The sequence below is a fragment of the Bowmanella denitrificans genome, from assembly GCF_002887595.1.
Classification (GTDB): domain Bacteria; phylum Pseudomonadota; class Gammaproteobacteria; order Enterobacterales; family Alteromonadaceae; genus Bowmanella; species Bowmanella denitrificans.
Genome location: NZ_PEBU01000005.1, coordinates 240,319 through 297,989, shown reverse-complemented (window position 1 = coordinate 297,989; position 57,671 = coordinate 240,319). Strand labels below are relative to the sequence as shown.

The following is a 57,671-nucleotide window of genomic DNA, read 5'->3' as shown; positions in this document are numbered from 1 at the left end:
ACCAGACGTTTAATTTCGGTGACATCCTTTAAAGATTCTTCAATCTTGATCAGTATGCCTTCTTCAATTTCCTGCGGCGAAGCGCCGCGATAGGTGGCACTGATATTGATGTAGTTAATTTCAATATTGGGGAACATCTGGCGCTGGATGGTGAAAAAGCTCACCAGGCCCATGACGATGATAAACCACATCATCAGGTTGGCCGCCACCGTGTTACGGGCAAAAAAGGCTATCAGGCCCTGTTCTTTGGCTTCGGTATTGGACATGACCTTTCCTTACTCGTTTGCCTGGGCAACCAGGGCGCTGTCGGCGCTGGTCTTGTCCTGCTCACCGGCAATTTTAACCTTCATGCCGTTTTGCGGATATTCGGGCAGCGTCATCACCACGCGTTCACCTTCATTCAGGCCATTGCCAATCAGGAAGTATTCGGCCTCTTCACGCAGTACCTTAACGGTGCGAGATTCCAGCTCGTTGTCTTTGTTAACCACCCAGACTTTGCGATTGGTCACCAGATCCTGTGGCAGGCGGAAGATATCTTGCAGGGTGGCACCTTTTAAGGTGACTTCCACATAAGTGCCGAATTTAAAGGCCGGCGCGTCGGTGTTGAGACTGTATGGATCGCGAATACGCGCTACCACCTGGCTCATACGGGTGCCCTGATCGATAATGCCTAAATCCCGTTCTATGGTACCGGTACGGGTCAGACTGACTGCGCCGCGGCTGGTAATCTGGGCTTGACTGCCAGCCAGTTCGGCCGGCAGGAACATGGCATCAAAGCCGGCAATGGGCAGATTGATCTCGGCGGTTTCGACATTATACAGCTCGCCCACCTCATTACCCTGATGCACATACTGACCCAGACCCAGATTACGGGATATCACCAGGGCATCGTAAGGGGCGCGTACATCCGTGTAGGCGAGATCGCGCTGGGCAATTTTCAGCTGGGCTTCGGCAGATTTAACCGCCGCTTCGGCACTCATCACCTGCGGCTTACGCAGATACAGGTCGGTAACCTGGGTGGACGGCATGGATTTGGCTTCGCGTTTTGCCACTTCGGCTCTGGCTCTCTCTTCCACCAACAGTGCCTGGGCCTGGCTCAGATTGGCTTCGGCCTGTAACAAGGCAGCCTGATATTGCTGTTTGTCTATGCTGAACAACAGGGTGCCGCGTTTGACCAGACCACCGGGTACAAAATCTTCATGCCATTGCACCACTTCCCCGCCGACCAAGGCCGCCAGTTTAGTGCTTTCCAGTGGTTTAACTTCACCATAGCTATTAATGATCACCTGGTAGTCTTCGGTACTCAGGGCTTCCACTTTAACCGTGGGGCGGGAATCAACCTCTACCTTGTCGCTTTTGTCGCTGGCCGTTGCCTTAATTGCCATAAAGCCTACGATCCCCATGGCGATGGCAGCCAATGGCAGAGTGATTTTGATCCAAATCTTGTTCATCGGTGTGTGCATATTCTGGTCTTTAATGGGCCTATAATAACGAAGCTTTGCAACGAAGGCGTTAGGCAATTGTAAATATGTGTTAGAAACCAGATTAGATCACCCCGCTGGCAATTCTGGTAAAATGCCTGCTGGCCTTAAATTTCCGGAGATATCAATGAGTGGCAGTCAGGCGAATAATCCCCTGCATGGCGTTACCCTGGAGCAGATCTTAATCCGCCTGGAAAAAGAGCTGGGCTGGGAAGCTATGGGTAAGGCCGTGGAGATTCGCTGCTTTACCCATGAGCCTTCAATCAAATCCAGCCTCAAGTTTTTGCGCCGTACTCCCTGGGCCAGAGAAAAAGTGGAGCGCTTGTATATCAGCGCGTTCCATATTTGGGGGCGTGGCACGCCCTAGAAATGATAGGTAGCTCCCAGCCTTAAGGTCCGTGGTTCTATGGGGTGATAGTGAATGTCTTCGACACCTTCAGGCGGCTCACCGGGTAAGCGGGATTCGTATAAATAATCAATGTCATGGTCATCGCTGTTCAGCAAGTTCAGCACTTCCAGCTTGAATTGCCAGGCTTGCAGCGCGTAGGTAAGGGACAGATTCATCACGGTAAGAGGTTCAGAACGCACCTCGCCCCTGCTGTCCAGCAAGCGTTTGCCGAAATGCCTGATCCGCAAGCTGCTGCTGATATTGTCATTTGCCTGCCAGGTGAATCCGGCACTGGCCACCACCGGCAGAGAACCGTCAATACGATCGCCTTCGCCTGCTTCCTGACCGCGGAATCTGGAATGGCTTAATGCCACCTCCATATCCAGACTGAGCCTGTTATTCAGCCAATAGTAAGCGGCCGCTTCCACACCGTAGCGGCGGGAGCCGCGACTGGCTTCGGTATTACCGGCATCACCGACAAACAACAGTTCGGAATCCAGTTCCAGCGTCCAAACAGCCACCGACAGATTCAGACTTTTGCTGTCGAAATAGCGCAGACCGATCTCCATGCCATCACCCCGAACCAGTAAATCCACCGGCTCAGCACGGTCACCGGTGACCGGATCTAATTGAATCGTGGCTCCTCTGGCGTCATTGGAATGAAAAGACTGTCCGGCATTCATATAGCCTTCCAGGCTGGGTGTCAGGCTGTAACTAAGACTGGCATTGAAGCTGAGCAAATCATCACTGGCATCACCACTGTTTTGCACCAGGTCGCTGTCTACCGACACATCAAAATAGTCATAGCGCACACCGGTACTTAAGGTCAGACGGTTAGTCAGCAGCAATTCGGATTGCCAGTACAAGGCGCTGGAGAGTTCATCCACACTGTCCACCCGCACTGGCGACAGCACTTGCCGGGCTTTAGTGTTATACAGCGCCACTTCACCTATGTCGTCGTAGCGCAGTTGTGCACCTACTTCATGTGCCCACTCTTTGCCGAACAGGCTGGTGAAAGCGTGACGGCTGATATCACCACCCCAGATCCGGCGTTTGTCCACCTGCTTAAACTGGTCCCCCTGGATGGGATCGTTCAGGTAATAAGTAAAGTTGGAGAATAGATCCAGATTCGACTCAATGGCATAGGCGCTGATGGCCCAGTCATACCATTGCCAGTTAAGTGACAGGCTGTAGCGGTCAGACTCGCCGCCGAGTGTGGTATCCAGCGAACCTAGTTTGTCGATCAGGCCCTGGTCCACGGCACGTTGCGGGATCTGGTCGGCGGACTGCCAGCGATTGTCGTAGGCCATTAAGGTCAGATTAAACTGGCCGCTGTCAGTGGCACGGTTGTAACGAACCAGGCCATTATACTTGCGGATACCTTCGTCGATATCTGTCCAGGGGCCGTCATAGCCGGTAGCTTCCAGTCCGACGCTGAGCGTGGCATCGTCTAGAGCAAGGTGATGGGATACCACGGCACGCTGATAATTGTCCTGTCCAAGCTGCAAGGAAAGCATTGAAGGGAGTGCAGAGGTCAGAAAGAAACGGGCGGAGCCAGCCGTGGCAAAGTCACCCTGGTCGGCATGGTACGCACCTTTGCGGTACTGAATATTGCCGATAAACTCCGGCACAATAAAATTCAGATCCGTATAGGCCTGCCCATGGCCATGTGTGCGCATATTCAGGGGCATTCCTTCCAGGCTGGTTTGAAAATCTGTGCCATGGTCAAGGTTAAAGCCGCGCAAAAAGTACTGGTTGGCTTTGCCCGAGCCACTGTGCTGGGTGACGACCATACCTGGTACCAATTCCAGTACCTCGCCGGTACGCAGCAGCGGACGCTGGGCAATCTCGCCCTGACCTATGACACCTTCTGATGCTGAAAGTGCCTGTCCCAGCAGACGGGTCTGATGACCATGCACGGCGATATGTTCATAGTCCAGGCCATGAGCCAAGGCGGCTGAGCTGAAAACCGTGCTGATGGAAAATGCAATGTGCCTGACCCTGAACATATAACCCCCTTGATACGAAAGGCCGGCATTCTGACATATTGCCGGTATGGCAAATATTACACTGAGATGAAATTAGCAAAATGCGGGCTAAACGTTGGGGGAAGCCAGGATGGCTATTGGCTATCGCGGATATACAGGCTGATACGGCGAAAGTCGGCTACCCAGAATCTGTCCTGATGCTCGGCCAGATAGTTGAGAAAGGCCTGATGCACATCCTTATCAACCTGCAGATAATCCGCCCCGACGCCATGAAAGGTGATATTGGCCATTGTGCCATTGGCTGCGGCCTGTTCAACATAATCAATCAGGCTTTGCAGGCTGGGGTTTTGCGGTGACCAGGCCGGAACCTGCTTAACATCCAGACTATCCATACCGGTAATCGGGGTGCCTGCCACCCGAATGGCAATAAAATGCGGGCTGACCTCTGTCACATAATCCTGGCCGCCAGCCAGACGGTCAGAACAAGGTGGGGTAAAGGTGCGCTGCAGTTGACCGTCTATGGCATGCAGCCGGGTATTGGCCTGCAATACCTCGGTTGCCATACGTTGTGCCGTCCAGGTATCCAGATTGTGCTGTGGCGGCACCCATTGCCGGCCCGGGAGTGATGCCCGACAGGCATGGTTAATGCTGTGGTTACCCAGTTCATGACCATCTGCTGCGACCTGTCGCCACTCATCAAGCCGGTTTACCAGTGTGGCAGAGGACAAGGTCAGATAGAAACTGGCCTTAAACCCCAGCTTATTTAATTGCGGAATAACCACATCCAGGTGGCTTGCCAGCGCGTCGTCGTAGGCCAGACTGACCGCCGCCTGTTGCCCCTGTGGCCAGGCAAAGTCAGCTGCATGGGCCACAGCAGAGCACCCACCCATCAGCAGCATTGCTAAACGGCAGGCTAACTGGCAGGTGTTCTGGTGCTTGTGCATATCTGTTTATCTGCCTACTGACATTGATTAGCCTCTGCCTGGCCCGGCAGCAGACGAATATCAGCGATGCTGATGTGTAATTCACCTTGCACCCTCAAACTAAAAGGGCTGAACACCCGGGCAAGATGATTGGCCTGGTTAAAACACTGCAAGGGCACCGAAACGCTGTGCCATTCGCCCACAGGCAGTGCCGCGAGCCTGGCACTGATGTCCAGCGCAGATGAGCAATTTTCGCCGCATAGCATGGCCAGGGTGACTGGGCTTTGCAACTGACTGTCCAGTTTTACCGCCAGATGCAGGCTGGCGTTAGCTTCCACATAAGCCCGCAGATCCTGCGGGAAACTGGCACCAATTTGCACTTCACCCGGCGCTGAACCATCAAAATGCAGACGACGACTGTCTTCCTGGATTTTCCAGTCGCTGGTGCGCAGGCTGACCGGACCTTGCTGCTGGACACTGCTGATCACCGCCTGAGTGTTTCCTATGGCGCCTATGCTGAGCTGCCAGGGGGCCTTGATATCATTTTCAAACAGGCTCAGTGGCGCTAAAGCGGCATTGGTGGTTTGCACACTTTCGTCCAGTGGTGCGCTTAGTACGTCTTTATCACCGTAGCTCAGACCAAAACCATAAGGCAACAATGGTTGATAATCAGGATCATGGCGGTTGACGGTAGTCTGATCCGGGCTGGCAGGCCAGGAAAAGGACAGCTTACCCTTAAAGTCGTGGTGCACCGAACCGTCGGTACGGCGCAGCAGCACATCCGCGATCCCCCCGCCTTCAGAGCCGGGTAGCCAGGCGGCGACAAAGGCATCTGAGGCGTTCAGTTCAGGGTTTACCCACATTGGCCGCCCACTGATAAAGACCGACACCACCGGGATCCCCTGGGATTGTAATTTCTTCAGTAAGGCTAAGTCGGTTTTATTGCCGCGTTGGTACTCCAGGTTCGCCAGGTCGCCATTGCCTTCGGCATAGGGCTCTTCGCCAAACACCACAATGGCCACATCAGGTGCCTGACTATATTGACCGTCGGGTGCCAGTTCGACCTGGCCACCGGCGGCGTCTACGGCCTGTTGTATGCCGTCATAAACAGACGTGGCACCAGGAAAATCACTATTTTGATTACCTGTACCCTGCCAGGTAATCGTCCAGCCGCCTGACTGTTTGCCAATATTGTCGGCACCGTCCCCGGCCAGCAGGATGCGTGACTGAGGCGATAATGGCAGGAGCTGGTCTTTGTTTTTCAACAGCACCAGAGATTCGCGCACAGCCTGACGCGCTATGGCGCGATGCGCCGCATGGCCGATCAGGCTGCTGTCACCCGCCAAAGCACGATTAGCGGGCGATGGCTTGTCAAACAGGCCAGCCCGCAGCTTTACCCGCAGGATTCGCGCTACCGCATCGTCCAGTCTGGCCTGACTAATTTGTCCGGCCTTTACCTGGGCGATGGTATTTTCCAGCAGTGGCTTCCAGGCCCGGGTGGGCACCATATACATGTCCAGCCCGGCATTGATCGCGGCGGGGCAGCTTTCATTGGTGCATCCGGGGATCTGCCCATGGCCATTCCAGTCGCCCACCACAAAACCGTCAAAACCCATACGCTCTTTCAGGACTTGTGTCAGTAAATAAGGGTTGCCGTGGTTTTTTACCCCATGCCAACTGTTGAATGAGGCCATTACCGACTGTGCGCCAGCTGTCAAACCACCGACGTAGCCTTGCGCATGAATATCAAACAATTGCTGTTCGGTAGCAAGATTGTCACCTTGATCATCACCATTTTGGGTGCCGCCGTCGCCGAGGAAATGTTTAACGGTGCTGATCACCTGCTGTTCAGATAAAAAGGCCTCGTCGCGGCCCTGCAGGCCCTTAACAATAGCGTAGGCGTAGTCACGGACAATGTCCGGGTCTTCGGAGTAGGCCTCGTAGGTACGACCCCAGCGGTCGTCACGGGTCACCGCAACGGTCGGTGCAAATATCCAGTCAATCCCCGTGGCGGCGACTTCTTTGGCGGTTGCGCCGGCAATTTTTTCAATCAGCGCCGGGTTATGGGCCGCACCCAGGCCAATGTTATGCGGGAACAGTGTCGCACCGATAACATTGTTATGACCATGCACGGCATCAGTGCCCCACATGGTGGGAATACGACTGCCATCCAGACTGTCATCCACCGAGGCCTGATACATGGCTTCGGCCAGTTTCACCCAATCCTGCACCGACGCGTGCTTATTGTTGTCGGGAAAAGCCCCGCCACCGTTCAGGTACGAACCGAAGCCATAGCGTCGCATATCCTCGATACTGATGTCGCGAATTTCCGGTTGCATGGTTTGCGCAACCTTCTGCTCCAGGGTCATATTGGCCAGCAGCGACTGCACACGTTGCTCGATTGCTTCACTGCGACTGACTTCTGATTGAATAACCGGCCAGAAATCCGGCACCGCCGGCGTTGCCGTATTTTGACTGTGTTGGCTATCGCCACAGGCTGACAATGCAGTACACAACGCCAGGCCCAGCAAGGGGCGGGCAGACAGGGAAGGGGGCAAAGATGGCATTGTCAGGCAACCTCTTGTTGAACGGTGGAAGAGTCAGACTGGCGGGCTTTGGCCCCGGCCAAACCATAAAAAGCGATATACAGGTAGCACACCAGCGGCAGCAGGAATGACAATTGCAGGCCCAGACTGTCAGCCAGCATCCCCTGCAACAGTGGCACCACCGCCCCGCCGACAATGGCCAGACACAGCAGGCCCGAGCCGCGACCGGTATCCGGCCCAAGTGCACGAACCGCCAGACTGAAAATTGTTGGAAACATGATGGAATTGCACAGACCCACGGCCAGGATACTCCACATGGCCAGGCTGCCATCGGCAACAATGGCGGTCAGTATCAAAGCCATGGAAGCCAAACTGTTAAAGGCCAGTAGTTTGCCTGGTGCAACACGTTGCATCAGTGCCGCGCCGATAAAGCGACCGACCATAGCCCCACCCCAGTAATAGGCGATGTATTTAGACGCCTGTGCTTCTGTCATCGCCATCACATGCGCTTCGCCGAGGAAATTCACCAGGAAGCTGCCAATGGAAACTTCCGCCCCCACATACACGAAGATCCCCACCGCACCGAGGATCAGATGGGGGTAGTGAAACAAGGAACGGTGCCTGTCATCGGTGTTGGACTGTGTATGCTCCAACTGCGGTTTAGGTAACTGCAGGCGGAAGAAGCACAGGGCCATGGCGACCAGAATCAGCGCCAGACCAATGTAGGGCGCGATAACACTGTCGGCTGACTGCTCAGTCTGTGTGTGGGAAAAAATCAGGATGCCGCCCAGCACAGGGGCGACGGTGGTGCCCAGAGAATTAAATGCCTGGGTCATGGTCAGACGGCTGGATGCGGTATCCGGGTTGCCCAGCAAGGTCACCAGTGGATTGGCCGCGACCTGCAAAATGGTGATACCTGCGGCCAGCACAAACAAGGCCATCAGGAACATCCAGTAGGTTGCGTAAAGTGCCGAAGGTACAAACAGCAAACAACCGCAAGCGGCTGTGAGCAGGCCGGTGGCAATGCCACGCTGAAAACCGATTTTGTCCACCAGGCGCCCGGCTGGCACGGAAATCAGAAAGTACGCACCGAAAAAGCAGAACTGGACCAACATGGCCTGGGTATAACTCAGGCTGAATACCGCTTTAAGGTGCGGAATCAATATGTCATTCAGGGCGGTAATAAACCCCCACATAAAAAACAACGAGGTTAACGAGACCAGAGCAAAGGTCAGATTAGCGTGGCGGGGTTGTTCCCCTAAAGCGGCTTGGCGCATAACAATTTCCGGCTTGGCTGAGGGCGGGTGATGTTTTGCATTGACCCGCCAGTTACAAGGGTTTAACATTTGTGAAAGCGCTTACATTATTAGCATCACTGAAACCGATGCGCAACACATTGCTGATGTAAAAAGTAATGTTGAGGTCTGGGATGGTGTGTGAGCGAAATGTAAATTCTCTTGCCTGACTGGATGATATCTTGAATAACAAACGCATTGAACTGCCCGATGGGGCACCATTACTGAAGCCGGATTTCCTGTTTGGGGTGGCGACTGCCGCCTTCCAGATTGAAGGCGCTGCCGACAGCCGCTTGCCCTGTATCTGGGATACTTTTTGTGCTGAGCCGGGAAAGATTCGCGACGGTTCCAACGGTTTGCAGGCCTGCCGGCATATTGAGCACTGGCAACAGGATATCGACTTAATCCATAGCATGGGGGTGGATGCCTATCGTTTTTCCGTTTCCTGGCCCAGAGTCATGCATGCCGATGGTACGCCCAATCAACAAGGTCTGGACTTTTATGTGCAGTTGCTGGACAAACTCAATGGGCTCGGGATTAAAGCCTTTGTGACCCTTTACCACTGGGATTTGCCGCAGTACCTGGAAGATCAGGGTGGCTGGCTGAACCGTCTGACGGCCTATCGTTTTCGCGATTATGCCCGGCTGATAGCCCGTACCTTCGGCGACAGAGTGTATTCTTATGCCACACTCAATGAGCCCTATTGCAGTGCCTATCTGGGCTATGAAATCGGCGTGCATGCGCCTGGTCACAAAAGTAAGGCCTGGGGCAAACAGGCGGCTCATCATTTATTGCTGGCGCACGGTCTGGCCATGCGGGAGCTGGCAGAACACGCGCCGCATGCGCAAAATGGTATCGTGCTGAATTTCAGCCCCTGTTACGCCAAAACCGATGCACCAGAGGATATTCAGGCGGCCCAAAACGCCGACCAGTATTTTAATCACTGGTATCTGCGCCCGGTACTGGAAGGTCGCTACCCGGATCTGATGCACGCCTTGCCTGAGCATGAAAGGCCTGTAATTGAAGAGGGTGACATGCAAGTGATTGCTCACCCGTTGGACTATCTGGGGATCAATTACTACACCCGCGAGATATACCAGGCCGACGACACTGAATTATTCCGTGGTGGTCAGCAGAAATCGCTGCCACTGACGGATATGGGCTGGGAAATTTATCCTCAGGGGTTGCGAAACCTGCTGCTGTCGTATCATCAGCAATATGCACTGCCACCGGTGTATATTACTGAGAACGGCGCAGCCATGGTGGATAAGCTTGAAGAGGGACAGGTGAATGACTGGGACCGCCTGGCCTATCTGCACAGCCATATCAATGCGGTTAACGAAGCGGCAGAGCAGGGCGTGGACATTCGTGGCTACTTTGCCTGGAGCCTGATGGACAACTTTGAATGGGCAGAAGGCTACCTGAAGCGGTTTGGACTGGTGTATGTCGACTATGACAGTCAGCAGCGTATTATCAAGGCCAGTGGTCAGGCGTATGCGCACATGCTCAAGCATCGTCAGACCAGTGCCATAGCCGGGGAGTAACAGCGAATGTTGTCGGTACGAGAAAAAGTAGCTTATGGACTTGGCGATACCGCCAGTAATATCGTATTTCAGTCGGTTATGCTGTTTTTATCCTTTTTCTATACGGATATTTTCGGCTTGTCACCGGCGCTGGTGGGTACCTTGTTTCTGGTGGTGCGCATCTTTGATGCGGTGACCGACCCTTTGATGGGCGCTATCAATGACAGAACCCAGACCCGCCATGGCAAATTCCGCCCCTATCTGTTGTGGCTGGCCGTACCCTTTGGCGTTATCAGTGTGCTGGCTTTTACCACCCCGGACCTCAGTGCGGATGGCAAGGTTATTTACGCCTTTGCCACCTATGGGTTGCTGATGCTGGCTTATACCGCCATCAATATCCCCTATTCGGCCTTGGGTGGTGTGCTTACCGCGAATCCGGCCGAGCGGGTGTCGGTGCAATCCTACCGCTTTGTGTTTGGCATGCTGGGCGGCTTGCTGGTGACTGCCTGCACGTTGCCGCTGGTGGATTTCTTCGGTCAGGGCGACAAGGCCAAAGGCTATCAACTGACTATTGCTGCCATGAGTGTGCTGGGCGTGATCATGTTCTGGCTGTGCTTCGCTGGCACCAAAGAAAGGGTATTCCCGCCGGCCGACCAGAAATCCAGTTTCTGGCAGGACATGGGGGCGCTGTGGCATAACGATCAGTGGCGTATTCTGAGTCTGGCCGCCTTATTTGTGCTGGTGGGGATGGTACTGCGTAACACATTGGCGATTTATTACGTTAAATATTACCTGGGCCGTGAAGATTTGATTACCCTGTTTGTCACCTTAGGCATGCTGGGCAATATTGCCGGTTGTGCGGTGGCGCAGTGGCTGGCAGCCAGGGTTTGCAAAGTTAAAGCCTATATGACGATACAACTGATTGCGGCCTTGTTGTGTGTGGCAACCTATTTTGTGGCGGGTGAGCAAACCCTGTTGGCCTTTGGCATTTATGTGCTGTGGTGTTTTATTCTGCAAATGGGCACCCCCCTGTTATGGGCAAAAATGGCCGATGTAGTGGATTACGGGCAGTATCGCAGCGGTGTGCGTATCACAGGTATGACTTACTCATCTGTGGTGTTCTTTATCAAAATGGGCCTGGCACTGGGTGGTGCACTGGCAGGTTGGTTACTGGCCTTTTACAGCTATCAACCCGACCAACCGCAATCTTCTGAAACCCTACAGGGGATTCTGTTGTCTTTTACCTGGTTACCTGCATTGGCGTTTTTAATAGTGGCACTGATTATGAAGTTCTATAAACTCGGCAACCAGGAAGTCGAAAAAGTCAGGCTGGCGCTTGCAGGCGCCGAAAGTCGATAGGAGTGCAAGAGTTTTAGCATGGCAACCATTTACCAAGTATCTGAAAGAGCCGGGGTGTCACTGGCCACAGTGTCCAGGGTGATGAACGGCAGCGCCAAAGTTGGTGAAGCCACCCGCACCAAAGTGCTCAAGGCCATGCAGGAACTTAACTACCGTCCTAATTCCATCGCCCAGTCGCTGGCATCCAACTGCTCCAACAGCGTTGGTATGCTGGTGTCGGAAGTACATGGTCCGTTCTTCGGTGAAATGATGAGTGGGGTGGAAAACGAACTGCGCTCGGTGGGCAAGCACGTGATTATTGCCGCGGGTCACAGTGACGTGGCCAGCGAAAAAGACGCTATTGAATTTTTAATCAGCCGTAAATGTGACGCCCTGATCCTGCATGTGGATGCGGTAACCGATGAATACCTGCTGGAGCTGCACAAGCAGACGCCGGTGGTGGTGTTAAACCGCCTGGTAAAAGGTATGGAAGAGAACTGTATCTGCCTGAACAACGAGCTGGGTGGCTATCTGGCCACTAAAGCCATGCTTGAGCTTGGCCATAAGCAGATTGCCTATATCTCCGGGCCCTTGTTTAAACTGGATGTACGTGATCGCCTGGCCGGTCATCAACGTGCCCTGCAGGAAGCGGGACTGGTATTTGATCCGGGGCTGTTTATGGAAGGTGACTTTCATGAGGCTGGGGGTGTCGCCGCAATGGAGAAATTACTGGCACGGGGCCGTTCCTTTAGCGCTGTGGTGTGCGCCAACGATGAAATGGCCTGCGGTGCGATGAATTGTGCGCGTGACAACCGGTTGGAGATCCCCAAAGACTTGTCGATTATGGGCTTTGACAATGTGATTATGTCTCGCTACACCTTCCCCCATTTAAGCACAATCGACTTTCCGGCCGGCGAAATGGGCCGTATGGCGGCTCGCTGGGTGCGCAAGCACATCTATCAGGATGACAAGCTTAAGGTGCAAAACCTGTTTGAACCCAGCCTGGTATTGCGGGATTCTGCGTTGCCGGTCTCTGCCTAGCAAAAAAGCGTTATCTGAACTCAATAAACAAATTGGCGGTCAGTCTGCCGGTGGCGGGGTTGCTGTCGATGTCTGAGTCTGTGTCAATCAGACCGGAGTGCAACAAGAATCCCGGATAAATCAGTAATCGGTTTGAGCGGTAAGCGACCTGGCCAATTTGCTCAAAGTGGTCTGTGCTGTCATGAATATAGGCGTTATCGGGTTCGCCATAACCGGCCATATGCGCCTGCACCGCCGCAATATAGGGCACTCTTCTGGGTTGACTGATGGTTTCAAATCCGGTCGGTTTATGCCGGTAAAAAGCGGTGCCGCCATGGGGCCCCGGATTCAGATAATGCATCAAGGCAAAGTGATAGGGATAGTGGCTGTCATAGTGGGGCAGACGCTGTCTGCTGCTAAGTTGCTCGGGTGTCTGGCTAACCAGCGAATAAACAAAATTTTGCGGCTGCATACGTAACTGAGCAGGCACCCGGTACAGTTGGTAAATCAGCTTAAACACCCCGTCCAGCAAGCTGAAAATATATGGGCGGGGCAGGGGCGCGCGAACCCCCGGATAAGCCGCTTCGCTGGGCGGAGTAAAGGTTTGTTGGCTGGCATGAGCGATAACAGCCTGAATATCCAAGGCGAAATCGTCAATCACCACCACTGGCGTTTGGTCCCGACCGACCTGCAAAATCTCAATGGCAGCACGGCTATTGAGTTTAATTGCGGTATCCAGCTCTGCCTGCATCGTCACTGGGCCTTCGCGGCGGGGCAATAGTGGCGAATAAAGTCATGGTGCGGAGGAAGCTGGGCCACAAAACGGCTGACGTTGGATTTAATATGCGCCAGAAAGTCTCGCAGCTCCTGCTCTGACATCATATCCACGATTGGGTGATATTGCTGTGGTGTCAGTCCCTGGCCCATCATCACCTGGATCCAGGAATTTTCCGCGAACAGCTCGTCTGGCACCTTAAATACCCGGCCGGTGCGTTTGAACAGCTCAATGCGATGCCGCAGGGAGTCCGGCACGGCCATCTGTCGGCAATGCTGCCAGAACTTGCTGTCTGTGCGATTGGTGACATGGTAATGCAGAATGATAAAGTCGCGGATATTGTTAACTTCATGCTCGGTCTGGCGATTAAACTCATCAATATCGCACTGTTCCACTGACGCATAAGGCAGTAATTGCAACAGTCTGACAATACTGCGTTGGATCAGATGGATGCTGGTGGACTCCAGTGGTTCGATAAAGCCGGATGACAAACCCATCGCCACACAGTTTTTATGCCAGTGCTTACGCCGCTGACCGGTTTTAAACTTAATCAGTCTGGGTTCGGTCAGGCAATCGCCTTGTACCGAATTCAGCAGAGCTTGTCTGGCCTCGTCGTCTGCTACATAGCGGCTGCAATAGACCATGCCATTACCTACCCGGTTTTGCAGCGGGATTTGCCATTGCCAGCCCCAGGGGTGGGCAATGGAACGGGTATAGGGAATGGCCGGTTGCACTGAACTGGTTTGCACTGCCCAGGCCGAATCGCACGGCAGCCAGTGGGTCCAGTCGTCGTAGCCGGTATGCAGGGTTTGCTCAATTAAGAGGGCTCTGAATCCGGTGCAGTCGATAAATAAATCGCCTTCAATAAGCTGCCCATCTGCCAGCTTAAGGGCAGTGATATTGCCGCTGTGTTCACAGGTTTGTACCTGGGCAATTTTGCCTTCTATGCGCTTGGCGCCATGGCTTTGGGCGATATTACGCAGAAACCTGGCATACAGCGATGCATCCAGGTGATACGCATAATTAATGGCCTGATTGCCCATCACCGCGAACTTATTCTGCTGCGCGGCCACCAGCTCGGGGCAATACTGACCAAAATCCTTGGCGATACCCAATTGTTCAGCCTTAAGCCAGAAATGCTGAAAACCGGCGGCCCAGCAATCCTTGCCCGTGGTGCCAAAAGAGTGAATATAGTGTTGGTCGAGATTGCGCCAATGTTCGAAAGCGATGCCCAGTTTAAACGTGGCGTTGGTGGCCGCCATAAAATCCTGCTCTTTAATCTGCAGTAACTTGTGTAAGGTCAACAGTGGCGGAATGGTGGCTTCCCCCACCCCTACAGTGCCAATGTCGTCGGATTCCACCAGGGTAATATCCAGATGCTTACCAATCAGCTTGGCGAAACAGGCCGCAGCAATCCAGCCAGCGGTGCCACCACCGGCAATAACGATTCTTTTGATTGCGTGTTTGTTCATCTTGGGTCTCTTAGCCACGTCAGCGGTTGAGTTTATTTAAAAGATCTGCCCGAAGCTGGCGTGCAGCGGTTTGGTCTATCTCGCCCAGCACACCTTGGGCATGTTCAGGAATATGCGTAAGCGCGGGCTTGTCAAACACATATTGGTCAAACAGATGTTTCCAGGCCTGGCGCTGCTGGTCAGGCAATTGACCAATGGCCAGTAAAGCATGGCGCAGCGCGTCAAACGGGTTGCCCAGAAAGGCCGGGCTGCTGCGCCACCAGAAATTAATCAGGCCGTTAACTGCCGATAACCCTTGTACCTGATGCCACCACATACTGGGAATGTAAATGGCATCACCGGCTTGTAGCTCGACTTCTAGGGCATGCTGCATGGCAATGTGAAAACGTGGGAATTTTTCCGGATCCGGCGCTTGTGCATCCACCAGGCTAATGGCCTGCCCGGCCGGGGTGAAATCCAGCGGGCCGATGTACAGATTTGGTAACTGCTCGGGGGGAAACAGGGTGAACTTTCTTGTACCGGCAATCACGCAGGCCAGATTGTCTGGAAAATCAAAATGAGCGGCTACCCGGCTGCGATTGCCCAGCCACAGGCTGGTCAGCGGTGCAACATCCGTTAATGGCATTGCGTGGTCGCGTTTAAGTCCCGGCAACCATTTATCTACCAAGGTCGAGCCCAGATACAGCGTTTCGGCGTCGACCTGGTGACGGGCGTTCAACAGGCTTGTTAAGAATTGCCTTAATGGCATACGGTCGGGCCGAAAATTAAAACCAGTCATATCCTGGTTGTAGAATATTCTGCCGTCAGCCTCGGCAGGCGCCTGGTAGACCGTCACTGGCTCGTCCACCGCATAGTGTTGTAAACAGGCTGCCAGTTGCTCATCTCCTGCTTTGGCTGCGCTAACCACTGGCCAATTATTGACTAAGCCCCTGAACACCTTTGGCCTGGCGTCCTGAATCATGGCCAGCTCAAAATGTTCAATACTGACACCCTGTACCTGGGCAATGCTGTGCAGCGGTTCAGACATCAGGTCAGTGCCAGCTGCGCATTTTTCATAGCTACCAGTTTGGCAAACTGTGACTGGGACGCCAGCATCATATAAATGGCTTCCAGATAGCCCTGCTGGTTCAATCCCGCTAGTTGTTCTGCACTCAGCTCTGACAGGTTTTTTTCATTCACGGTATAAAAACCCAGTAGCTGATGCTTGGCATGATTGTCCAGTTGCACCTCCAGGGAGAAGGACTCTATCAGGTTTAGTTCGAGCAATGCGGCGATAAAGTGGTTATTCATTTCCACCCCCTGATGCAGGGTTTCCAATACCGACACCAGTTGTTCCAGATAAGGTGAGTAACCGCCGTATTCCAGAAACAAAGGCTCACCCTTGTCCAGGTTAACCCTGGGGTGTTGCATATTAATATGGATCACCCGCTGCCCATTACTTTGACCAATCAGAAAGGGGCCACGCTGCTGATAAAGCGGAATGTAACCGGCCTGCCACTGGTCCCCCTGCAGAAAAAGATTTTCTTCTGCCTCAAAGCCAAACAGGGCGACAGGGTAAAATTCCCCGGTCTGGGCATTTTTATGCAGCACCACAGGGTAATAAGCCTGAGCCGTTCTGAACTCGGGCAGGGTCAGCATGCTCAGCATCACCTTGTCCCCCAGTGAGGCCCCTTTCGTCGTGTCGATACGTACATCTTTATGATCAATATTATTCAGTGACTCAACTTTCATCTGGCTCATAATGTTCCTAGAGTGTCTGCAGGCCGTGGGCCTGAATTTTTTCGATCAGCGCCCGATTGCCGGGAAGCTGACTAACGAGTTGCCGGGCTTTTTGCGCTGTCTGCCTGAATTCTTCCTGAGCACGTTGCTGATAACGCTGGATGGACTGCCTGGCGGTCAACTGGGAGTGCTTGCCCATACCATAGTAAATATATTGAAAGCTTGCCGATGGAAACATTTCCTCAGCGTGAGGGAAATCGTAACGACTGGGCATATTGTGCTGCCAGAAGGTCAACAGGTGCTGCAAGCTGTCGGGAATGGAGTCTGGTTGGCGGTTGTCCTGCCAATAATCGCTGTCATCCCGGCTCGACAACACATAATGCAGTTTTAAAAAGTCGACAATTTGCTGCCAGCGATAGGCAAAAGTGCTATTAAACCGGTCCCGGACCAACGACAGATCGGTGCCTTTCAATGGCAATTGTTCTGCAACGAATCTGGCTGACAGTTCAATTAATACCAGCGCCGACGCTTCCAGGGGCTCAACAAACCCGGCCGACAGGCCGATGGCGACACAATTGTGATGCCAGAGTTTTTGCCGATAACCGGAACGAATCGGGATCTTGCGAAAACTCAGATCCTGTCCCTGTTCGCCTATGTATTTGCTTAAGGTTTGTTGTGCTGCCTCGTCGCTGGTATGGGCGGATGAATAGACATACCCGACCCCGCGCCGATTTTGCAGGCCGATATCCCAGATCCAACCGGCTTGCCTGGCACTGGATAAGGTCGCCGAAGCAATGGGCTGCTGTGGATCGGTATAAGGCACTTGTACGGCCAGGGCGGTATCGTTAAACAACACCTTATTCTGCTGGTGCAGGCCAATCTTAAAGTGCTGCTCAATCAATAAGGCGGCAAAGCCACTGCAATCAATAAACAGCTCGCCGCTGATTTCACCATGCTGCTCGGTTTGCACGGCGCGAATCGGTGCGTCTGGTTGACCATGCACGGCAATCACGTTGTCGATAATATGCCGCACCGCCAGTTTGTCGGTGCAGTGACGGCGCAGTAGCTCAACAAATTTACCGGCGTCTAAATGGTAGCCATAGTTGCAGACAAAGGCATATTCGGGGGTACTGATTTGTTTTGGCGCCAAACCGGCTTCAATCAGTCTGGGCTGCGGTGACACCGCATGGGCAAAGTCAATTTGCTGCTGATAAGGTTGCCAATGGGGATAAATATCAAATTCCGCTGCTGCCACCGGCGGTGAAAAAGGGTGGTGGTAAAGGTCCTGTGCATCGTTGTTTCGCCACTGACGAAATAACGAACCTTGTTTGAATGACGCGTTGCAGCAACGGATAAGGTCCGTTTCGCTAATGCCAATACGTTGCAGGGTTGTGCGCATGGAAGGCCAGGTGCCTTCACCAACGCCAATGCTGCTGATATCACTGGATTCAATCAGGGTAATATGGATGCCTGGCGTGTGCAGATACTCTGCAGCAAGTATCCCGGCTGTTAACCAGCCGGCGCTACCGCCACCCACAATGACGATATTGCACTGTGCATTTCCCATGATCGACATCCGCAAATAAAAGTAGCCACCCTCGTGGCTACTTTTTTACCACATAATGCGCGATTAGAAGTTGTATCTCGCGCCGATATTAAAGCGACGACCTGTCTGGGTCAGGTTCACCAGTTGCAACGAATTACGCTCATGGCTGCGCGTGTATTCATCGGTCAGGTTTAATCCCTCAACAAACAGGGTCAGGTTCTCGGTCAACTGGTAGCTGACGTTGGCGTCCCACTGACCGTAGTCTTCCACGTACGTGGGGTTCTGCAGGCCCTGGCCATTCACCGTGTTGGACAGGAACTTGTCACGCCAGTTGTAAGCAATACGGGCCTGCAAACCGTCTTTGTCGTAGAAGCCAATCAGGTTGTAGGAGTCGCTCATGCCCAGCAAAGCAAACTGTTCACCCAGACTGCTGTTGTCATAGTCAAAATCGCCATCTACGAAGGTGGCATTGGCAATAAAGCCAAACCCGCTCTCACCAAACAGATGTTGCACTGCCAGTTCGAAACCATCCAGTTTGGCATCATCCTGGTTAACCGGAATCGTGATATCAAAGGTGGCAATGGCATCACCGGTTACCCCCAGGATAAAGCCATTGGCATCCAGTGTTTCGGGATAATTCTGTTTAATGTACTCGCGAATGGCGGTGTTACCCACAGCGCCGGCTGCCACGGCTTCTGCATATCTTGCGCCCTGGGCTGGGTGCGGCAGATTAAAGGTGGTTTCTTCCACCGTGGTGCGGCCGACAAAGTTCTTGGTGTCTTTCTTAAAGTAGCCCACCGACGCATAGCTGCCTTCATCGTAGTACCATTCCAGCGACAGGTCGAAGTTAGTGGACTCCAGTGGTTTAAGTCCTGGGTTACCACGCTGACCTGTACCGCCATCAATACGGATCAGGGCATCAACTGTCTGACCCCCCTGAATATCGGCATAGCTTGGGCGGGCAATGGTTTTACTCACTGACGCACGCATTACCACGTCATCAATCACTTCAATGTCAAAGTCGATGCTGGGCAGAACGTTGGAGTAATCGCCGCTCAGTTCAGTAAACTCCTGATCCCCGGTGGCCACCAGATTGAATTCGTTATCACCGGCCCAGGCAATATTGCTGTAGGTGGGCACCAGCGCTCTGGAGGTGACATCAGTTTTTTCATAGCGCACGCCTACCGACAGGTTGTAAGGCTTGTCACCCCATTCACCTTCAAAGTTAACCTGTGCATAGGCGGCAAGTTGCTCTTCCGTGGTGCGACGGTCTGTAGTCATCACCGAAGAGGAACAGAAAGAGTTGCCACAATCACCGGTTTGCCCCAGATTGCCATATTTTTCCGCAGCGATGGCACGCACTGTATCGAAGTCCCAGCGGAAGTATTGCTGCAATAGCAACGAGGAATCGCTGCCACCCATATCAAAGTGATGGCCGATGGAATCTAACGAGAAGGCGCTGAGGTCAATATCTCCAGCTTCACCCAAGCCCCCCCAGTTGTCCTGCTGGACATTGGAATAAGCAGAACGATTCTTCACTTCCGAGGTACTGACACCAAAGTCGATACTCTTGACGATGCTTTCGTCGAATACGTAGGTGCCTTTAATTTGTGCCTGGGTTATGTCGCTGCGCATCTGGCTGTTGCGGAATGAGCTGCCGGTGACGCGCATATCCTCGGCCTGGATACCGTTAAAGCCATCCGGATAGGCAATTTCCAATACCGGCAGTGGCGTATCAAAGTGCCCGGTGGTAACGTCACGCACCCAGGTTGCCATACCAATAGTGTTGTTGCTGCCAAATGGGCTGTCAGGCTTGGATTCTGCGGATGAGTCGTGCACATCCAGTTCAAGCTGCAGGTTATCGGTGGCTTGCCACTCAATATTCAGGCCCAGTGATTTGTTTTCATTGACCGTGGCAAACTTACCCGCACCCATGGCCAGATCGCCCGGATCGGCAAAAGCTTCGGAGTAGATGATAGGTGCAACAGCCGGACCGTCAGAGAATATCCCGGTGGAGGGGCCGAAGTTAAACCAGGCGGAAACGTCGTGGTATCGGTCGTCGACCTCGTTCTTGGAGTAGGTGTAATCCAGTGTAGTGGTCAGGGTATCTACCGGGCGGTATTGCAGTACCAATTGACCATTGGTACGGGTGCGCTTCACCTCATGGAAGGCGTAGCCCAGGCTTTGCGGCACGGAATACACGTCATCGGCGGTGGGATAGTTTTGATAGGCGTCATCGCCATCAGGAATCAGACCACCCCATTCGGCCTTGCCGCCACCCCAGTCCCAGCCGTTGATATCGCCGGGGAAGGTACGCCAGCCGCCGGATGTGGCTTGTGCGTTACCGCTTTGTCTTTCCTGGTAAGAGCCGGAAATGGCCACACCAAATTTATCGTCGGCAAAGGTATTACTGTACAGACCTGAAAATTCAGGTGTGATGGAATCGCCTTCATCGCTGGATTGATCAATGACCCCTTTGACCCCAAACGTGGCTTTCATGCCGGGCGCATTCAGAGGTTTGGTGGTAAGGATATTGATGGTGGAACCCATGCCGCCGGTTGGTACGTCGGCGCGTCCGGTCTTATACACTTCAACACCTGAAATTCCTTCGGAAGCCAGGTTGGCAAAATCAAATGAACGGGACGATGATGCCACAGTGGCTTCAAGTGAGGAGGCTGGCATTTGCCGACCATTCAGGGTCACCAGGTTGTAGTCTGGTCCCAGACCACGCACTGTTACCTTACTGCCCTCGCCATTTGAACGGTCAATGGAGACGCCGGTGATACGTTGCAGGGATTCCGCCAGGTTGGTGTCTGGGAACTTACCCATGTCTTCAGCTGTAATGGCATCTACCACGCCTTTGCTGTCGCGTTTTACGTCCATGGCGCGAATCAAGCTGCTGCGAATACCGGAAACCTGAATGACTTCCACATCTTCTGCACCTTGCGCCTGAGCGGGTTCCTGAGCGAAGGCTGGGGAGATGGTGGCCCCTAAAATTAGCGACAGACTGGTAGCCAGCCGGGTTTTATTGAATTTGTTGTATCTCATGTGTCCCCCGATGTGACCTGTGACATCGATTTATCTTGTTTTGTAAGCGCTTACAATTCTTGGTCAGAAAAAAGCGCCTGACCTGAATGTGTGGCGCCGCCTACCCAGATGCATCCCGCGCTGGCTGAACATCGCAAGTGTAACATAAATTTAACCTTTGGGTCTGAGGTTAATGGCCGTTGCGGGTTCGGTCCGCAACGGCTAATACACTTGAACAGCAAGGCCTGTGACAGAGTGTGTAAGTTTGAGGGCAACTTATGTTAACTGTTTTAACAGGCATGTAAGCGCTTTCATTAAATTAGATTGTTTTGTGTTGTAATGCAAGTGTTTTTAAATTGTTAATTCGTTGCCGGACTGATTAAACGGCCGGTTACCGAAAGAGCGGAGGCTAAATGGCAAACATGCTGATTTTATCCGTACATGGCCTTGCGCTTTGCTAAAAGCTGCTATGGTTAGTAATTGATTCTGATGCCTTTTATACCCGGTTTCTGAATATGGAACTGTTCTCGTTTGAATATGAAGGTTGAAGGACAGGAGGTCCTGGGTATGTCACACGCAAAATTAAGTTAGGACCACTCTATGACCATCAAGAACCTGCTGCGAATAGCCTTTGGCGTGACTATTGCCGTTGCTGCGTTATTACTGTTAATTGTGTTGTTGCTTAAGCAGAACCTGGCTGACAGTTTTGAAGCTGCGGAGTATCGCTACCAATCCAGCCACCTGGCCAAGTTGTCAGCCACCAACTCTTCCATGTTAACCATGTTGGCCAGACATTATGTGGTCACCCTGGACAGCCAATATCTGAATGCATACAACCTGTTGGTGGAACAGATTCAGGGCAATGCCAAATGGGACGACGGACAAACCACCGGATATCTGGATCGTTTAAGGGCCCTGGGCATCAGCAGTGATGAGTTGGTCTATCTGGAAGAATCAAATAAGTTATCCATGGCGTTGGTTAATACCGAAGTAGCCGCTTTTGAGCTGGTTGAGCCCTTCAAGCATAAAGACATCACCACCTTGGATGACAGCGAGCGGCAAAGCTGGCTTAAAGCTGTGGATATGTTGCATAACCAGGCTTACGAACGGGAAACCACAAAAATCAAAGCGCCGGTAGAGAAATTCATTCTTGCCATCGACAAATCGTCCCAGCAGGCCTTGGATAACACCCAGGCCAGTGCCGACAACTTCAGTATGCTCAGTGTACTGGCGGTGGTGGTGATTATTGCCATGTTGATCCTCTGTTACTGGTGGTTGGAAAAGCGCGTGGTGCGCACCAGCCGTTCGCTGATCGCCAAGGCCGTGCGGATAGCCGAAGGGGATCTGACCGAACAAATTAGTATGCCCGGCTCTGATGAACTGGCACAACTGGCGGCAGCATTTAACCTGATGATAGACAAGCTCAGTGAGTTGCTGGGCAAGATACGCTCTCAGGCTGAATTGGCCAGCAAAGCGTCGGCGGTGCTGAGTGATATTGCACAAAAGTCGGCGGCGTTAAGTGAAGAACAAAATAACGCCATTGAGATGATTTCCAGTTCGGTGTACGAAAATTCCACTGCGGTAAAGGAAGTGGCACAAAACTGTAATGAGGCGGCGGATTCGGCGTCACGGGCCGATGATATGACCACCAGTGGCCAGCAAACGGTAGTGCAGAGTGTTGGTTCTGTTGAGCAGGTATCGGAAGTGTTGCGCTCCGCCACCGAAGGTTTGCAGGATTTGCAGAGTTCAGTGCGGGACATGGCAGCGATACTGGATGTGATAAACAATATTGCTGAACAAACCAACTTGTTGGCTCTGAACGCCGCCATTGAGGCCGCGCGTGCCGGTGACCAAGGGCGTGGATTTGCCGTGGTGGCTGACGAGGTAAGAACTCTGGCGCAGCGTACCCAACAGTCCACCACCGAAATTCAAAGTAAAATCGACGCTTTGCAGTCGGTGACCAAATCGGTTTCTGAGCGTATTAACAGCAGTGATCAAAATGCCCGCCTGGCCGTGGATAATTCCCAGAAAGTGGGGGAGATGCTGTCAGATATTCAGGCACTGGTAAAAAATATCAACGATATGAATCTGTCTATTGCCGCAGCCTCGGAGCAACAGGCCAAGGTGTCCGATGATATTGCCGAGCGGCTGATTATTATTCGTGATGGGTCGGAAGTGGCTAACCAGCAAAGCCGTTCTGTGTCATCTTCATCCGGGGAGTTGCTGAATATTGCCAAAACCCTTACCGAAGAGGTCAACCGATTCAAATTAAGAGCCTGAGGTTGTATGAATAAAGAATATCAGAGCTTTCGCGATTTCTATCCGCACTATCTGAAAGAGCATCGTAATCTGATTTGCCGCCGCTTGCACTTTATCGGCTCCTGGTTGGTGCTGGCGCTACTGGCCTATAGCCTGCTCAGCGGGGTGCTTTGGACGCTGCTGCTGGTGCCTGTTGTTGGCTATGGATTTGCCTGGGTAGGGCATTTCTTTTTTGAGCACAATAAGCCAGCGACATTTCGCTACCCATTGTATAGTCTGATGGGGGACTGGGTGATGTTTAAGGATATTCTGCTGGGGCGCTTAAAAGCCTGAATTGCCGGGCTCTGTCTGCATCATACTGGTAGTCAACTTGTTGTTTTCGGCGTGACAGGCACAAGGCTTTGCCACGCCGAAGAGGGTATCAGAACTGATAGCCAAACTGCAGGGTCAGACTGCGACCCTGTTCGGTATAAATGCTATACATGCCCACAGGCCCGAAAGACATATCGGTGGAATAGTTGATGGTGGTTTTATCGGTCAGGTTTTTGCCTAATAAAGCCACCGACCAGCCGTTCACATAATCGGCTAGCGCGACCCGCAGATTAATCTTGTTGTAGCCGCCCTGGGCGGTAAAGGGGTTTAAGTCATAATTGGTGTAATGCATGGACTTGAACTGATTCTGCAGATTCACCTTCAGCTCCATGCCGTCGCCGACTTCCACTATGTAATCCAGATCCACCGAACCGGACCATTTAGGGGCAAAAGCGCCGGTTTTACTGGATAAGTCGCAGGACTGACCGTCGGCTGCCATATTATCCGGGGTATACATCAGGCTGTAGAAACACTTAGCGCCTTTGAATTCGTCCCAACTGAAGTCCAGCCAGGCCAGGTTGCCTGACAAACGCCAATTATCAGCAAATTGCCAGCGCCCATCCATCTCCACCCCGCGGCTGGTGGATTTACCGCCATTCTCAACGAAAAAGCCAGCAGTGCCGTCAAAGGTGGAGGTTTGCAGATCTTCAAATTCCATATTGAACAAGGCCAGATTCAAATCAGCGCTGCCATCATCCAGAGTCAGCTTGGCGCCCAGCTCATAGGCCACCACCGACTCGTCTTCAAACTCCCAGTCCCTGGCCACATTGGCCCGGGCATCAAAGCCACCGGCTTTGGTGCCGGTGGACACTGCACCATACAGCATGCCGCCGTCGAACTTATACTTCACATTCAGTGCTGGCGAAAAGGCCTTTTCGGTGCGCTCACCCTTTACCCCATGTTGTTCCAGTTGCAATTCACTGGCCAGAATACCCAGATAGATGTCGGGCGGAAGTTGTTCGGGCAGCCCCATGGCCTGCAACATATCCGGTACATTGACCAGCGCCTGCCCGGCGATGGCCTGTCCGCTGGACAGTTCCACCAACGTCAGGGTGCGACTGCCTTGTTTATCTTCCTGGGAGTAGCGCAACCCTAAGGTCGCCTGCCAGTTGTCACTGAAGCTGTAGTCAAACTGGCTGAATATGGCCCAGGTATCTGAATCATTCTGGTAATCACGCGGCCCCAGCGCATTCAACGGATAAATTCGATAGGCTTCGGCAAAATCCAGCTCAGAATCCTGATAGTAAGCACCGGCAATAAAATTCAGTGGTCCCTGCCAGTCGGACGTCAGTCTTAGCTCCTGACTGAGCTGGCGATATTCTTCATCATTGTACTGGCGATACACCAGCGGGGCTGGGCTGTCATCGCCGTCACTGGTGAGGGCTAAGTCATAGTGTTGCCAGCCAGTGACGGACGTCAGGCTGAGGTCGCCAAGTTGCCATTGCACGTCAAGGGTCAGGTGATCGGCCTGATAGTCGGTGCCTTCGTCTTCACCCAGCTCGCGTAGGCCTTTTTGGGTGACATCGTCTAAAACATATTGGCGTGGGTCGCCAAAGTAATCCGGCAACTGTGCTGTGCCGTTTAAATATACGGATTCAGCGACGGGCTGGGCATTGCGTACCCCGTCTGAATCTTCACGGTCAAACTGATAGCGAAATAATACCTCGATGTCATCGGCTGGCTGCCAGGCCAGCGACACTCTGCCGAGCAGGGTATCTCTGGCGACTTCGTCACGGTCCATCAGGTCGTTGCGCAAAAAGCCGTCTTCGCTAATGATCTTTACCGCAATGCGCCCTTGCAGGTTGTCTGTCAGGGCATTACCAACTGCCCCTTCCACGCTGTAGCCATTGTCCAGCTCATATGCACCATGCAGATAACCGCGCAGATCGTCTGTGGGTCTGGCGGTGACAATATTCAGCGCCCCGGCGGTGGTGTTTTTACCGAACAAGGTGCTTTGCGGGCCACGCAGCACTTCTATACGCTGGACATCCAGAAAACTGCTGCGCATCAGTTGCGCTCGGCCGCGATAAATGCCGTCTACGTAAGTGCCGACGGTTTGCTCAAAGCCCTGGTTGGAGCCAGATCCCAGGCCTCGCATATTGATGGCAAATCCCTGGCCGGTTTGACCTACCGAAAAGTTGGCGATATTACTGGAAAGCTGCTCTGCGGTGCTGAGATTGTTATCGATCAGCTTTTGCGCCGGGATGGCGGTAATGGAAATGGGTACCTCTTTGACACTCTGGCTGCGCTTTTGTGCCGATACCATAATCACTTCCAGCGCGCCTTCGTCAGCCGGTTGAGCATCCTGCGCCCAGGCCGGAGCCAGGGCCAGACTGGTGGACAGTGCCACAGCACTGAATTTCAAATTAACGGGCATGGCGGATTCTCCTGCGTGCGTCCGGCCAGAGTGGTCGGTATGTTTTGTTGGACACTCGTCCAATTTAATTTCTGAGTAGTGGATATGTCAATGATTTGTTATGGATTTGTTGTAGGGCACCGGCATAGCCTGGCGGAGAAAGCGGCTTGACTGGTCCTTGGGGCTTGGATAACGTCAGACTTTTGTAACAGACAGGATATGGCATGACAGACAAGGCGGATAAAAAGGCAGCTAAAAGTGAAATTACCCGCAGCAAAATACTTGAAGCTGCGCTGGATCTTATTGCCGAGGGAGGCCTTTCCGCATTGTCTCACCGCACTATTGCCAATCGCGCCGGGGTCAGGCTGTCGCTCACCAGTTACTACTTTGGCACCCTGGACAAACTGGTGGAAGCGGCCTTTGATCGTTTTGTCGAACAAACCCAGCCGTATCGTGACAAAGTGCGGACCAGTATTGATCAGCAATGTCAGTTGCCCGAAGGGCAGATAAATGCAGCACAGATGGCGTTACTGACCGAGCAACTGGCTGATTTTCTGACTCAGCATATTCAGGCCGGGGTCACGCAGCGGCGCCGCGAGCTTGGGGTGGAAAGCCATTTTGTGTATGCCTTTAACATTGCCCCGCCGCTGGCAGCCAAGATTCAGGCCTTTACTCATATGCAATTACAAATGATTGAATCGGTTTGCCAGCGTTTTGGCAGTGCTATGCCCTGGCAGGATGCTCATCTTATCCTTGCCGCCATCAGCCAGATGGAGTTTGCCCATGCCAATGGTGGCCGGGAATTCGATGCCGCCTTTGTGCATCAGTGCCTGAAACGCTTATTTGGCTGTTTATTTAGTGCAGAAAAAATACACTAAAGGCATCAGCACACCCAGAATAAAGCCATTGCATATATTCTCCTTAGAGCAAGAGAGCAAGAGAGCAAGAGAGCAAGAGAGCAAGAGAGCAAGAGAGCAAGATACTGAGCGGCCCGCCAACAAGGCAGCTAGTCTTTGTATTCCATTATTGTTGGGCTTAAGCCCAACCCACAGTGGGTCGGAATTTATTCCGACAGCAAAACTCAGATTTAACAACTTATTGACAAGCCATCCGCCAATTATGTAATTTGGACGTTCGTCCAATAAATGTTTTTTGCTGAGGCACTTATGCTCCTGCCCGCCAGACGCATCATGCTGATGATTGCCAGCTTGACCGCCTTCGCCGCACAGGCTCAGGTTACACCCGAACAGATGCAACTGTTGGGTACTAACTGCCTGCAATGCCATGCCATGCCGCATACCGGTGCACCATTGCTAGGCGATACAAAGGCCTGGCAGGCGCGTATGCAAAAGGGCCGCGAACAGCTCCTGATAAACAGTATTGAAGGTATCGGTGGCATGCCGCCGATGGGCTATTGCAGTTCCTGCACAAAAGAGGATATGCAAGCCCTTATCGACTTTATGCTGGGTGATGCCGGGGAGAACAGTGATGCACAATAAATCTCAGGCACAAATTAGCCGACGCACTATGCTAAAAGGCCTGGCAGCCGGGGCGGCCTTGCCGCTGACCGGTTGTTCACGCAACCCTGCTGCGCCGCAACTGCAAGCGCCTTTTGTGCCGGGTAAGCCTTTGCCCTGGATCAATTGGGGTAAAAATCATAGCTGTTATCCGGCTCAGCGCCTGGCGCCGCGCAACGAAGCGCAGTTGCTGGAAGGGCTAGTTAACGCCAAAGGCACGGTCAGGGCCGTTGGCTCCAGCCACGCCTTCAGCGCATTGGTGCCCACCGACGATACCTTACTGACTACCGACTATCTGTCCGGCCTGATTAGCCATGATGCCGAAAAACAGCAGGCGCAGGTGTGGGGCGGCACCCGATTACACAATCTCGGGCCGTTACTGGAAAGTGTCGGACTGGCCACGGTGAATCTGCCGGATATGGATTATCCATCGCTGGCCGGTGCCATTGCGACGTCCACCCATGGCACAGGTAAAAACTTTGGTTCTTTGTCCACACAAGTGGCGGGACTGACCCTGGCGACCCTGGATGGGCGACTGCTGGATGTCAGTGCAGACCGTCATGCGGATATCTTTAAGGCGGCATGCACACATCTGGGCGCCTTGGGTATAGTGACGCGCGTTAACCTGCAATGCCAACCCGCCTATCAGTTGACCGAAGTCAGCCAGGTTGAGCCGCTGGAACAGATGCTGGCCGAGCTGGACCAGCGAATGGCGCAAAACCGCAATTTTGAGCTTTTCGCCTTGCCCTATTCGCCATTGGGTATCTCTGTTACCACGAATGAGGCAAGCGCCGGTGATGTTAATCAGGGCGAAGACGATCCAGGTGCATTGAACCAGCTTCGGCAGGTGTTTGAATCTGTTTCCTGGCTGCCCGGGGTTGGGGAATCGATTTATGCCTGGTTGCTGGAAAAGGCCTTCGGTGGCAACCCGCCGGTGATCCGCAGCGGGGCATCTTACCGCGTACTGGCGCATGCCAGAACCACGCGTTTTTGTGAAATGGAATACTCTATACCTGTGGAAGCCGGGCCTGCATGCCTGCGCGAGGTTTTGGCGACCATTCAAAAACGCAGACTGCCAGCCTGCTTTCCCATCGAATATCGCCACGTCAAAGGCGACGATATTATGTTGTCCATGTATCAGGGGCGGGATAGTGCGGTATTGTCTATTCACCAGTTTGGCGACCTGGACTACCGCCCCTTCTTTGCCGAGATTGAACCCATTTTCCATCGCTACGACGGGCGGCCGCACTGGGGGAAGATCCACACACTGCAAGCGCCACAATTGGCGGCCCTATACCCTAAACACTGGCAAGACTTTCTGGCCATCAGGGAAAGTCTGGATCCAAGCGGAAAACTACTGAATACGCATCTGCAACAGGTATTGGGAGTCATTAGCTGATGACAAGCAGAAGAACCTTTTTAAAAGCCGGTGTCGGTGCTGCAGTATTGGGTGGAGCCTGGCTGGCCAAACCCGGGGACAGTGCCGCCGCCACGGATGATTATTTTAATGGTATATCGGATGTTTTGAATCGCGCCGCCATTAGTCATCCGTCGTTGCTGGTGGATCTGGATAGGTTAGATAGCAACCTGGCAGCACTGAACCGCTTTTTTCAGAAACAGCCGGATAAAACTTACCGCATCGTGGTGAAATCACTGCCTAGCCCGGCCCTGCTGGATTACATTGCCGAACGCACCCATACCCATGCCTATATGGTGTTTCACCTGCCTTTTTTACAGGCTCTGGTCAAGCGCCGGCCTGACGCCGACATTCTGTTTGGAAAACCTATGCCGGTGGCCTCAGCCAGGGCTTTTTACCAGTCTTTTGACCAGACTCAACAGGATTTTGTGCCACAGCAGCAGTTGCAATGGCTCATCGATAGTCTGCCCCGTCTGGAGCAGTACCTGCAACTGGCCAAAACCCAAGGGCAGAGGTTGCGGGTGAATTTTGAGATAGATGTGGGTTTGCACCGCGGCGGCTTTAATCACCCCGGTCAATTCCGCCAGGCCCTGGATTTGGTGGCGGCCAATCCAGAGCATCTGCAATTTGCCGGCTTAATGGGGTATGACGCCCATGTCAGCAAACTTCCCGGCTTTTTAGGTGAGCGTGAATTTACCCGGGTGCAGGAAAAATATCAGGGATATGTGGAGCAAATCCGCCAGGCGTACCCGCACTGGCTTGAACAGCGGTTGTGCTTTAATGGCGCTGGCAGCCCAACCTTTCTGCGTTATGGCCAGGTGGAATGGGTCAACGATCTGTCGGTGGGCTCCTGCCTGCTTAAACCGGCGGATTTTGATTTACCTATACTCAATGAGTTTAGTCCGGCCACCATCATCGCCACCCGGGTGTTAAAAAAGCAGCCCAATTTGGGCGTGCCAACCCAGGAATGGCTGGGAGATGTGGCAGCCTGGTGGGATCCTAATCAGCAGGTCAGTTTTTTTATCTATGGCGGCAAATGGCTGGCCACGCCCTGGTCACCGCCGGGACTGACTTTTAATGGCCTGTACGACAGCTCCAATCAGCAAGGTTTAAGCGGCTCCAGGCAAGTATCCTTGGAAGTGGATGACTGGGTCTATCTGCGGCCATTACAAAGTGAAGCGGTGTTGTTGCAATTTGGCGATTTACTGGCCATACGCGGCGGCCAACTGCTGGCCCGCTGGCCGATACTCACTGGCGACTAGAAGCGTTGCGCTGTGGTGAAAACGTATTAATTCAAAATACAAAAAAACACAGAGGCACAGAGAACACAGAGTTATCTAAGGGAATGATGGTTCTGCGGCCTTAGCGTCTTTGTGAGAAGCCTTTGTTATTCACCGCCGAGACGCAGAGAACGCTGAGTTTTCAGGGGCATAGATTGAAAGACCTCCTGCTTTTCTCTGGGCCCTCCGCGGCTCTGCGGTAAAAACGTATCATTTTAAAAATACTAATAACCACAGAGGAACAGAGGTCACAGGGTGGTTGAGGGTATTGTTACTTATATGGCTTTGGTTTGTTGAATTGCTTTGATCACTTCCACAGCCAACTTTTTCGCTGAGGCCGGGTTTTGCCCAGTGATCAGGCGACCCTCAACGACGACATTTTCCTGCCAGGGCGCGCCAGAAATGTGTGTTGCACCGCGCTCCTGCAATTTTTCTTCCAGCAGGAAAGGAATAATATCCAATTGCCCGATATCCGCCTCTTCTTGTTTGGTAAAAGCCGCAACGGGTTTGTTTGCCACTAAATATTCGCCATTGGATAAGGTGATATCCACCAGTGCCGCAGTACCATGGCATACCGCTGATACAATGCCACCTTGTTCATAAATGCTCGCAGAAATACGGCTGATGTGCTTATTGTCCGGAAAGTCCCACATGGGGCCGGAGCCACCGCTATATAGCACCGCATCGTAGTCGCTGGGGTTAATTGTGGCTAAAGGTAGGGTGCGGATCACTTTGGCCATCAGTTCAGCATCTTCCAGGAAACGCTGGTGATAGTCGTCCGCTTCAGTAAAGGCTTTGTCATCCAGTGGTGCCATGCCGCCCAATGGACTGGCGATATCTATCTGGAATCCGGCTTGTTTAAATTCATAATAAGGATGGGTGAGTTCAGGCAGCCAGAAGCCGGTTTTCCTACCTGTATCTCCCAGCTCAGAATGGCTGGTGAGCACTATCAGTATTTTGTTTCTTTGTTCAGTGCCAGTCTCAGCCTGAACTGATGCGACCATGCTCAGGGCGACCATCAACCATACTATTAACGTCTTCATTGTACTTCCTATGTTTATGTTTTAGGTGACTTGCCACTTATGTGGATAAGCACACTTTAAGGAACACAACGAAGCAGGGCATTTACATAGGTTGATAAATGCCCTTGAATTAAATTGGGGTTTTGTGGGCCAGCGGCATTACGTCATTTGGGGGCGTTCACCCCCAGTCACTCACTTTATCATTTTCAGCAGTTTCATTTTTCCGGCACTGAATGGCGGGTAGCGCCAGTTCACATCAAACCAGGTGCTGCGTTTCATTACGGCCTTTAAATGGCTGAAGGTGTCAAAGCCCCAGCGGCCATGATAACGGCCCATACCGCTATTACCTACGCCACCAAAGGGCAGGTCTGGATTGGCCATAAACATCATGCCGTCGTTGATGCATACGCTACCGGCACTGGTACTTGTTAGTATCTGCTGCTGCAATGACTCTGAACGGCTATACAAGTACAGGGCCAGAGGCTTGGCGCGCTGGTTTATAAAGTCGCTGGCCTGGGCAATGTTATCCAGGCTGACAATTGGCAGGATGGGGCCAAAAATTTCTTCCCGCATCAGTGGGCTGTCAATGGCCGGGTTGCGCACCAGGGTAGGCGCCATATAGCGCTGCTGCTCGTCGACCTGACCGCCGAATATCACGTCCTGATCCTGCAGATAAGATTGCAGTCTCGCCAGGTGACGTGGGTTGATAATGCGTCCGTAGTCGTCACTGTCTGCCGGGTTGTGACCGTAGAAGGCGGTGATTTTGTTCTGAATGGCCTGGATTAATTTGTCAGCAAAGGCGTGTTCCACCAACACATAATCCGGGGCCACACAGGTTTGCCCGGCATTCATCCATTTACTCCAGACAATACGTGCCGCAGTTACATCTAAATCGCAGTCACTGGCGACGATACAGGGGCTTTTACCGCCCAGTTCCAGGGTTACCGGGGTCAGGTGCTCAGCGGCGGCTTTCATAATAATTTTGCCGACGGTTTCCCCGCCCGTATACAGGATATGGTCAAACTGTTGTGTCAGAACATCAGTGGTTTCCTGCACCCCGCCTTCCACCACCGCATAAGCCTGTCGGTCCAGATAGCGGGGCAGCAGCGAGGCAATCAGGGCGCTGGTGTGCACAGCCAGTTCTGAAGGTTTCACCACGGCGCAGTTGCCTGCAGTAATAGCGGCCACCAAAGGCGCCAGCAGTAACTGAAAAGGGTAGTTCCAGGCACCGATAATCAACACCACGCCAAGGGGCTCGGGTTGCAGCCAACTGCTACCGGGTTGCGCCACCATGGGGGTGGACAGTTTGCGTGGTTTAGTCCATTTTTGCAGATGTTTGAGACTGTGGTTGATGTCGTCTTCCAGAAAGCCGATTTCGGCCAGCCAGCTTTCCTGTTCAGCTTTGCCCAGATCCAATTTCAGCGCCTGCACGATGTCCTGCTGGTGGGTCTGGGTCATACTCAGTAATTGCTGTAACTGATGGCGACGCCAGTTCAGCGGCTTGGTTGCGCCACTGCGATAAAAACTTCTCAGACCGGTTACCAGGTTCGCCATTTCCACAGACATAGTTGTCTCCGCAGTTCAAACAGGTGTTTACATTATGCTATTCCCTGCAATGGAACAAGTGGCGGGTAACTGTTATTGGTCTTATGTCCAATTACTTGTCTGACAGAAAGGCCGCCGCCGCTTTAGCCTGCTGTTTGTCCTCTTGCAGTGTCAAGCATGCATCAGAGCGGGCCAGCGCCTTACTGGCATGATGATGGGCTGCTTCACGCATTCCGGGCACAGGGCAGTCAGCCAGCGATGCCAGGGTTTTCTGCAGTTTAAGCACCACTTCGATACAGCCGGCACCATCACGGCCAATGGCATTAAAGGCGTCGTCGAACATTTCCATTATGGCCAATTGCGGGACCTGAATTTTATCAAATTTACAGGGTGCAAGTGCTTCCATCGGCAGTGGTTCGCTCCATTGGCTGAACAAACGGGCGAAACTGGATAGTACGTCAATGGCGGTGCCTGGGTCGTTAACAGCCGGGGACAGGGCCTTGCATGCCACCTGCGACAACACCACCAGACCAAACCTGGGGTCCTCAATAAAGGTCCGGCTCCTGCCCAGTACAAAGGCATTCTGTAAGGCACTGACACAGCTTTCATCTAATGAGTTGACACCGCTCACTTGTAAAAGCACCTGGCCTGGGAAAACAAAACTGCCCGGTACCACCTGTAATCTGACGATGGCCTGTTGCAGCTCAGCCTGCTTTTGTAAGCTGGCCATTTCAATACGCTGAATATAGCCAGGGCTGCTGGCATGAATGTCTACGAGCGGGCCGGATAATTCCCCTATGGCAATGCCGCCTAACAGCGGCGCTTGTTTGCGGTGAGCCAACGCTTTGGCGGTGGCCGCCTCTATTTTTTCTATGGTGGAATTAACCCGGCCCAGTCTGGCGATACGGTCAACCCAGCGTACAAAAGTGACAATCACCGCAGCTAATACCAACAGCGTCATGCAAAACAACACAAAGTGGCCGCCTTGTTGATAAAAGTTGTTTTTTACCGCCACTATGGCCACAACGCTGAAGATAAAGGCGCCGATAAAGGTGGCCAGGGCATTTTGCGACACATCATCGGCAATCACTAACGCAAAGGAACGCGGGGTGGCACTGGTGCCGGCACTGGCATAAGCCGCCACCATAGAGCCGACACAGAAGGTTGCAATCACCAGCATGCTGGATGACATGATCGACAACAAGGTTTCCAGGCTGTCACGACTGATGGCGGGCAGGTAAACCGCCAGGCCGCCGCTACCCAGCCACTGGGCGGTAAAGGCAGCAATCACCGACAGCAGACACATTAACAGTGGGCGCACCCACAAACGTTCAGACAGTCGGTTGGCCCAGAATGTCATACGGCTGACCATGGTGCGTCCTTATGGCTGGATAATATGCGTCGCAGCATAACATAAACACAAGGCCCGCCATTGCGGGCCATGCACACTGCTTGTCATAGATGGGTTTGCAAAAACTGCAAATAGGCTTGTTGTGCTGTGATGCGGTTGGCCTTGCTGCGAAAGCCATGGCCTTCGTCAGCGAACAACACATATTCCACCGGCACATTATTAGCGCGTATGGCTTCCACCATTTCGTCGCTTTCTACCTGCAATACTCTGGGATCATTTGCGCCCTGCACCACCAACACCGGGCGTTTAATCTTATCTGCATGGAACAGCGGAGAAATACGGGTTAATCGTTCCTTATCGGTGGCCGGATCGCCCAGTTCATCATACAAAGCCTGGCGAAAACTTTCCCACCAGGGCGGAATGCTTTCCAATGTACGTACCCAGTTCGTTACACCGAAAATGTTGATGCCCAGCTTAAACTCATCGGTAAAGGCCATGGCGGCCATGGTCAGGTAGCCGCCATAGCTACCACCCATCACCGCGATGCGTTCGCCATCCACCCAATCCAGACTTTGCAGATACTTTTTGCCATACACTATGTCCTGTAAGTCGTCCTCGCCATGGCGTTTGTCATCCAGATGAAAGAAAGTTTTACCATAACCCGATGACCCGCGGTTGTTTACCCCAAGTACCGCATAGCCATGATTGACCAAGTGTTGAATCAAGGCGCTGTATCCTTTGCGGGTTTGTCCGCCCGGTCCACCATGAATAAAGAGTATGGCTGGTACTTTATGGTTGGCGCTGGCCTGCTGCGGTTTAAATTGAATGGCGGGGATAGTCAGGCCATCGAAACTCGGGTAACGCACCACCTCGCTGCTGACCAGATTGGCAGCATCAATGTGTGGATTTAGCGACTGACTCAGCTGTTTGGCCGCTGGGCTGCCAAGCTGCCAGCTAAACAGGTTAGATGGGGAAATATCCGAATTGATGTAAAACACCATGCGCTGTTCGTCACGGCTGAAGTTAACACCGCGTAGATCGCCTGCGGGCAGGGTTGGTAACAGTAATTGCTTGCCACTATGGGTGTCCAGAATAGACAGCTTGGTCTGGGCATCGGCGTTAACCCCGACAACCTGATAACGACCGTTTTTTGAGAAGTACACAAAGGATACATCCCAGTTATCGGCATAGTGCAACTGGCGGTGGCCGGACAACAGGTTATAGGACCAGGCCTGGGTAAATTCCCCCTGGGCGTTGCTACCGTAAATTAACTCATCGCTGTCTGGGGTAAAGCTAAACACGGTGTGACTCACTCTACCCTGGTGGGGGGTGATATGCAGAGGTGGTGCGGCAGGCTGTTGCAGGTTAGCCACATAAATATCGTCATCGGCATTACTATGCACTTTCATCAACGCCAGCCAGTTTCCATTGTTACTGATGTCGCCCAGCTCCCAGCCCTGAATGTTTTCAAACACCATAGTGCGACCGTAGTCTTCGCTGTCGTAACGGTACAGATCAAAAGCCTTGGCATCCCGTTCATTGGTGGCCACATAAAAATGAATATCGTCCTGATGCCAGCCCATAAACTGCGCTTTGAGCTTTTCCCCTGGGGTGATATCCCGGCTACTGCCGTCTTCTTCCAGCACATAGAGATGATGCAGCTCGTTACCGCCCTGATCTGAGGTATAGAGTGCGCGGTTATCCGCGGGGAACCAACTGACAGCGCTGATGGCATTGGTGTTGGAATGGGTTAACTGAGTAGGCGCACTGCCATCCAGCGGGTAACTGTAGACATTAAATACCCCACTGGCATCACTGCTGACCAGCACCTGGCTGTTGCTGTGGTTAATGGAAGAGCCATACAGCGTCACCGTATCAAAAAAACTTTGTGCGCTGTATTGGGGGATTTGCACGGGTTGTACTTGTACGGCACTGGGTTGGGGCGTTGGTGTTTTGGCGCTCTGACAGCCGACCAGCATTGCCGCACTCAGGCAAAGGGCAGACCAATAGTGACGGGGTTTCATAGTGATCCTTGTATTTTTTGCAGTTCCACAAGGTTTTGTATAAATACTGACCGGCTTAGTCAAGCTATTGCTGCCTGAAAATAAAACTTGCCTTTGTGTAACCTTTGGGTATCATTTGGTTGTCTTGGGTATCAATGGTTACCCAGGGGTATCAAAATTTGCATAGGAAGAGCATTATGATGAGCGTCAATACTTTGTCGAAAGCCGAACAGGAAAATCTACTACTTAAGAAAAATGCCATTCTGTGTCTGGTCTTAGGCTTGTTCTTTGTCATAGACAGCACGCATGAGTTGGGGGGATGGGAGTTAAGTGGTAGGTGGGCACTACTTTACCTGCCAGTACTGTTACTGTTTTTCTACATGTTATATTTGCTGTTAAACGTTAGTAAATTTAGTCGTGGGGTGGCCAAGCGAGCTTTCTGGACTGGGCGCTTTGAAGATGAGTATGCAGAGTACCTGAATGCCAGGGGCTACAAGTTTGGTTATGGTGTGGGCTTTATTGGTTTGATTACCTTCAGTTTGTTTGCTGATTTGATCTTGGCTGATGAAACCACGGCGTTAATCAGCATGGAGCTTTGGGCTCAGTTAGCTGCTGCATCGATGTTAATAGGTTATGCCTTGCCGGTAATATATGGATTGGCCAAAGACAATGAATGAGCAACTGGACAACCATATTCACAAGCTGCGTACCCAGCGTAAGGTGTCGCAGCAGGAACTGGCTGATGCCATTGGCGTATCGCGCAAGACCATCAGCACAGTGGAAACCGGGCGCTTTACTCCCTCGGTGGTCATTGCCTTAAAAATGGCCCGTTTCTTTGATGTGCCGGTTGAGAGTATTTTTACCCTGATGGAGTAGGCTGCTACGCCATCAGGCAATTCTCAAGCAGGAGGGTCTTCAATCTGGTTTAACAGCTCGAGATATTTACCTTCCAGGAATTCCTTCTCGCGCTTGATATGGTATAGCTCCTGCTCTTTTTGCGATAGCTTGTCCTGTGCTTCCTTCGATTGCTGCTTAAGCCTGCTCAGTTCAGTTTGATTTGGTGCAGACTGAATCAGGCGTTGATTCAGTCTGGCCACCTCATCGCGATATTTGTTGGCCATTTCTTGCAGGCGCTCGCGTTCCATGGCGAATTGCTCATTGGCCTGCTCAAACTCCTCGTATGTAATGCTTTCAGACATATCTTGTTGTAACTCTTCAACTTTAGCGCGTATCTGAGCATTCTCTCTGGTCACTTCATCCAGCTTGCTAAATTGTTCAAAGAGTTTTTGTTTGGTTTGTTTGAGGCGACTCTGGCTTTGATCCAGATCTGTACGTAATTTGCGAATTAAGGCATGAGATTTTTTTAAATTGGTCGTCAACTCTTCCAGTTTCTGGTCTTGCTCGGGATTGCTTGCTTGGCTGTCACCCTGGCTATCCAAGCGGATATCCCGCGTTTGTTTTTCCAGAGACTCATGTACCTTCAGTACTTCGCTGAGCAATTCTGCCTGTCGGTTAAAGCGCTCCAGAGCGTTATCCACGGCGGTCTGACAGAAAGCCAGGGCCTGACTGACCGCCTGATTATCCTGGCGCTGAGTTTGACCAAACAACAACCGGCATTCGCGAATAATCATCCAGATAATCACAAACCAGCCGCCAATGGTCAGTAATCCCAAATCAATAGCGAGAATTTTCCAGACATCGGAACGAAACAAGTTTTCAAATGACCACATGTGTTTACATTTTTAATATAGGGATAAACGATAGAATATGGATATTAGCGTTATTTTTGCTTATGGGAAGGTAAAAAAAGTGCATATAATGTCGCCCAGTAGTTAATTTTGTGTATGTTGTTTTGAAGATCCTAATCGTTGATGACAGCGCGGCAATGCGGGCAATAGTACGTCGGGGCCTGGAGAAATTCGGTTATCGTACGTTGCAGATTGAACTGGCCAGTGGTGCTAAAGAAGCCTTTGAAATGATCGGTAAATGGCAGCCTGATATTTTGTTATCTGACTGGCATATGCCTATGATGTCTGGCCTTGAGCTGCTGCAGGAAATCAATCGCCGTCGCCTGCCCATCAAGGTGGGGTTTGTCACCACAGAGAATAACCAGCAACTGGTTGGTCAGGCCATGGCCGAAGGCGCCAAATTTATTCTGAATAAGCCGTTTGAAGATGCCGCCCTGCACAAAGCATTGTTGCCGCTGGTACAAGGGGCTGAAGAATCGGAAAGCATGCTCAATCATCAAACCGGTGTTGATCATGGTGTCGCCTTACCAAATGCCAGACAATTGCAAACCGTCTTGCAGGGAATGTTCAGTGCCGAGCTTACCTTTACCCCAGTTGAACCTTTAGCCTACTCACCAGAATTATTACCTTTGTTACTGGCCTTATTTGAAGACCCGGATACCCGCAAAATAAGAGCGGTGGGCATTCTTGATTTACACGGTACTTATACCCTGGCAACGGCAAAATGCCCGTCATTGCTGGCGGAGATCAGTGGCATGCTGGCGGATAAAACCGTTAATAAAGCCATGATGGACCAGTGCCAGGAAATTATGTCCAGCGTGGCCATGACGCTGCTGGATAAGCAAACCCGTAAAAGCCTGACGCTGAAAAACCTGAGCTTTGTGCCCAAAACGTTCAGCAAAATGGAACAAATTTATGCCAAACCTCAGCACTTGCGTATGGACGGCTTAGTGCATATTAAAGGCTTGGGGCAGGGGCGCCTGAGCATTGTCAGTACCCAGGCTGGTCGTCCGGCCAGACGCCAGGCGTCCTGATCTTATTGACCTGAAACTTTGCACCTCTGTGGTTTTTTATGCTTTTGAGCAAATTTATTTTCACCGCAGAGCCGCAAAGGGCCCAGAGAAAAGCAGGAGGTCTTTTAATCTATGCCCTTGAAAACTCAGCGTTCTCTGCGTCTCGGCGGTGAATAACAAAGGCTTCTCGCAAAGACGCTAAGGGCGCAAAGGAAAGCCCGCTGGTAACCCACCTTCAACCACTCTGTGTTTCTCTGTGCCTCTGTGGTTTTTTATGCTTTTGAGCAGATTTATTTTCACCGCAGAGCCGCGGAGGGCCCAGAGAAAAACAGGAGATCTTTCAATCTATGCCCCTGAAAACTCAGTGTTCTCTGCGCCTCGGCGGTGAATAACAAAGGCTTCTCGCAAAGACGCTAAGGCCGCAAAGAACAGCGCGCAGAGTGGCCATAACCCCCAACCACTCTGTGTTCTCCGTGCCTCTGTGTTTTTTTATGCTTTTGAGCAGATTTATTTTCACCACAGAGACACAGAGGTCACGGAGAAAAGCAGGAGACCTTCACTTTATGCTATTGAAAGCTAGGTATTTTTCATACCTCGGCGGTGAATTAATTAACGCTTCTCGCAAAGACGCTAAGGCCGCAAAGAAAAGCCCGCCTGTAACCCACCTTCAACCACTCTGTGTTTCTCCGTGCCTCTGTGGTTTTTGGTATTTTTTGAACTGATGCGTAGTTACCAGGAAAGGCGGGCGACCACGCGTTTTTCATCGGCGTGCAGTGAAAACGACCAGCCATTTCGCTCACACAAGCGTTGTACAATACCCAGCCCCAGACCATAGCCCTGCGGTGACGCCTCGGTCGGCATATGTTGCTCATCAGCCTCACCGCTTAGTTGGTTGGTGATTAACAGCTCATGCTCTTTAATGCGAATCGTAATGGGCCCCTGGTCGGTGAGGGTATGCTCAAATGCATTGCGCACCAGATTATTCACTGCAATAGCAAAAGCCTGAGGATGGCCGCTGATGCTGGGGTTAGCCAGATGATCGACGTCAACATCGATCTGCTTGCGACTTAGCAGATGGCGCTGCTGGTCTATGGCGTGGCTCACCAGCGGCGTGACGAAAAACTGCTGGTGATATAAGCCGTCGTCAGTTTCGCGGGCCAGGCATAAAAACATGTCAATGGTGGTTTTCATATCAAGGGTGGCTCGGCGCACCCTATCCAGCGCTTTTCTGTCGCTGGCTGATAATTCGCTGTGCTCCAGCAGCTCAAGTGCGCCGGTAATAACAGTGATAGGCGTGCGCAGCTCGTGGCTGGCGGAACTGGTAAAGTAGCGCTCCCTGGTTACAAAAGCGCTGATACGCTCAAGCGTTCTCTCAATGGTTGCTGCCAGTACGCCAACTTCATCATCGCCAAAGCGGCTGGATTCTATGCGTTTGTAGTCTTCAGCCGACAGGTGTTGTACGTCGATTTCTGCCACTTCGGTGGCCAGTTGCGCCACCGGGGCAACAGCCTGGCGCATGACCAGCACACCCAGCCCGAAACCCAGCACACCAAGGGTACCCACAACAGCGCTGATCACCAGCAGCAACCACCAGTCCTCTGACGATGCCGCCTCAATCCCGGAAACGTCGAACACCACAAAGGCCCGTTGTTGATTGTCGCCGGCGATGACCGCCACATGCAACTCTTCGGCTTCGAATTCGTATAACCCTTCCGCCGGATTTGATTGCGCCCATGCCTGCAGCGATGCCGGCAGGCTGGTAACCGTATCGTAGCCGCGCAGATTCGCTGGTATAACGGGATAGCTGTTGGCGGCAACCTGCAACTGCTGGGTTAGCACCCGATCTTCACTCAACCGGATGGCGGCGAAGAATGCGAATCCCCAGGCCAAACTGAGTACCGCAACGCAGATAGCAAAGGCAATGGCGACACGCTTGCGTAAACTGTGGCGATACATTTTGAGAGGCTGTGGTTTATTCAGGCCCACTAAACTTCACTCCTGTTGCCTTGCCGGGCAATAAAATGACGGCCAGCAGAGTGCGCATTTGAAAGATACACAGCCTTTATTCGTCCTCTGCAATGCGATAACCAATACGATGCACGGTATGAATAAGCGGGCGCTCAAATGGCCGGTCAATGGCTTGGCGCAGCTTGTACATATGCGAGCGCAGCGCATCGCCGTCGGGGCGTTCGTCTGCCCACAACAAGGTTTCAAGCTCATCACGTGCCACCACAGACGGTGCCTGCTCCATCAGGCGCTGCAGTAATTTCATGCCTGTAGGGTTAAGATCAATCCGTCTTCCTGCACGAGACACCTGCAGCGTGGACTTGTTGAGCGCCAGATCTGCCACCGTTAACAGCCAGTCGGTTTTACCATGGCTGCGTTTGTACAGGGCCTGCAGGCGCGCATGTAGCTCCTGTAAGGCAAAAGGTTTAACCAGATAATCATCGGCGCCTGCCGCAAAGCCCTTTAGTTTATCGTCGAGGGTGTCTCGTGCCGTGAGCATCAGCACCGGTGTTTCGAGTTTGGCATCGGCACGCAGCTTGTGGCAGAAACTCAGGCCATCCATGCCCGGCAGCATCAGATCCAGCACAATCACATCGAACGTATTGGTTAACGCCAGGTACATGGCGCTGATGCCGTCATAGGCAAAATCCATCACATAGCTATGCTTCTCAAGATAGCTGGCAATGTTCTCGCATATGTCGCGGTTGTCTTCGACAATCAGCACTCTGACCGGCGCCATACCAAACGCGTTTAGCATAGTTTGTTCCTCTTGCCTGGGCCTTTACCAGGCCTGTTACCAGGCATAATCCAGTCGCAGACCAATCAATGGCTCTGCTTCGCTATCGTCCTGCACCAGCACACCGCGGCGATAGTCAAACTCGGTATCATCGCTTGACGAGGCGGCCGTGACGTTAATCACATCAAGAAAGGCTGTGACATCAACCGGCCCAAAGGCGCGCCGATAGTCAACCCGAACGTTTAACAAGCCAGCGCCGTCTTTGCGACCAACATTACGCTCAGTGATCTCTTTTGAGTAACGCAGCATTTGCCCGGGCCCCAATACATCCGCATGAATAACAAAGTTATCATCTGGGCGACCAGAAAGGTATTTGTAGCGCGCTGCAACTTTCCAGCGGTCGCTGATTTCCCAGGTCAGGCCCAGGGTGGCGACATGCTTGCGGTTAAATTCCGCCGCCACCTCACCGCGCCCGTCCTTACGGTCAACTACTGCATCGTTGTAAGAATAGGTGGCGCTGGCGTACAGGCCTTCGAACAGCGTACCGTTAACCACAATATCGACCCCATAGGAGCTGCCATCGCCCAGGTTGGCAAAGGTGCCGCTGGCCCGGTCAAGGTCGACCACCAGGTCGTCGAGACGTTGATAATAGGCCTCGGTTAACACCGACCAGTTGCTGTCGGGGAAGTATTTTAAACCTATGCTGGTATGGGTGATTGTTTCATTCTTAAGTGTGTTTGACTCGTTAGCGGCCAGTTCTAAGTACCTTGGCGACTGATGAAACAGCCCGGCGCTGGCAAAATACCTGACTTTTTTACCCGGCTGCCAGTTAAAGCTGAGCCTGGGAGCAACCAGGCTTTCATCGGCAAAACCATCGCGCTCAAGGCGTAAGCCGGTGCCAACATCCCAATCACCGAATTGAAAAACCTGCTCGACATAGCCGGCATAGCTGGTTTCTTTGTGTTTAATTGCCGAGTTGATGTGCTCAGGCTTCAGCACAATATAGCGCTGCTGTGGGTCAGCTCTGAAGTCATCATCGTCGTACACAAAGCGGATCCAATCGCCATCCAGCACCGTGCTGTAGTCCAGTTCAATTTGCGTCAGCCGTACCCCGGCACTGAACAGCCCCCAGTGATTGGTTGTCTCAAAATCACTGCGCCAGCCAAGCTCGGTTTCATCTTCAGCGATGCTAATAATATCTTCCCTGACCGGGAAACTGGCGGCCGGTGAGCCTTCTGGCACCAGATCAGGAAAAGCTTCACCTTCTGAGCTTAGCTTGTCGCTTTTGCGGTAATACAGCTTATTGGTCCAGACCGCTTTTTCACCCACTAATGAGCGCAATGTCAGGCCATATAAATCACTGTCTTGTTTGAAGTCCAGCAGCGCGGCATCTTCAAAGTTGGGTGAGGCAAACACATGCGTAACGTCGCGGCGATAGTCTTCCTGCGTATCCATCAGCAGAATTTCAACGCTGTGGTGCTGGTTAATCGGTATCACTGACTTTAGGATGATATCTCTTAACACCGGCTCGCCAATATCCAGCTCTTCAATGGTTTCAAACAACTGGCCAAAGTCCAGGCGCCGGGCAGAAAACAGCATCGTTGCGTCATCACCAACCGGGCCATCGTAACCCACCTCAAACCCAGCCAGGTCATATCGGAAACTAGCCGATGGGCTCGGGTTGCCATCGGCAACCTGCAGTTTCAGCAGCGATGCCGCCCGCCCACCATAGGCCGCTCCCCAGCCACCGGGGGAGAACTCAGCGCTACTGATCACATTCGGGGCGAAAATCGAGAAACGGCCACCACCGCCAACATCTTCCTCTTCCCCTAAGGTGGCATCAAAGTGCACCGCTTTATCAAAGGGAAAATCATCAACGAATATCAAATTATCTCTGGGGCCGCGGCCACGTACGCTAAAGCTGGCAAATTCACTGGCCGATGCTAGGCCTGGTAAGCCGTCCAAAGACAGCAGTGGATCGGCGCCACCGCCCACCGCGCTGCGCAGCGCCTCGCGGTCCAGATAGGTGCTGGAGCCTGCGGCAAAGGTCTCGGCTTGCTGCGCTCTAACCTCTACTACTTCAATGGCTTGCTCTCTAAGTTCGAATGCCAGCTTGATATTTTTCCGCGTCACCACCCGTATGCTTGGCTCATACAATGAGGCGAAACCGTTTTTGGCCAGGCTTACCGAGTACAAGCCGGGGTCAAGCTGTTCAATAACGATGCGCCCCTGTGCGTCGGTTGCAAAGGTTTGTGTGGACGAGGTTTCCCGCTCCCTGACGGTAATCTGCACATCCGCAAGGGGGCGCTCAGTATTCTGATCTTTAACGATAACAGTCAGCGCACCGGGTGCTTCGGCGGCCTGGCTAAAAAGTGGTAAGCCAATCAGCAGCGCCCACAGAGTCAACCAGGATATTTGCGTTAATTGCCTGTTCATATTGCTACCTTCCAAATGTTGAGCCTATCTATTTGATGGAACAAAGGGGAAGCTAGCAAAGCCAATGTGACTAAAATGTCGCCAAGATGTGAAGGTTATACCCGCAGAGTGAGATTTTTCTATATTGGCGACAACGAACTGGATAACGCAGTATCAGCTTTCTGCTTTATTTATAAAAAGGCTGTAATCACCGCCTGTTGGCGTTAAATCCAAAAGGTATGTCATGGTGGCGCTGTGGGTGTTGGGAATGGTGCGGAGCTTATTCTTGGCGGTTCAGAGCTGGGGCCACTAAAGCTGTTCAATTTGGTGCCTGACCGCCCCAACAATGAGAATTAAATATGTTTCAACACGAGGAAGCTTTTCTCGCTGAGTCGCAAAGAACTCAGAGCAATTGAAAGCAGTAAAGACCTCAGCGTGTTTCACTGCGCCTCCGCGTCACTGTGAGAGGTATTCCAATAACGGCCGGGAATTTTTAAGCGGGGGTCAAAGCGGCTTGGGCCGCTTAGGGGGAGCATCAGCTTGTTTTACTGGCAATTGGTCTATAAACGGCCAACCAACTTTTGACTAATGTTGGTGCGAGGAATTCGGAATTAATGCCACTTTGTGAATGGCTGGGTTGAGCGAGTTTCTGACTTGGCTTTCCCTGCTGGATATGACACTCCATCCATGGAGCGCCAGTCCCATTTCTTTGCTGCGCGGCAAAGAAACGAGACGCAAAGAAAACGCGCCCGCTGGATTCCCAACAACGTCAGTCCAGGGCACTACTAAAAGGCGGTCGTGAAAACGACGTTCCAGACGCGTCTTCCACTCAATTTGCTCCAGGCAAATTGCCCACCTTTTAGCAGCGCCCTGAACCGACCGGGAATTTTTAAGCGGGGCCAAAGCGGCTTGGGCCGCTTAAGGGCGTCATAGGTTTATTCAACTAGCAATTGGTCCACCAACGACAAACCAACTTTTGACTATTGCAAGTGCGAGGATTTCACAATTAATGCCACTTTGTGAATGGCTGGGTTGAGCGAATAGCGGACACTTAATTTTATACTTAGCTAAGAATTTGACAAAAATCGAATTAAATTTTTCTTGTGCTAGTCTTAAGTTAGCTATCAGGAAAATTGTTGAAAGTCTTCATTGATGAAGTGATTTTGGCTTTATGAGAGAAGTACAATGAATGACTTTAATGGTGTTACTCTTCACACTTTACTTGAAAATGCCAACATTGGTGTGGTAATTCATCGTTGGGACACATCCGTCGTCTATGCTAATCCAACTGCGCTGAGGCTTTTGCGTTTATCTCATGATCAAATTATTGGTAAAACTGCAATGGATCCCCAGTGGCGCTTTATTGATGAAGCCAGCCACCCATTACCATATGATAATTTTCCCGTTTCACTAGTCAAAAGATTTAAAGCACCGCTCAGTAACGAAATATTAGGTGTCATTGACAGCATTAAGTTAACGCCAACTTGGTTCATGGTCAATGCTTACCCTGAGTTTGCAAAAGAAATTGATGATAGCTTTATCATCGTGACATTTAACGACATATCGGATCAGAAGAATTTATTTTCTTTTAGTGAAATTGTTGATAATGCCCAAGATGTCATTATTGTAACGGAAGCGGACAATATTGATAAACCTCTTGGGCCACGCATCGTTTATGTGAACAAAGCGTTCGAGCTGCTCACAGGATATAGCAAAGCGGAAGTGGTAGGCGAAACTCCGAGAATATTGCAAGGAAAGGATACGGATATAGAAGAACTTGCAAGGATTAAAAAGGCGTTAGCCAACAAGGAAGCCATAAATACGACGATTCTAAATTATTCAAAAACAGGTCATCCATACTGGTTAAATATAAATATATTTCCTTTGAAAAATAAGTATGGTGAAGTCACTCATTTTGCCGCGTTAGAACGGGATGTAACCAGTGAAAAGTACTATGCAGAACAGCTAGAATCTAAAAATAAAGCGCTGAAAGAGATTAAGGAAAATCTTGAAGGAATTATTCACAAAAAAACACAAGAGCTACACGATACCAATAAAAAACTCTATCATCATGCCTATTTTGATCTATTGACAAAAATTCCTAACCGAAGAAGTTTTACAGAGCAAGCAATTAAGCAGTTTAGTCGAGGGAAGCGAGAGAAGCTGTATGTGTTAACTGGCCTTCTGGATATAGATTTTTTTAAGAAGGTTAATGATGCATATGGACATGATGTTGGTGATTTAGTATTAAAGGAAGTAGCACAAATATTTCCATCTTTTTTTCGCCGGGAGGATGTTTACGGACGATTTGGTGGTGAAGAATTTGCTTTTTGTATATTGATTTCTGAACAAGATAAGGCTTTCGAAATTTGTGAAAGACTGAGAGAAAAAGTAGCACATAAGGCAATAGAGCTTGGAGATTCTACCAAATTATCTATCACTGTTAGTATTGGAGCGACTGTTACATTTGATGATGAAGATGCAAAGCTGGAAGAAGAAATTAGAAGAGCTGATATTGCTTTATATGAAGCCAAAAATAGTGGTCGCAACCGTATATGTATAAACAATCGTTAGAAGTCAAAGATTAGAAATACACGAAGAGTGGACAATCGCTATTGTCCTTCGTGCACTTAAGATAAAAAGGGTCAGATCCTGAGGAATCCCCACAAATAGTCCATAAAATTCATTGAGATAGGGAACATTCATGACGTTTGGTGATCAGATCGTTCGCCAAAACAAAACCCGTCAGGAAACGCCATGAATGCCCACGCCATGTTGACCAAAATTCTCTCGCTTGTCAGCTTCAATATGCACAAGGCCCGACAAAAGGCCCTGATTGCCTGTACTCAAAGCCTTTTGGCTGGCAACGTGGCCACCGTCACCAGTATGGGGCGCGGAATTTGCTCCAAAGCATTTGAGAAGCACCGCATCAAGTGGGCTGACAGGTTATTGTCCAACCAACATTTGCTAAGTGAAGTGCCTTCGCTGTATATGGCTGTCAGTCACCTGTTTAGAAGAAAAGGGTCAGATCCACATTAGAAGCGACACAGGTCAAAAAGAGTATGTAAGCTGCTGATCTTATAGGAAACTTGCGTTCTCTGCGGTGAATACGGATCAAAGGGGCACAATTGTTGAAACAGTTTCAGAGAATTGGGCGGTGACAAGACTCTTATTGCAGTCAATAACCGCTATTGGCACAAAGCAGACATTAACCGACAAAAACATCAATCAGTTGCCATCCCTTAAGCGGCCCAAGCCGCTTTGACCCCCGCTTAAAATTCCCGGTCGTTGTTGGGAATCCAGCGGGCGCGCTTTGAAAACCACATCCCTGTAGCTTTTCCTTCGGACCAGCATAAAGCTGTCCCAAATTTTTCCTGAAAATTTGGTCTTTGCGTCTCGTTTCTTTACCGCGCAGTAAAGACAATCTGGTCTGGAACCAGATTGAACAGCTTTAGCTGGCCCGGAGGGCAACAGGCAGGATGCTTGTTGTAAATGGGACTGGCGCACCAGGGATGGTGCGTCATATAAGACATGGAGGTTATGTATTCAAGACCTTGCCATGGCTGTCTTCTCCGTGGATACTGAAACTCAGTTTGTGTAAATCAATGCCATAGAAATAGTTGACATCAGACATGGACAGTTCTCCTCAATGGTTGCCAGTTAAGCGTGGCATAACCCCAGGAAAGGGGGAGTCCATATCATTCGTTAGGCATAGAGAATGCGTGTATATCATTTTTTAAATGAGCAATATGGATTAGAAGCAATTGCTAATGCTAAGTTAAAAGTTGGTAGACTTAGCCATTTCAATGACCCCTTTGAGTACTTTCATCTTGAAACTGAAAATTGTGGCACAAGGGATATTCTTAAAGGAAGAAGAAAAAGAGCGAATTGGGATTATGGTATAATTTGTTTCAGTAAAAACTGTACCAGTCCCGTTCAGTGGTCACATTACTCAGATTCCCATAAAGGCCTGTGTTTAGGGTTTGACATTCCAGCTGAGAAATTATTAAAAATTGAATATATCGCCGAGAGAGCATCGGCTAAAGACTTCAAAGAATCACTGGCGTTGGAAAAAGAAGAATTTCTCAAATATATGCTTTCAAAAAAATACAAGCACTGGGAATATGAAGAAGAACATAGGTTACTTATAAAATTTCCACAAAGAAATAAGGGTAACGATCTAGTATTTGAAGATTTTTCAGAAAACCTGAAACTAAAGGAAGTAATTATTGGTTTTAGGAGTCAGGTCACAAAGAAAATCTTAAAAAAATACTTATATCGTGACAAAGATGTTGAAATAAGAAAGGTTTATCCATCTCATAATGATTACCGGATGGAGATAAGGGTTTAAATGCCTAACAATCGCCAGCACAACGCGCCTTCGGCGCTCGACTCGCAACAGGTTGCTCGCTTGTGTGGCGGGCGTTAGGCAACTGTGAAAATCATAATATCCAAATAACAAGGAAAACATAGAATGCTTTCTGGTAGGGATTTGTCAAATCTTGGGAAGGGTAAGGATGCCACGCTTGCACTTCAAGCAGTTTCTGAGATGTTTGGAGATGCTTATTTAAACGCTAAAAAAAACCATAGACTGCAAAAGTTATGGTCTAGGGCTGATCGATTGGCTACTGTCGAGCTATATACACTAGGAGTTTGTCTTATAAAACTCAAAAAAAGCTCCCCAGGCTGGCTGAAATCTACAATAGGAAGAATTAAAAAACAGCCTCCAACATCATCTCAAGGTTTCTTTACAGAAATTTTGTATTCCGGCATGTCAAGTCTGCATGAGTCTGAAATAACTCCGGCGGAGAAAAGCAATTCTGGGTATGATTTCTCTGTTACTTTGCCAAATAATACAAGGCAGTTTGTGTCAGTAAAAAATATAGACTCATCGGAACAATATATTAAGTTTCAGAAGAGGTGCAGCAACCTCAGGATAAAGTGGATAGAAAAGTTAAGGGTTAGCCATGCAAGACGTGGCATTAGGGTTGTGTCAACAAGGGTGTTACTTGATGAAGATTTCAAAGCATTGATTGGTAAAATTAAATCTTTAAATTTAAACAGCCATCAGAATTCGCTACAAATTGGCGCGGAAATTAAAATTCATATCTTTGATCTTCCGCCGAGTGAATACAGCCTTTCTTCAAAGTATATATCCGATATTGTTCAGGTTTTCTGCCCACCACCAGAGTCGGAGCTAAAAAGATATTTGAAAAAGATTCGTGATGCTGTTGTAAATATTTCTAAATACACTCCTCAGGATGAAGGCAACTCTCGTGTAATTTTTATTAGAACGCATGTAAATGCGGATTTTGACTATATCTCTGAAGAGATTAACAAGCTTGTTAATGAGCAAAGTGGAGGGGTTGATTGCATAATTTTCTATCAGCCAAGCTATGTCAGAGACGAAAATAACAGTTCACTACTAAATCACTGCTTTAAATTTGTTTCATCCCCAAGATATGCGTTAAAAATGAATGGCGCCGATCATTTTATAATGAACATTCCCGTTGGATATTTTTCACAAAATCAGTCTCCTGTGAAAATCATAGATTTGGAAAGTGGGCAGAGCACTGAGCTACCGCCAAGCTATTATTTTTTCCAAAAAGGTGATTTGTATTTGCAGTCAAAAAAGGATAAGGATGGCAGTATTTACTGTAATGATCTAGGGTCACCTGCTTTAGGTATTCGAAAACATGGTGTTTTTTTTGACTTGGTAATTGAAGCAAAAGGAACTCCAAAATCCGAAGACTTATTAATAATATAAAGCCTAACAAAGCATTGCAGCGGACAAGCCGCCGAATGCGACGTTACGCCTGACCGCTCTTCGCTCATTGATGCCATTAAAAACTCAATGAACCAACGACCGCTGTACGTACATAGCAGACATTAACCAACAAAAACATCAACCAGAAGCCACCCCTTAAGCGGACCAAGCCGCTTTACCCCCAGCTTTCACAACAAATGATTTCTCTACCACGAAGATCAGAAGAACACGAAGAATGGGCAATCGACCTTGTCCTTCGAGCACTTCGCGCCCTTCGTGGTGAAACATATTTAAATTCCATTAGTGGGGCGGTTGGGAACCAGCTTGAACTAGCCGTAAAGGCAACAGGCAGAACCCCAGTTGTAAAGTGACTGGCGCGTCGCAAAAGACACGGAGGTCACTGCTCGCCAGTGGTTTATAGCCTCAGTCCACGGGTGTGGGTTTCAAGAGAATCAGCAATCTGTTGCATAAGATTCTTGCTTTGAAGTACGTGAAGGGTTTCCTGCTCTCGTTCCCAGTCGTCGGCACTTATTACCACGAAACCGTCCAATGACTGGACCATAGTATCGTGCCTGCATATAGCTTAATAGCAGATGCGGTCCCGCTGCGTCTTACAAAAAAGCCGACAGTGAGTCGGCTTAAAACATTCAAGATTAATAGATGGAGACTGTTAAGCTGCAACTTCCCAATGATTTTCCACTTCTTCCAACCGAATCTCTTTAGCTGCCTCTTGGGCTTCTGTATCTGCTAATAAGTCCAGGAAATAACTGACAGGGTTATTCCTTTGCTGGCTTTCCATATACAGAGTCCGTAGCGCTACATCTGTAGTACGGGGAATTTTTGTCTGGCCTTTCTCATAGCGCGCAATTGTCTGCTCATCAACACCGAAGCGCATCCCGAGCATTTTCTGGGAAAGATTTAGTTCAATACGCAGAAACTTAAACTCTTCATTCGAAAGAGGTCGGTTGCTGTCCACAATAACCTGAGCAATCGCCTTATGCAGGCCGTTCATATCATCAATACTGGTATATTCCTCACCGTCAATCTGTTCAACGGTAAAACCATTCTTGAGATATACATTTGATAAACCGCTTTCTGTGTAATGGTACATACCAACCTCCTAATCTATCCACACAGTGACCAGTACTGAACTGGGGCTGTCATGATGATTCTTAAGGGCAACTGTCAGTTCTATGACCTTACCTGCTGCTGTGCCTTTTAAGTTAAACTTCCAATCACCATTGGTCTCGGCGTATGGGCCTTCCCTAAAAACAGAATGCTTGCTTTTAAGGAGGGTCATAATCTGACCGGTAGTAACCCCACGGTCTCTCATACGCGCCTTTACATGCTTACTCCACCTGATCCTGTGGGTATGATTTTCAGCCAGGTCATTGATTATCTTTCTGGCAGTCTCCTCCGTGAGAGGAAACTCGTTGACGCCTTGAGGGTTACTCTTTCGCATGAAGAACCTATCAACTTGACACCTATCATTTTGATAGGTGGTGGCGGCGATGTCAATTTAGTTATGTAGCCTTGATGGAGTATCTGTTTACACTAGTCAGCTAAACAACCCACTACTCCCCCGGATCAAAGGGTCGCTCATTAATCAGCCGTGTCATAGTTGTTGAAACAGTTTGAGACAATTGAGCGGTGACAAGACGGTTATTGCCGTCAATGACCGCTATTGGCATAAATTAGATATTAGTCTACAAACATCAGCCAGAAGCCCCCCTTAAGCGGCCCAAGCCGCTTTGCTCCCCCGCTAAAAAATTCCCGGTCAGTTCAGGGCGCTGCTAAAAGGTGGGCAATTTGCTGGGAGAAAATTGAGTGGAAGACGCGTCATAAAAGACATGGAGGTCAGTTAGGGTTCTACCCACCTGTTCTCTGCTACTCATCCCCCAACGCGTCAGCCAGTCTCATTTTTCTGTACTGTGCTGGCGTGGTATTAGTAATCTGTTTAAAGGCTTTATAAAACGATGAGCGAGCATTGAAGCCTACCTCATAACAAATATCCAGTGCGCTCTTTGTCGTTTGAGCCAGCAAAACCTTGGCCGCTTCAATTCGATTCTCATTCACGTAGTCAAAAAACGTCGTCCCCATGTGCTGATTCAGTACCTGAGACACCAGGTGGCTGCTGGTGTCGATGGATTCGGCAAGGTCAGACAGGGTTAGATCTGAATCGAGAAACAGCTCTTCGCAAACAATCGCCTTTTTAATAAGAGCAACTATTTCAGAAGCTCTATCTTTGCTCAGAGAAGATCGACTGTACTTTTTTGATTGGGTTTCTGATTCTTCAGTTGCTGGAGCATTGTGCAAATACTGACCGTCAAACGCGGGCTTCTGACGTAATCCCCACAGCGTCAGAATCCAAACGGACAGCAGTGCAATTAGAATCAATAGCTCTTTTACTACTAATGAAGCATTAAAAACCGTATCGACAAAAAAGTTTACAACTAACAGTCCCCAGAGAGCGGCGACCAGCGCAAACAGCCATGACAGCCAATTCAGCTCTCTGCATTCTGTATTGGAAAAAAAGCCTTTAAGGCGCTTGTGATGCCTGACAAGTCGAACTCCGGTAACAACAAGATAGTAAATTGATTGCGGTACCCAAAGCACCAGCAACAGCCAAACAATAATGACCAGTGGTTTCAGTAGCCCGTTTTCTGGCACCTGTGACAATAGCACCATACTCTCTACATCTTCATAGGGAGCAGTGAATACCCCTAGCAAGGCTAACAAAGATAGTGCCGCAGGAATAAAGTGGGTAAGCTTTTTAAGAGAAAAGTGCCACTCAATACGCGATGTCAGGGAATCAACATACAACCATAGCAGCGGCCCCAGGGACATAAATGCGACCAAGCTAAGGCCCACTGATACAACAAAATACGTAGGTCGAACCACTGCGAGCCAGGATGGAGCCACTAATATCAAGATAGACAACAACAAATTAGTCAGTGGACCATAACTAGGCAGTCGCGGCCGATTGGTTAATATGAAGGATATCGCTATCAGGCATATCCCACTCATCGCACCAATCATCGTTACAGTCACATATTCCAAACTCATTTTAGAATCAGCCCTCATATCCAGAATGCACACAGCTTACATCTTTTTTTGCTGTTTTTTGTCCAGCCCAGTGGGCACGGACACATGTCTTTTTAGCAAATGCAATGATTTCTACAGTTAATGACTGAGACTAAGAGTATGACTGTCTTGCTTACATCGCATTTGTTTATCGGGGCTGTTGCCGTTATTGCTGGACTAACAGCTTTCTTTGCAAAAAAAGGCAGTGCCCTGCACCGTTATACAGGCCTCATTTTTGCCGGGGCAATGGTCTACACGGCGGGTGGTGGAACTCTAATAGCAATAGATCGCCCAGAAGCGCTGACTGGCTTAGTTGGCCTATTTACATGCTATCTGGTAGTCAGCGGTTTGATTACCGTAAAACCCCGCGGTAAATGGTCGACCTCGATTGATCGGTTCATCCTTATAGCCGCTATTTTATTGGTGACAGCGTTTGTTTATTCTGGGCTTAAGGCGCCTTCAATTAGCCCGCAATTGGGCATTACTCCCCCCGTCTATTTTGGATTTGCAGCTATCGCAGCCATGGCAGCCGTAGGTGATTTTTTGAGCCTATGCCAGGGAGGACTAAAACATCACTGGAGGATAACCAGACATTTGTGGCGGATGGGGTTTTCTCTGTATATCGCTGCCGGGTCTCTGTTGGATGGGCCTGGTACCAAGGTGTTTCCCGAACAGTTGGCTGGAACACTCTGGTTGACCGCACCTGTCCACCTGATCGGCTTTCTAACCCTATTCTGGCTGATATCAACGGTCTTTAGTCGGCAGATCAATAAGCTAAACCTCTACCTCAAACAGCACATACAACAGTTTAGGAGACAGTCATGAATCACAATAACCTTTTCGCCCGATTATCCGGGCTGAGCTATCTGGTATTAATCGTAAGTGGTTTATTCGGGATGGTTTACGTTCCCGGAGTTATGTTTGATTGGATTGACAGTATTCAAACGGTCAGTAATTTACATGATAAATCCACCCTATTTCGAGCCGGAATCAGTGCCTGTTTACTAAGCTTCGTTTCTTTTACAGTATTGTCGGGGCTATTGAGCAAACTCTTTTTCAATAGCTCCAATCTTGGCGCACTTCTGCTGCTTAGCTTTGGCGTTATGGGTGCCACGGCTCTGTTAGCGAATACGCTCAACTACATCAATGTCGCAACGATTATGATGGGCCAACCTGAAGTTAACGAGCATACTGCATCACAGATCCTCTCCTTTGCCAGCCAATTCAGCAATGGGTTTACGCTAATTCAAGTCATTACTGGCATCTGGTTGGTAATTTTTGGATGGCTGGCCTATCGGACTCGCATGCTACCCACAGTTATCTGCATATTGTTGATTGTCTCGGGGCTAGTGAATTATGTCGCTGGTTTTGTGCTTAAGTTTGTCTTCGAAACGGGGGATGTACCGCTTTGGCTCTCTCTGCCCGGAACTTTAGGTGAGTTTTCAGCCTGCCTTTGGTTGCTTATTATGGGAGCGAAATCACAAAAGTAATATAGAGCGTTGGGTTACACGAGTAGTTCACGTGGGAATTTTGAAACCATCGGAGGCATGGATGCCGTCCCAAACGCGCCCCATGTTAAGCTGCATTTCGATAAAAATCGCATGATTGTCCTTCGTGGTGAAAGATACTTAAATTCCATTAGTAGGGCGGTTTGGAATCAGCTTGAACTGGCCGTAAAAGCAACAGACAGAGCGTCTGTTGTAAGGTGACAGGTGCTTCATAAAACACAAAAAAGTCAATGCTTGCCAGTTGAAAGGCAAAATTTAGGAAACGGGGAGTCATATCAGTAGTTAGGGCTGATCGTAATGACCACCGATAGCGAAGATATAAATGCACTCATCGTCGAACCGATATATCAAACGGTCTTTCCGTGATATCCGTTTGGACCATAAGCCAGAGAGGTTGTGCTTCAGTGGTTCTGGCTTTCCCAGTCCGGAAGATGGGTCATCGGAGCGCAGCATTTCCTTGAGCAATTTGCACAGGGCCTTGTGCAGTGGTTTGTCTTTTTCGCGCATAGCCTCATACGCTGTCCAAGTGTTGCCCTCAAATACCAGTGATCTCATCCAACTGCTCGCCAGTGGGTTTATAGCCTTGTCCACGGGTGTGGGTTTCAAGAGAGTCAGCAATCTGTTGCATAAGATTCTTGCTTTGGAGTACGTGAAGGGTTTCCTGCTCTCGTTCCCAGTCGTCGGCACTTATTACCACGAAAGCCTCTCCGGCACGGCGCGTTACCTTGAGCGGTTCGTGTCGGCTAACCACCTGCTCTACAACGCTTTTAAGGTTATCTCTGAATTTGTTTACACTGATTGTGTCCATAAAACGGCACCTTAATGTACGGAAGTTCCGTACTAGTATACGGCAGGAACCTTAACAAGGCCAAGCGCGTCGTTTTTTAGCAGTGCCTGAGCTGGTGGGAGAGTTTAAATGAAAAAGCATTTTGGATAGGTGGTCTTGATGGTGGTGTGTTTGTTTTAATTCAAAAGAATGAAGAATTAATGCCTGATGAATATTTGGGCGAAATTTATTATGTTTCTGGAGACGTAGCTTATAAAGGGAAAATGAAAATCGTACCTGCAGATAGTGAACTTATCGATTATTTGAATCCTGATTCTTACCAAGGGTGGGATGGTGACACATTGTATGTTGCAGGGATTAAACAGCTCAAAGTGCAAAAGTGAGTCACGGTCTACAAACATCAACCAGAAGCCACCCCTTAAGCGGCCCAAGCCGCTTTGCCCCCGCTTTCACAACTATTGATTTTTCTACCACGAAGATCGGAAGAACACGAAGAATGGACAATCGGTTTTTTCCCTGGTTTCACTAAGCCCGGTGGTGCTTGAGGCCCCGGCTAATGCTGAGCACCTGATGGCCGATGCGATACGCTCCGGGCGCTACGTTAGTGTTAAACCGGGTATGATGGCGTTATCGGTTGGCGCTTTTCTGCTATGCCAAACCCTTTATCAATACCGACGGGTACCACGCTTGTCGCGCTGGGACTGATCGGTTACCCATTGTTACTGCTGAAGATGCTGTCAGACTTCTTTAATATCTATATTGGTGGCGGTTTCCTTTATATTCCTGGGGCGTTGTTTGAACTTCTGGTGCCATTGTGGTTGCTTGTGAAAGGCTTTAATTTAACGGAGAAGCCAGCGTCTGCGGAAGCTAATTAGTGACCCTGACCGCCCTGGGACGCAGCAGTTGAAGCACATGACATGGTTTGGCCAATGCCCTTTTTGCATGTTGCATGCTTTGTTTCAACTGCTGTAAATGCTCGCACTATACAAAGAAGGAGAGTCAGGATGAGTCAAAAGTATCAAGGTTCGTGCTTGTGCGGAAATGTCCGTTTTTCCGTAGATGGATTCAGTGACAAAGCGGCGAATTGTCATTGCTCTATGTGCCGTAAGTTTCACGGTGCTGCCTTTGGCACATTGGTTGGAGTTCAAGGTCTTGCCTGGCTTTCTGGAAAAGATCTCCTTAAAGATTTTGTGGCATCAAATGGCACAATCCGCACATTTTGCATCAACTGTGGTTCAAGTATAGGTTTCAGAGTTAAAGGTGAGCCTGTTGGCAATATTGAGCTGGCTATAGCGACATTTGATACTGATATTCCAGTAACAATCGATGCACAAATTTATACTGGCTATAAAGCCAATTGGTGTGAATTGCAGCCTGAGTTACCCGCTTATTTTGAAGGCAGGACTGGCGCGTGTTGACTTTTTGAGCATATAGGTTTGGATCAAATTCTGGTTAGTAGGGGCAGGTTCATTGATCTTGGTATTGGGTCAACTGAGTCAAAGCTTTGCCCCGCTTTTCACAAGTAATTATTTTTCTACCACGAAGGACTCGAAGAGCACGAAGACTGGACAATCGATATTGTCCTTCGTGAACTTCGTGGTGAAACATATTTAATTTTCATTATTGGGGCGGCCAGGAACCAGATTGAATAGCTTGAGCTGGTCCAAAGAGCAACAGCCATGACGCTCGAGTGGGACTGGCGCGCAAGGGCTCGCTAAAAATGCACATATAGCGAATAGACCAATAAAAAAGCTGCAACCTAAGTTGCAGCTTTTTAAATTAATGGACTATGCCAATGACCCAAACACGGTCATCGGCCAACCCACCCTTACTTACCCAATTCCTTAGGCATAGCCGGTGCCTGCTCATGACGAATGGGCTTAAAGCTTTCCAGATCGTTTAGCACTTCGGCGATGGCACGCTGTAGCTGTGGGTCTTCGCCGCGGTTCACGGCCACAGGATCCAGTTCCACATCGATATCCGGTGCCACCCCTTCGTTTTCTACCCGCCATTCATGTTCGGGGGTAAAGAAACGGAAATGCGGTACATTCAACCGGCCACCATCGACAAAGTTGCGGTTAGCCGATACGCCAATCAAGCCGCCCCAGGTGGTTTTGCCGATCAGTTTACCCAGCTCCATACGTTTAAAGCTGTAGGGCAGGAAGTCACCGCCGGAGCCGGCATCCTGGTCAATCAGCATCACCTTAGGCCCGTATACGGCACCGGCCGGGGTGCTCAGAATCATGCTGCCTGAACGGTATTTCCAGCCGGCCAGATACTGGCGGGACAGCACATCGGTAATGTAGTTGGCCGCCTGACCACCGCCGTTGCTGCGCTCATCAATAATCATGGCGCGCTTATCGGCCTGTGGGTAGAACATGCGGTTAAAGTTGGTGTAGCCTGCGCCAGCGGTGTTGGGCAGATACACATAACCCGCCTTACC

At 50.6% G+C, this 57,671-nt stretch carries 49 protein-coding genes (2 of these 49 only partly in view); 22 read left to right on the top strand and 27 right to left on the bottom strand.

Annotated features, from left to right (window positions below; translation table 11 throughout):
• On the bottom strand, positions 1 to 266 hold the beginning of the coding sequence (locus tag CSR04_RS11830) for an efflux RND transporter permease subunit (protein WP_102796500.1). Its footprint begins 2,887 nt before the window's first position; the window shows 266 of its 3,153 coding nt (coding positions 1-266); its start codon is at positions 264 to 266; its stop codon lies off the left edge, out of view.
• A 9-nt stretch (positions 267 to 275) separates the two neighbouring features.
• Positions 276 to 1,451 carry an efflux RND transporter periplasmic adaptor subunit gene (locus tag CSR04_RS11825; RefSeq protein ID WP_102796499.1) on the bottom strand — a complete coding sequence of 392 codons (1,176 nt, stop codon included), beginning with the start codon at positions 1,449 to 1,451 and terminating at the stop codon, positions 276 to 278.
• Between the two features lie 157 nt (positions 1,452 to 1,608).
• On the opposite strand from CSR04_RS11825, the gene CSR04_RS11820 reads away from it, so the two are divergent.
• The gene (locus tag CSR04_RS11820; RefSeq protein ID WP_102796498.1) at positions 1,609 to 1,848 is read left to right on the top strand and encodes a VF530 family protein; all 240 of its coding nucleotides are present in this window, start codon (positions 1,609 to 1,611) and stop codon (positions 1,846 to 1,848) included.
• Here the strand turns inward: CSR04_RS11820 and CSR04_RS11815 are convergent.
• The 4 genes from CSR04_RS11815 to CSR04_RS11800 form a co-directional block, all read right to left on the bottom strand.
• Complete coding sequence (locus CSR04_RS11815; protein WP_102796497.1) at positions 1,845 to 3,878, bottom strand: TonB-dependent receptor; 2,034 nt, start codon at positions 3,876 to 3,878, stop codon at positions 1,845 to 1,847. The two genes, CSR04_RS11820 and CSR04_RS11815, sit on opposite strands and share 4 nt — an antisense overlap.
• A gap of 113 nt (positions 3,879 to 3,991) precedes the next feature.
• Positions 3,992 to 4,801 (bottom strand): polysaccharide deacetylase family protein, encoded by an 810-nt coding sequence (locus tag CSR04_RS11810; protein ID WP_102796496.1) that lies wholly within the window; start codon positions 4,799 to 4,801, stop codon positions 3,992 to 3,994.
• A gap of 14 nt (positions 4,802 to 4,815) precedes the next feature.
• Positions 4,816 to 7,347, bottom strand: coding sequence for a glycoside hydrolase family 3 protein (locus CSR04_RS11805; protein WP_102796495.1), 2,532 nt, complete (start codon positions 7,345 to 7,347; stop codon positions 4,816 to 4,818).
• A 2-nt stretch (positions 7,348 to 7,349) separates the two neighbouring features.
• Entirely contained in the window at positions 7,350 to 8,603 is a 1,254-nt protein-coding gene (locus CSR04_RS11800) for a sugar MFS transporter (RefSeq protein ID WP_102796494.1), read from the bottom strand.
• A gap of 200 nt (positions 8,604 to 8,803) precedes the next feature.
• Between CSR04_RS11800 and CSR04_RS11795 the strand changes: the two genes are divergently transcribed.
• The 3 genes from CSR04_RS11795 to CSR04_RS11785 are packed head-to-tail and all read left to right on the top strand — an operon-like array spanning position 8,804 to position 12,523.
• Positions 8,804 to 10,165, top strand: a complete 1,362-nt coding sequence (locus CSR04_RS11795; RefSeq protein WP_216362556.1) for a GH1 family beta-glucosidase — start codon at positions 8,804 to 8,806, stop codon at positions 10,163 to 10,165.
• Positions 10,166 to 10,171: 6 nt separating this feature from the next.
• Positions 10,172 to 11,503 (top strand): glycoside-pentoside-hexuronide (GPH):cation symporter, encoded by a 1,332-nt coding sequence (locus tag CSR04_RS11790; protein ID WP_102796493.1) that lies wholly within the window; start codon positions 10,172 to 10,174, stop codon positions 11,501 to 11,503.
• Positions 11,504 to 11,521: 18 nt separating this feature from the next.
• Positions 11,522 to 12,523: a LacI family DNA-binding transcriptional regulator gene (locus tag CSR04_RS11785; protein WP_102796492.1), complete on the top strand. Its 1,002-nt coding sequence runs from the start codon at positions 11,522 to 11,524 to the stop codon at positions 12,521 to 12,523.
• Between the two features lie 10 nt (positions 12,524 to 12,533).
• Here CSR04_RS11785 and CSR04_RS11780 read toward each other — a convergent pair whose 3' ends face one another.
• The 6 genes from CSR04_RS11780 to CSR04_RS11755 form a co-directional block, all read right to left on the bottom strand.
• Positions 12,534 to 13,253 (bottom strand): DUF6445 family protein, encoded by a 720-nt coding sequence (locus CSR04_RS11780; protein ID WP_102796491.1) that lies wholly within the window; start codon positions 13,251 to 13,253, stop codon positions 12,534 to 12,536.
• 2 nt (positions 13,254 to 13,255) lie between these two features.
• Positions 13,256 to 14,749, bottom strand: coding sequence for a tryptophan halogenase family protein (locus CSR04_RS11775; RefSeq protein ID WP_102796490.1), 1,494 nt, complete (start codon positions 14,747 to 14,749; stop codon positions 13,256 to 13,258).
• 19 nt (positions 14,750 to 14,768) lie between these two features.
• Positions 14,769 to 15,776: a cupin-like domain-containing protein gene (locus CSR04_RS11770; RefSeq protein ID WP_216362555.1), complete on the bottom strand. Its 1,008-nt coding sequence runs from the start codon at positions 15,774 to 15,776 to the stop codon at positions 14,769 to 14,771.
• The gene (locus CSR04_RS11765; RefSeq protein ID WP_102796488.1) at positions 15,776 to 16,489 is read right to left on the bottom strand and encodes a SapC family protein; all 714 of its coding nucleotides are present in this window, start codon (positions 16,487 to 16,489) and stop codon (positions 15,776 to 15,778) included. The genes CSR04_RS11770 and CSR04_RS11765 overlap by 1 nt, the downstream gene beginning before the upstream one ends.
• A 7-nt stretch (positions 16,490 to 16,496) precedes the next feature.
• Positions 16,497 to 18,035 (bottom strand): tryptophan halogenase family protein, encoded by a 1,539-nt coding sequence (locus CSR04_RS11760; protein WP_102796487.1) that lies wholly within the window; start codon positions 18,033 to 18,035, stop codon positions 16,497 to 16,499.
• A 63-nt stretch (positions 18,036 to 18,098) separates the two neighbouring features.
• A complete protein-coding gene (locus tag CSR04_RS11755) occupies positions 18,099 to 21,062 on the bottom strand; it encodes a TonB-dependent receptor (protein WP_102796486.1) in 2,964 nt (987 codons plus the stop codon).
• Between the two features lie 579 nt (positions 21,063 to 21,641).
• On the opposite strand from CSR04_RS11755, the gene CSR04_RS11750 reads away from it, so the two are divergent.
• Both CSR04_RS11750 and CSR04_RS11745 read left to right on the top strand, forming a co-directional pair.
• Complete coding sequence (locus CSR04_RS11750) at positions 21,642 to 23,321, top strand: methyl-accepting chemotaxis protein (protein ID WP_102796485.1); 1,680 nt, start codon at positions 21,642 to 21,644, stop codon at positions 23,319 to 23,321.
• A gap of 6 nt (positions 23,322 to 23,327) precedes the next feature.
• Positions 23,328 to 23,633 (top strand): Mpo1-like protein, encoded by a 306-nt coding sequence (locus CSR04_RS11745; RefSeq protein WP_102796484.1) that lies wholly within the window; start codon positions 23,328 to 23,330, stop codon positions 23,631 to 23,633.
• A gap of 88 nt (positions 23,634 to 23,721) precedes the next feature.
• Here the strand turns inward: CSR04_RS11745 and CSR04_RS11740 are convergent, their stop codons facing one another.
• Complete coding sequence (locus tag CSR04_RS11740) at positions 23,722 to 26,049, bottom strand: TonB-dependent receptor (RefSeq protein WP_102796483.1); 2,328 nt, start codon at positions 26,047 to 26,049, stop codon at positions 23,722 to 23,724.
• A gap of 203 nt (positions 26,050 to 26,252) precedes the next feature.
• Here CSR04_RS11740 and CSR04_RS11735 point away from each other — a divergent pair, with 203 nt between their 5' ends.
• The 4 genes from CSR04_RS11735 to CSR04_RS11720 all read left to right on the top strand — a co-directional run bounded on the left by CSR04_RS11735 (position 26,253) and on the right by CSR04_RS11720 (position 30,224).
• On the top strand, positions 26,253 to 26,906 hold the full coding sequence (locus CSR04_RS11735) for a TetR/AcrR family transcriptional regulator (protein ID WP_102796482.1): 654 nt from the start codon (positions 26,253 to 26,255) through the stop codon (positions 26,904 to 26,906).
• Between the two features lie 288 nt (positions 26,907 to 27,194).
• Positions 27,195 to 27,527, top strand: coding sequence for a c-type cytochrome (locus tag CSR04_RS11730; protein ID WP_216362554.1), 333 nt, complete (start codon positions 27,195 to 27,197; stop codon positions 27,525 to 27,527).
• The gene (locus CSR04_RS11725; protein ID WP_172449336.1) at positions 27,517 to 28,944 is read left to right on the top strand and encodes a D-arabinono-1,4-lactone oxidase; all 1,428 of its coding nucleotides are present in this window, start codon (positions 27,517 to 27,519) and stop codon (positions 28,942 to 28,944) included. The genes CSR04_RS11730 and CSR04_RS11725 overlap by 11 nt, the downstream gene beginning before the upstream one ends.
• Positions 28,944 to 30,224: an alanine racemase gene (locus tag CSR04_RS11720; RefSeq protein ID WP_102796480.1), complete on the top strand. Its 1,281-nt coding sequence runs from the start codon at positions 28,944 to 28,946 to the stop codon at positions 30,222 to 30,224. Before CSR04_RS11725 ends, CSR04_RS11720 begins: the two co-directional genes overlap by 1 nt.
• 293 nt (positions 30,225 to 30,517) lie before the next feature.
• Here the strand turns inward: CSR04_RS11720 and CSR04_RS11715 are convergent, their stop codons facing one another.
• From CSR04_RS11715 to CSR04_RS11700, 4 genes are all read right to left on the bottom strand, one after another.
• Positions 30,518 to 31,285, bottom strand: coding sequence for a type 1 glutamine amidotransferase domain-containing protein (locus tag CSR04_RS11715; protein ID WP_216362553.1), 768 nt, complete (start codon positions 31,283 to 31,285; stop codon positions 30,518 to 30,520).
• Positions 31,286 to 31,456: 171 nt separating this feature from the next.
• A complete protein-coding gene (locus CSR04_RS11710; protein ID WP_102796479.1) occupies positions 31,457 to 32,830 on the bottom strand; it encodes an aldehyde dehydrogenase family protein in 1,374 nt (457 codons plus the stop codon).
• Between the two features lie 91 nt (positions 32,831 to 32,921).
• Positions 32,922 to 34,181, bottom strand: coding sequence for a DUF2254 domain-containing protein (locus tag CSR04_RS11705; RefSeq protein ID WP_102796478.1), 1,260 nt, complete (start codon positions 34,179 to 34,181; stop codon positions 32,922 to 32,924).
• An 83-nt stretch (positions 34,182 to 34,264) separates the two neighbouring features.
• Positions 34,265 to 36,184: an alpha/beta hydrolase family protein gene (locus CSR04_RS11700; RefSeq protein WP_102796477.1), complete on the bottom strand. Its 1,920-nt coding sequence runs from the start codon at positions 36,182 to 36,184 to the stop codon at positions 34,265 to 34,267.
• A 176-nt stretch (positions 36,185 to 36,360) separates the two neighbouring features.
• Between CSR04_RS11700 and CSR04_RS11695 the strand changes: the two genes are divergently transcribed.
• Complete coding sequence (locus CSR04_RS11695; protein WP_102796476.1) at positions 36,361 to 36,840, top strand: hypothetical protein; 480 nt, start codon at positions 36,361 to 36,363, stop codon at positions 36,838 to 36,840.
• Positions 36,833 to 37,039, top strand: coding sequence for a helix-turn-helix transcriptional regulator (locus CSR04_RS11690; protein WP_102796475.1), 207 nt, complete (start codon positions 36,833 to 36,835; stop codon positions 37,037 to 37,039). Before CSR04_RS11695 ends, CSR04_RS11690 begins: the two co-directional genes overlap by 8 nt.
• Before the next feature lie 23 nt (positions 37,040 to 37,062).
• Here the strand turns inward: CSR04_RS11690 and CSR04_RS11685 are convergent, their stop codons facing one another.
• Complete coding sequence (locus tag CSR04_RS11685) at positions 37,063 to 37,893, bottom strand: GumC domain-containing protein (RefSeq protein ID WP_102796474.1); 831 nt, start codon at positions 37,891 to 37,893, stop codon at positions 37,063 to 37,065.
• A 122-nt stretch (positions 37,894 to 38,015) separates the two neighbouring features.
• On the opposite strand from CSR04_RS11685, the gene CSR04_RS11680 reads away from it, so the two are divergent.
• Positions 38,016 to 38,945, top strand: coding sequence for a response regulator (locus CSR04_RS11680; protein ID WP_146027166.1), 930 nt, complete (start codon positions 38,016 to 38,018; stop codon positions 38,943 to 38,945).
• 708 nt (positions 38,946 to 39,653) lie between these two features.
• Here the strand turns inward: CSR04_RS11680 and CSR04_RS11675 are convergent.
• From CSR04_RS11675 to CSR04_RS11665, 3 genes are all read right to left on the bottom strand, one after another.
• Entirely contained in the window at positions 39,654 to 40,910 is a 1,257-nt protein-coding gene (locus CSR04_RS11675; RefSeq protein ID WP_245921562.1) for a sensor histidine kinase, read from the bottom strand.
• A 76-nt stretch (positions 40,911 to 40,986) separates the two neighbouring features.
• The gene (locus tag CSR04_RS11670) at positions 40,987 to 41,688 is read right to left on the bottom strand and encodes a response regulator transcription factor (RefSeq protein WP_102796472.1); all 702 of its coding nucleotides are present in this window, start codon (positions 41,686 to 41,688) and stop codon (positions 40,987 to 40,989) included.
• Between the two features lie 36 nt (positions 41,689 to 41,724).
• A complete protein-coding gene (locus CSR04_RS11665) occupies positions 41,725 to 44,103 on the bottom strand; it encodes a TonB-dependent receptor (RefSeq protein ID WP_102796471.1) in 2,379 nt (792 codons plus the stop codon).
• Between the two features lie 1,164 nt (positions 44,104 to 45,267).
• Here CSR04_RS11665 and CSR04_RS11660 point away from each other — a divergent pair.
• The 4 genes from CSR04_RS11660 (at position 45,268) to CSR04_RS11645 (ending at position 49,849) form a co-directional block, all read left to right on the top strand.
• The gene (locus CSR04_RS11660; RefSeq protein WP_102796470.1) at positions 45,268 to 46,656 is read left to right on the top strand and encodes a sensor domain-containing diguanylate cyclase; all 1,389 of its coding nucleotides are present in this window, start codon (positions 45,268 to 45,270) and stop codon (positions 46,654 to 46,656) included.
• A gap of 183 nt (positions 46,657 to 46,839) precedes the next feature.
• On the top strand, positions 46,840 to 47,121 hold the full coding sequence (locus tag CSR04_RS11655) for a hypothetical protein (protein ID WP_102796469.1): 282 nt from the start codon (positions 46,840 to 46,842) through the stop codon (positions 47,119 to 47,121).
• Between the two features lie 679 nt (positions 47,122 to 47,800).
• Positions 47,801 to 48,433: a DUF2971 domain-containing protein gene (locus tag CSR04_RS11650; protein ID WP_102796468.1), complete on the top strand. Its 633-nt coding sequence runs from the start codon at positions 47,801 to 47,803 to the stop codon at positions 48,431 to 48,433.
• A 123-nt stretch (positions 48,434 to 48,556) separates the two neighbouring features.
• Complete coding sequence (locus tag CSR04_RS11645; RefSeq protein WP_102796467.1) at positions 48,557 to 49,849, top strand: hypothetical protein; 1,293 nt, start codon at positions 48,557 to 48,559, stop codon at positions 49,847 to 49,849.
• A gap of 670 nt (positions 49,850 to 50,519) precedes the next feature.
• Here CSR04_RS11645 and CSR04_RS11635 read toward each other — a convergent pair.
• The 3 genes from CSR04_RS11635 to CSR04_RS11625 all read right to left on the bottom strand — a co-directional run bounded on the left by CSR04_RS11635 (position 50,520) and on the right by CSR04_RS11625 (position 52,696).
• A complete protein-coding gene (locus tag CSR04_RS11635) occupies positions 50,520 to 50,960 on the bottom strand; it encodes a helix-turn-helix domain-containing protein (protein ID WP_102796466.1) in 441 nt (146 codons plus the stop codon).
• 9 nt (positions 50,961 to 50,969) lie between these two features.
• Positions 50,970 to 51,311: a DUF4258 domain-containing protein gene (locus CSR04_RS25385; protein ID WP_102796465.1), complete on the bottom strand. Its 342-nt coding sequence runs from the start codon at positions 51,309 to 51,311 to the stop codon at positions 50,970 to 50,972.
• Positions 51,312 to 51,736: 425 nt separating this feature from the next.
• Positions 51,737 to 52,696: a helix-turn-helix domain-containing protein gene (locus CSR04_RS11625; RefSeq protein WP_172449335.1), complete on the bottom strand. Its 960-nt coding sequence runs from the start codon at positions 52,694 to 52,696 to the stop codon at positions 51,737 to 51,739.
• Between the two features lie 357 nt (positions 52,697 to 53,053).
• Between CSR04_RS11625 and CSR04_RS11620 the strand changes: the two genes are divergently transcribed.
• Both CSR04_RS11620 and CSR04_RS11615 read left to right on the top strand, forming a co-directional pair.
• The gene (locus CSR04_RS11620) at positions 53,054 to 53,758 is read left to right on the top strand and encodes a hypothetical protein (protein WP_146027164.1); all 705 of its coding nucleotides are present in this window, start codon (positions 53,054 to 53,056) and stop codon (positions 53,756 to 53,758) included.
• The gene (locus CSR04_RS11615; RefSeq protein ID WP_102796462.1) at positions 53,755 to 54,423 is read left to right on the top strand and encodes a DUF4386 domain-containing protein; all 669 of its coding nucleotides are present in this window, start codon (positions 53,755 to 53,757) and stop codon (positions 54,421 to 54,423) included. The genes CSR04_RS11620 and CSR04_RS11615 overlap by 4 nt, the downstream gene beginning before the upstream one ends.
• Before the next feature lie 300 nt (positions 54,424 to 54,723).
• Here the strand turns inward: CSR04_RS11615 and CSR04_RS11610 are convergent, their stop codons facing one another.
• Positions 54,724 to 54,948, bottom strand: coding sequence for a Txe/YoeB family addiction module toxin (locus CSR04_RS11610; RefSeq protein WP_425427689.1), 225 nt, complete (start codon positions 54,946 to 54,948; stop codon positions 54,724 to 54,726).
• 28 nt (positions 54,949 to 54,976) lie between these two features.
• Positions 54,977 to 55,249, bottom strand: a complete 273-nt coding sequence (locus CSR04_RS11605; protein ID WP_102796460.1) for a type II toxin-antitoxin system Phd/YefM family antitoxin — start codon at positions 55,247 to 55,249, stop codon at positions 54,977 to 54,979.
• A gap of 146 nt (positions 55,250 to 55,395) precedes the next feature.
• On the opposite strand from CSR04_RS11605, the gene CSR04_RS11600 reads away from it, so the two are divergent.
• From CSR04_RS11600 to CSR04_RS11590, 3 genes are all read left to right on the top strand, one after another.
• The gene (locus CSR04_RS11600; RefSeq protein WP_102796459.1) at positions 55,396 to 55,611 is read left to right on the top strand and encodes a hypothetical protein; all 216 of its coding nucleotides are present in this window, start codon (positions 55,396 to 55,398) and stop codon (positions 55,609 to 55,611) included.
• A 187-nt stretch (positions 55,612 to 55,798) separates the two neighbouring features.
• Positions 55,799 to 55,933 (top strand): hypothetical protein, encoded by a 135-nt coding sequence (locus tag CSR04_RS25380; protein WP_281259789.1) that lies wholly within the window; start codon positions 55,799 to 55,801, stop codon positions 55,931 to 55,933.
• Positions 55,934 to 56,232: 299 nt separating this feature from the next.
• Positions 56,233 to 56,646, top strand: coding sequence for a GFA family protein (locus CSR04_RS11590; RefSeq protein ID WP_102796457.1), 414 nt, complete (start codon positions 56,233 to 56,235; stop codon positions 56,644 to 56,646).
• Positions 56,647 to 57,056: 410 nt separating this feature from the next.
• Here the strand turns inward: CSR04_RS11590 and CSR04_RS11585 are convergent, their stop codons facing one another.
• A protein-coding gene (locus tag CSR04_RS11585; RefSeq protein WP_102796456.1) for a S41 family peptidase crosses the window boundary here: on the bottom strand, positions 57,057 to 57,671 show its final stretch. Its footprint extends 2,655 nt past the window's final position; only the last 615 of its 3,270 coding nucleotides appear in the window; its start codon lies off the right edge, out of view; it ends in the stop codon at positions 57,057 to 57,059.

Excerpts from the sequence above, each read along its gene's own strand:
- CSR04_RS11645 (WP_102796467.1), top strand. The coding sequence starts at position 48,557 with ATGCTTTCTGGTAGGGATTTGTCAAATCTTGGGAAGGGTAAGGATGCC.
- CSR04_RS11800 (WP_102796494.1), bottom strand. The coding sequence starts at position 8,603 with ATGCGCCAAGCCGCTTTAGGGGAACAACCCCGCCACGCTAATCTGACC.
- CSR04_RS11805 (WP_102796495.1), bottom strand. The coding sequence starts at position 7,347 with ATGCCATCTTTGCCCCCTTCCCTGTCTGCCCGCCCCTTGCTGGGCCTG.
- CSR04_RS11740 (WP_102796483.1), bottom strand. The coding sequence starts at position 26,049 with ATGCCCGTTAATTTGAAATTCAGTGCTGTGGCACTGTCCACCAGTCTG.
- CSR04_RS11620 (WP_146027164.1), top strand. The coding sequence starts at position 53,054 with ATGACTGTCTTGCTTACATCGCATTTGTTTATCGGGGCTGTTGCCGTT.
- CSR04_RS11625 (WP_172449335.1), bottom strand. The coding sequence starts at position 52,696 with ATGTCCCTGGGGCCGCTGCTATGGTTGTATGTTGATTCCCTGACATCG.
- CSR04_RS11820 (WP_102796498.1), top strand. The coding sequence starts at position 1,609 with ATGAGTGGCAGTCAGGCGAATAATCCCCTGCATGGCGTTACCCTGGAG.
- CSR04_RS11705 (WP_102796478.1), bottom strand. The coding sequence starts at position 34,181 with ATGGTCAGCCGTATGACATTCTGGGCCAACCGACTGTCTGAACGTTTG.
- CSR04_RS11605 (WP_102796460.1), bottom strand. The coding sequence starts at position 55,249 with ATGGACACAATCAGTGTAAACAAATTCAGAGATAACCTTAAAAGCGTT.
- CSR04_RS11745 (WP_102796484.1), top strand. The coding sequence starts at position 23,328 with ATGAATAAAGAATATCAGAGCTTTCGCGATTTCTATCCGCACTATCTG.
- CSR04_RS11685 (WP_102796474.1), bottom strand. The coding sequence starts at position 37,893 with ATGTGGTCATTTGAAAACTTGTTTCGTTCCGATGTCTGGAAAATTCTC.
- CSR04_RS11815 (WP_102796497.1), bottom strand. The coding sequence starts at position 3,878 with ATGTTCAGGGTCAGGCACATTGCATTTTCCATCAGCACGGTTTTCAGC.
- CSR04_RS11715 (WP_216362553.1), bottom strand. The coding sequence starts at position 31,285 with ATGAAGACGTTAATAGTATGGTTGATGGTCGCCCTGAGCATGGTCGCA.
- CSR04_RS11700 (WP_102796477.1), bottom strand. The coding sequence starts at position 36,184 with ATGAAACCCCGTCACTATTGGTCTGCCCTTTGCCTGAGTGCGGCAATG.
- CSR04_RS11760 (WP_102796487.1), bottom strand. The coding sequence starts at position 18,035 with ATGGGAAATGCACAGTGCAATATCGTCATTGTGGGTGGCGGTAGCGCC.
- CSR04_RS11650 (WP_102796468.1), top strand. The coding sequence starts at position 47,801 with ATGCGTGTATATCATTTTTTAAATGAGCAATATGGATTAGAAGCAATT.
- CSR04_RS11710 (WP_102796479.1), bottom strand. The coding sequence starts at position 32,830 with ATGTCTGTGGAAATGGCGAACCTGGTAACCGGTCTGAGAAGTTTTTAT.
- CSR04_RS11780 (WP_102796491.1), bottom strand. The coding sequence starts at position 13,253 with ATGCAGGCAGAGCTGGATACCGCAATTAAACTCAATAGCCGTGCTGCC.
- CSR04_RS11765 (WP_102796488.1), bottom strand. The coding sequence starts at position 16,489 with ATGAGCCAGATGAAAGTTGAGTCACTGAATAATATTGATCATAAAGAT.
- CSR04_RS11670 (WP_102796472.1), bottom strand. The coding sequence starts at position 41,688 with ATGCTAAACGCGTTTGGTATGGCGCCGGTCAGAGTGCTGATTGTCGAA.
- CSR04_RS11665 (WP_102796471.1), bottom strand. The coding sequence starts at position 44,103 with ATGAACAGGCAATTAACGCAAATATCCTGGTTGACTCTGTGGGCGCTG.
- CSR04_RS25380 (WP_281259789.1), top strand. The coding sequence starts at position 55,799 with ATGGCCGATGCGATACGCTCCGGGCGCTACGTTAGTGTTAAACCGGGT.
- CSR04_RS11785 (WP_102796492.1), top strand. The coding sequence starts at position 11,522 with ATGGCAACCATTTACCAAGTATCTGAAAGAGCCGGGGTGTCACTGGCC.
- CSR04_RS11655 (WP_102796469.1), top strand. The coding sequence starts at position 46,840 with ATGAATGCCCACGCCATGTTGACCAAAATTCTCTCGCTTGTCAGCTTC.
- CSR04_RS11720 (WP_102796480.1), top strand. The coding sequence starts at position 28,944 with ATGACAAGCAGAAGAACCTTTTTAAAAGCCGGTGTCGGTGCTGCAGTA.
- CSR04_RS11725 (WP_172449336.1), top strand. The coding sequence starts at position 27,517 with ATGCACAATAAATCTCAGGCACAAATTAGCCGACGCACTATGCTAAAA.
- CSR04_RS11825 (WP_102796499.1), bottom strand. The coding sequence starts at position 1,451 with ATGAACAAGATTTGGATCAAAATCACTCTGCCATTGGCTGCCATCGCC.
- CSR04_RS11690 (WP_102796475.1), top strand. The coding sequence starts at position 36,833 with ATGAATGAGCAACTGGACAACCATATTCACAAGCTGCGTACCCAGCGT.
- CSR04_RS11730 (WP_216362554.1), top strand. The coding sequence starts at position 27,195 with ATGCTCCTGCCCGCCAGACGCATCATGCTGATGATTGCCAGCTTGACC.
- CSR04_RS11610 (WP_425427689.1), bottom strand. The coding sequence starts at position 54,948 with ATGCGCGAAAAAGACAAACCACTGCACAAGGCCCTGTGCAAATTGCTC.
- CSR04_RS11790 (WP_102796493.1), top strand. The coding sequence starts at position 10,172 with ATGTTGTCGGTACGAGAAAAAGTAGCTTATGGACTTGGCGATACCGCC.
- CSR04_RS11750 (WP_102796485.1), top strand. The coding sequence starts at position 21,642 with ATGACCATCAAGAACCTGCTGCGAATAGCCTTTGGCGTGACTATTGCC.
- CSR04_RS11755 (WP_102796486.1), bottom strand. The coding sequence starts at position 21,062 with ATGAGATACAACAAATTCAATAAAACCCGGCTGGCTACCAGTCTGTCG.
- CSR04_RS11810 (WP_102796496.1), bottom strand. The coding sequence starts at position 4,801 with ATGCACAAGCACCAGAACACCTGCCAGTTAGCCTGCCGTTTAGCAATG.
- CSR04_RS11770 (WP_216362555.1), bottom strand. The coding sequence starts at position 15,776 with ATGTCTGAACCGCTGCACAGCATTGCCCAGGTACAGGGTGTCAGTATT.
- CSR04_RS25385 (WP_102796465.1), bottom strand. The coding sequence starts at position 51,311 with ATGCGAAAGAGTAACCCTCAAGGCGTCAACGAGTTTCCTCTCACGGAG.
- CSR04_RS11775 (WP_102796490.1), bottom strand. The coding sequence starts at position 14,749 with ATGAACAAACACGCAATCAAAAGAATCGTTATTGCCGGTGGTGGCACC.
- CSR04_RS11615 (WP_102796462.1), top strand. The coding sequence starts at position 53,755 with ATGAATCACAATAACCTTTTCGCCCGATTATCCGGGCTGAGCTATCTG.
- CSR04_RS11695 (WP_102796476.1), top strand. The coding sequence starts at position 36,361 with ATGATGAGCGTCAATACTTTGTCGAAAGCCGAACAGGAAAATCTACTA.
- CSR04_RS11590 (WP_102796457.1), top strand. The coding sequence starts at position 56,233 with ATGAGTCAAAAGTATCAAGGTTCGTGCTTGTGCGGAAATGTCCGTTTT.
- CSR04_RS11660 (WP_102796470.1), top strand. The coding sequence starts at position 45,268 with ATGAATGACTTTAATGGTGTTACTCTTCACACTTTACTTGAAAATGCC.
- CSR04_RS11735 (WP_102796482.1), top strand. The coding sequence starts at position 26,253 with ATGACAGACAAGGCGGATAAAAAGGCAGCTAAAAGTGAAATTACCCGC.
- CSR04_RS11635 (WP_102796466.1), bottom strand. The coding sequence starts at position 50,960 with ATGTACCATTACACAGAAAGCGGTTTATCAAATGTATATCTCAAGAAT.